Below are 54,999 nucleotides of genomic sequence, written 5' to 3'. Positions count from 1 at the left end.
TTCGGCCTTCAGAATGCGGACGGGCCGGTCCAGCCGCCTGAGGGCGCGCCACGGATTGTGGCTCTGGGCCGCATAGTTGGAGGCTTCCCACGCCGGGTCGCAGGCCAGGACGAGGCCGTCGGCCGTCTCCGTCAGGCCGTCGGCCAGATAGTCGGCCAGCACCATTTCGGGCCAGCCCTTGAAGGCGCCGCGCCCGGCGTAGGCGGCCAGGGCCTGTTCCCGGCTCTCGAACACGGCGCGGCGGCGCAGGGCGTTGCGGACCATGGGAATGCGCGAGGCCAGCCGGTCGAAGATCGGCAGCTGGAAGGCGGCGACCGTCAGCCGGCTCCAGATCACCGGATCGAACAGGACCAGGCCGGCGACCCGCCCGGGCCGCTCCGCCGCGGCCAGAAGCGCGGAGGTCCCGCCCATCGAATGGCCGGCGAGGATCACGGGCGGTCCGTCGAGGGCGTCCAGCACGGCGATCAGGTCGTCGCGGTGGTCGTGCCAGTGACGCCGCCCGGCGAGGTCGGTGGGCAGGCGGGTTCCGCCGTGTCCGCGCAGGTCGGGGGCCCAGATCCTCAGGCTGCCGGACAGCGGCGCCAGCAGGGTGCGGTAGGTCATGGCGTTGAAGCCGTTGGCGTGGACGAAGACCAGATCGACGGGACGCGTCGCGTCGCCGAAATCCAGCACGCTCATGCGTCCCTCGCCCCACCGGTTGGAGACCGGCAGGCTCAGGCGACGGGGCGGGGAGAGCCGGATCGCGTCCATGCAGGGCAGATAGGCGATCGCCGGCCGCCGCGCCAGTTCACCCGGCGTCAGGTTCAGCCGTTGACGCAGGCCGGGCAGCGGCCGTGGGCCTCGATCGTGGTGCGGACGATGGCGTAGCCGGCGGCCTCGGCGGCCTTGCCCAGATCATTGGCGACCGGGGCGGACACCTCCTGCGTCGCGCCGCAGCAGTCGCAGATCAGGAAGGCGGCGGCATGATCGATGCCGCCCGATGTGCAGGCCACATAGGCGCTGATCGAGGCGATGCGGTGGGCCAGGCCCTTGCGCTCGAGGAACTCCAGCGCGCGGTAGACGGTCGGCGGCTTGGCCGGCTGGCCGTCCCCGCCGAAGCGGGCGATCAGGTCATAGGCCTTCACAGGTTCGCCGGCGGCCAGCAGCAGTTCCAGCACCCGCAGGCGGGCCGGCGTCATCCGCTCGCCCTCGGCGGTCAGGCGGCGGTCGGCCTCGCCCATGGCGCGGGCGACCTCGGCGGCGGCCGGCGGGCCGTCATCGTGATGGTGCTGGCAGGGCTCGCTCATGCGCCAAGAGCTAGGCTCTCGGCGGCGCCCCCGCAACAGGGCGGCTTGACGCGTTGTGATGTTATCTCGTAACACCGAGTCATCGTCTCTGTACCGGATCTCTCCATGTCGCTGTCCCTCGTGTCCCGCACCGCCCTGACCGCCGCCCTGGGCTGGGGCGTCATGTCCGGCGCCGCCGCCGCCCAGTCCGTCGCCGGGCCGCAGGAGCCGGCGACGGCCCTGGACGACGTCATCGTCACCGGCGCACCCTACGGCATCAGCGCGCGGGCCACGACCATCGCCACCACGGTGATCGACGAGGAGGCCCTGGCCACCGCCCCCGCCGCCTCGCTGGGCGATCTGGTCGCCGGCCTGCCGGGCATGCGCTCGACCGACTTCGCCCCCGGGGCCAGCCGCCCGGTGATCCGCGGCCTGTCGGGCCCGCGCGTCCAGGTGCTGACCAACGGCATCGGCCTGATCGACGCCAGTTCGGTGTCGCCCGACCACCAGGTGGCCACCGACCCGGCCGAGGCCAACCGCATCGAGATCGTGCGCGGGCCCGCCACCCTGGCCTACGGCGGCACGGCCATCGGCGGCGTGGTCAATGTGCTGGACAACCGCATCCCGACGGAAATGCCCGACGGCGTCGACGGGCTGGTGTCGGCCCAGACCTCCACCGTCGACCAGGGCTGGTCGACCTCCGCCCGCGCGACCTTCGGCCTCGGCCCGATCGCCATCAGCATCGACGGGGTGAAGAAGGAGGCGGACGACTATGACATTCCCTCGCCCGCCATCTCGCAGCGCCTGGCCGATGCCGAGGGAATCGCGCGTGGGCCGGGCGGGACCCAGCCCAACAGCTTCTCGGAACTGGAGAGCTGGGGCGTGGGCGCCTCGTGGATCGGCGCGCGCGGCTTCATCGGCGCCGCGTACAAGGACCTGTCCAGCACCTATGGCACCGTGGCCGAGCCGGACGTCTTCATCCAGCTGGAGCAGACCCGCGAGGACGCGCGCGGCGAGTTGCGGTTCGACGGCGGGCCGTTCCAGAAGCTGACCGGGTCCTACGGACACGCCGACTACACCCACACCGAATTCGAGGGGCCGGGCAATCCCGGCACCATCTTCCAGTCGGACGGCCAGGAGGCGCGGGCCGATCTGGTGCAGCGGACGCGCAACGGCTGGAACGGCGCCGTCGGGGTGCAGGCCCTGTCGCGCACCTTCGAGGCCATCGGCGCCGAAGCCTTCCTGCCCGCCAGCGATATCGAGGAGGCGGGCGTCTACACCGTCCAGCGGCTGGACCGGGCCGGCTGGGGACTGGAGGGCGGCCTGCGCTACGACCGGCGGACGGTGACGGCGACGCCGCTGTCGGGCGGATCGGAGATCGAGCGCGACTTCGGCAACTGGTCGGGCTCGGTCGCGGCCTTCATCAAGCCCACGACGACCCTGTTCCTGGGCCTGAGTCTGGCCCACAACGAACGGGCGCCCTCGGAAGTCGAACTGTTCGCCGACGGCCTGCACATCGCCACCGGCGTCTATGAAACCGGCGACCCGACTCTGGACAATGAGACGGTCACGACGCTGGAGGGCACGGTCCATTACTCGGCCGGCCGCTTCCAGGGCGACCTGCACGTCTACGCCTCGAAATACGACGGCTTCATCGACGAGCGCGACACGGGGGCGGTGTTCGTGGACGGCGGCGAGAGCTTCCCGATCTTCCAGTTCGTCCAGACCGGGGCCGAATTCCGCGGCTTCGAGGCCGAGGGCGAGTATGCGCTGTGGACCCGCGGCGACCGGTCGCTGAGCCTCGAAGGGGCCGTCGACTTCGTGGATGCGCAGACCGACCAGGGGCCGGCGGCGCGTATTCCGCCCTGGAGCGCGACGGCGCGTCTGGCCTGGAGCTCGACCCCGTTCGACGCCGCGCTGGAGGTTCGGCGCGTCGGCGAACAGGACGAGCTGGCGGCCTATGAGCTGGGCACCGACGGCTACACCATGGTCAATCTGTCGGGCGTCTGGCGGCCCTTCGCCGACAAGGGCGTGACCCTCTTCGCCGAGGGCCACAACCTGACCGACGAGGAAGCCCGCGAACACGTCAGCTTCCTGAAGGATGTCGCGCCCCTGCCGGGCCGGAACCTCAGGGTCGGCGTCGCCTACCGGTTCTGAGGTCCGTTAACCGCATCGGACGCCCGGGGCGCGAGCCGGTTTGCGGCGCCCGGGCGACTAGGCTAGAAGCGCGCTTCCCTCATTTCAGAGCCTGATCGCGTTCATGACCGACACCACCGCCGCCTCGCCCCTGTCCGGCAATGTCCTGTTCTACGCCCAGCCCGAGCCGCTGTCCCTGGACGCGCACGCGAAACTCGGCGTCGATCCGGTCGAGAAGCCCTACGCCTTCGTCGCCCAGACCAATCTGGTGCCGGTGATGGTGACCGAATTCGCGCCGGCGGCCCTGTCCTATCCGGTGATTTTCGTCGGCGAGAACAAGCAGCCGGTGGCCGTCATGGCCCTGCGCGCCGGCGAGAACCTGTTCGTCAGCGACGACGGCGAGTTCCGGGCCGAGGCCTACATCCCGGCCTATGTCCGCCGCTATCCGTTCGTCTTCGCCAATGACGACGCCCAGAACCGCATGATCCTGTGCGTCGACCGCGCCGCGCCCTTCATCAAGGAAGGCGGCGCCACGCCCCTGTTCGTCGACGGCCAGCCCTCGCCCTACACCCAGCAGGCGATGGAGTTCTGCAACAATTTCGAGCAGGAACGCCTGCGCACCGAGGCCTTCCTGACCCTGCTGAAGGACCTGGACCTGCTGGACACGCGCGAGGCCGTCTTCACGCCGCGCAACCCGGACGGCACGGCCGCAGAGCCGCAGAAGATCGCCGAATATTATGCGGTCTCGGAAGACAAGCTGAAGGCCCTGCCGGCCAAGAAACTGGCCGAACTGCGCGACAACGGCGCCCTGGGCCAGATCTACGCCCATCTGGTGTCGCTGCTGGGCTGGGATCGCCTGATCGCCATGGCCTTCCAGAAGGCCGCCGCTTCGCAGCCGGTCGCCGGAAACGCCTGAGAAACGGGCAGCAGGCAGTAGGTCTCAGGCAGTAGGGCGGTCCGCCACCTTCACTGCTACCGCCTACTGCCTACGACCTAACCCCTACCTTCGCGCCAGCAGAGCCCGCGTCAGGCACGAGAACACCAGCCGCCCCGCCTCGTCGAGCAGGTCGTGCTGGGCGATGACGATGCCCTTTTCATCGCCGACCGGGTCCTTGCCCATCACCGTCATGCGGCCGCGCATCAGCTCGCCGGCCGGGGGATTGCGCATGAAGCGCAGGCCGTCGACGGCCAGCACCTTGGACTGTGCCCAGCCGGCGGCCTTGTCGGCGAAGATGCGGCTCCACAGGGCGTAGACCATGGCGTCGGGCGCGCCGTACGAGACGTCCCAGCCCGGCGAGAAGCGCTCGACGAACACGTCCAGCGCCGCCGGGTCGACCATGCAGGCGCCCAGGGAAATGACTTCGCCGACGCCCATGTCTTCGAAATGGACGTGCAGGGGTTCAGTCATGTCGAGGTCCCGGTCAGCCCGCGGGTTCTTCGGATACGCGGACCAGCAGCTTGCCGTCATGGTCGCCCGTGAACAAGCGGTTCAGCGAACCCACGGCGCCTTCCAGTCCGTCGTCGACGTGGACCTTCCACTTCACCGTGCCGTCCGCCAGCCACGGACCCATTTCGGCGACCATCTCGCGGCCGCGGTGGGCGTAGTCGAGGACCAGGAAGCCCTGGATGTTCAGCCGGTGGGTGATGATGCGCGAGAAGTTCGGCGAAGGCGGCGCCTTGGTCGCGTTGTAGGCCGAGATCAGGCCGCAGACGGCCATGCGGCCGTGGGTCTTCAGCCGGTTGAAGACGGCGATCATGATGTCGCCGCCCACGTTCTCGAAATTCAGGTCGACGCCGTCGGGGGCCAGGCGGTCCAGCGCCTCTCCCACGTCCTCATTCTTGTAGTCGATGGCCGCGTCGAAGCCGAGTTCTTCGGTCAGCCAGCGGCATTTGTCGGGGCCGCCGGCGATGCCGATGACGCGGCAGCCGCGGGCCCTGGCCACCTGGCCCGCGATCGAGCCCACGGCCCCGGCGGCGGCGGAGATGACGAGGGTCTCGCCGGCCTTGGCCTTGAGCACGTCGGTGACGCCGAAATAGGCGGTCATTCCGGTCATGCCCAGGACGCTGAGGTTGGCGGTCAGGGGCATGCCGGGGGCGCGGTGCACCGGGCGAAGCTCCATCTCGTTGACGACGGCGTAGTCGGACCAGCCGCCCGACAGGGGGGTGACGATGTCGCCGGCCCGGAAGCGGCTGGAGCGGCTTTCCTCGACCACGCCCAGGGTCAGGCCCCGCATCACCCCGCCGATCGGCACCGGCGGCAGATAGCCCTCGGCGTCGTTCATCCAGGTGCGGTTGGTGGGGTCCAGCGACAGATAGACGGTGCGGACCAGCACCTGCGATTCCTTCAGCGCGGGCACCGGCGCCTCGACCAGCTCCAGATCGCCGGCCTTGATCAGACCCCTGGGCCGCTGACGCAGCACCCACTGACGATTGACGCGAGCCATGGCGATCTCCGGGTTTTCTTTCTGAACTCGCGCATAGTCAGCAAGCGGGCCCGGCTGTCCAGCCGGGGCAAAGAAAAAGGCGGACCGTTTCCGGTCCGCCTGAAAGTCGCGTCATCGAGAATGAGGCGCGGAGGCGACAGACTGACTTTCGTCAGTCTCAAGTCGGGGGGGCGTCGCCGCCTCCGCATTTCGATAACGGGGGTTTCGCCGCCGGGTTCCAGCGCGCCGAACGAATTTTTCGCGCGGACGGCGAGCCCGGAACGGCTACGCTGGACCGCGCGTTCATCCGGCTGACCCAATGCATCGACGGAGCCGAGCCATGACCCATGAATCCCCCCACGACAAGGCCGCCGACGCGGTACACGAGGGCCGTCCGGTCGAGGCCCAGTACGTCCGCGGCGGGCGCGGCGGCAAGCGCATCCTGACCCTGCTGGTGATCTCGCTCGCCGCTGTGGCCATACTGCTGCTGGGCATGTGGTTCGTCAGCCAGGGCGGCTTCGCCGACACCAACGCCAACAATGGCGAGCAGGCGGTCGACGCCCAGGCCTTCCAGGGCGAGGGGGGCTCCGACATCCCCTCCGCCGACGCCCCGACGGCCCGGGGCGGCCAGCCGACCCGTCCGGCGACCGGCGAAGCGCCCAACGTCAATGCGCCGACGGTCCCCTCGACCACGACCGACTAGGCCTCGCGGACAACAAAAAAGCCCCGGTCCTGCGACCGGGGCTTTTCCTTGTCCGGGGAAGAAGGCTTACGCCGCCGCCTTCTGGCGCGACGGGTGGAAGAACAGCGCCTGGCTGATCGCCGCCTTCACCGTTTCCGGCTGGAAGGGCTTGGTGATCAGGAAGGTCGGCTCGGGCCGCTCGCCGGTCAGCAGCCGCTCGGGGAAGGCGGTGATGAAGATCACCGGCACGTCGATCCGCTTGAGGATGTCCTTGACCGCATCGATGCCCGACGAGCCGTCGGCCAGCTGGATGTCGGCCAGCACGAGGCCAGGACGATGGCGGGCGACGGCGTCGACAGCCTCGTCATGGGTGGTGGCGGTGCCGGTGACGCGATGGCCCAGCTCCTTCACCAGGCTTTCGATGTCGGCCGAGATGATGGCCTCGTCCTCGATGATCAGCACATCGGTGGCCAGTTCCGCGTCGATGTCGGACTGGGCCTCGCCGATCAGCCGCTCCACGTCGAAGGCGTCGGCGTCCAGGATCTGGGCGGCTTCGGACGGGGTGAAGCCCTCCAGCGCGGTCAGCAGGAAGGCCTGGCGCGAGCGCGGGGCGATCCGCATCAGGCGGCGCGAGGCGTCGTCGGTCCGGGCGTCCAGGCCGCTCTTGTCTTCCAGCTGGGCGCCGGTGGTGGTCCAGATGGCGTGGAAGACATGATACAGGGCGACCCGCGGCGTCATGTCGGCGGGCAGCTGCCGCTCGCCGGCGGCGAGGGCCTCGAGAGCGACGCGGACATAGTTGTCCCCGGTGGTCTGATCGCCGGTCAACGCCCGGGCGTAACGGCGAACATACGGCAGATGCGGCGCAAGACGGGCCAGCAGACTCATTTAGCAAAATCCCCGACAGATGAGGTCCAACGATTTGAACCTCGGCAGTTTCGGTCAACGTATCAAATGGGCCACGGTTCCCGACTTGACCAGCAAGCTTGAGCATTAATCGTCCGTCACCTAGGAACCGGCCCTGCCGAGTGGCGTTTGGCCAGTCGCAACAAGCATTTTGTCAGGGTGGCGGCCGTTATATCGATGACAGAGAATTCCAATCCGCCGGGCAAGAGCCCGCCCAAGGGCGGCGCGAGCCTGGAGGAAGCGCGGCTTCGTCAGCAGGCCATTGGCGTGAAGCTGCGCCATATGTTCGACGAGATCGTCAATGAGCAGGTGCCGGACGAGTTCCTGGATATCCTGCGCCGCGCCGACGAGCGTTCGTCGGGCGGAGACGGCGCATGAGCGGTGCGACCAACCCGCCGCCCAAGCCTCCCTCAGCCGACGATGAAGCTTTCAAACGGGAGCTGGTCGCGCTGATCCCGCATCTGCGCGCCTTCGCCCGCACGCTGACCGGCGATCCGACCGCCGCGGACGACCTCGCGCAGGACGCCATGATGAAGGCCTGGGACGCCCGGGCCAGCTATCAGATGGGCACCAATATGAAGGCCTGGACCTTCATGATCCTGCGCAACCAGTTCTATTCCGAGAAGCGCCGCTCGTGGCGCCAGTCGCAACTGGATCAGGAGGCCGCGGAACGGACCCTGGTCGCGGTCGACGACCCCGAATCCCCGGTGGCCCTGGATGAGCTCCGCCTCGCCCTGGCCACCCTGCCGGAAGAGCAGCGCGAGGCGCTGATCCTGGTCGGCGCCGGCGGCTTCGCCTATGAAGAGGCCGCCGAGATCTGCCAGTGCGCGGTGGGGACGGTGAAAAGCCGCGTCTCCCGCGCCCGCAAGGCCCTGCAGGCCACACTTGAAAAGGGCGGCTACGCCCGTGACGGCCGCGCGGCGGGCGACGCCATGCGCTCCATCCTGGCCGCCGCCGATCGCCTGAGCAGCGTCCGGCAAGGCTGACCGGATGGTCCGGTTGGGACGGATTCTGGCCGGAAGGATGGGCCGCCCCCGGCGCCCGTCGCGGTTCGTCGGCATCCGCTTCCGGCTGGGCTCGGCGATGGCGATCGCCCTGCTGCCCATCCTGGTGCTGGGCGCCTTTCAGGCCCAGTCCGCCTTCAGCGCCCAGGATGTCGAGCGGCGCTCGGACCTGCAACTGGCCGCCGAGCGGACTGCGGCCAACGCCAAATCCCATCTCGACAGCACCGGGGTGCTGCTTCAGGCCCTGCGCCCGGAGGCCCTGGAGGTGTTCTGCGAACCCCGCCTGACCGATCTGGTCGAGCGGCTCGAGGATCTCGACGGGCTGGCGCGGCTCACGGCGACCGGCGTCACCACCTGCGCCTCCCGGGGGCTCCGTCAGGCGTCGCCCCCCTGGCTGGTGCAGGCTCCGGACAGCCCGTGGTTCCTCCGGCTCAAGGGCGGGGAGGGGATGGTGCTGGCGCGCGCGCCGGCCGCCGCCGGGCGGTCTCCCGGTCTGATCGTCGCGATCCGGCTGGAGCGGCCGCTGGGCGCCTTCGACGGCGCCATGGTGGCGCTGCTGCCCCTGGCCAGCCTGCAGCCCGACGTCGACGACCCCGCCCTGCCGGAAGGGTCGCAGGCGGCCCTGACCGACGGCGACGGACGTCTGCTCACGGCCACCGAGGCGGACGCCTTCGTCCTGTCCGGCGGCCAGAGCCTGACCGGCTGGGTCGGTCGGGCGCGGTCGGGGGCCTCGGCGATCTTCGAGGCCGATGACGCCCTGGGCCGTCACCGCGTCTACGCCGGCGCGGCCCTCGCCGGCCGCGACGTCTACGCCCTGCTGTCCGCGCCCGCGCCCGGCCTGTTGTCCTGGGCCCGGCTGAACCCGGTCGGGGCCCTGTTGGTGCCGCTGCTGGCCTGGTTCATCGCCTTCGGGGCGGTGATGCTGGTCAGCGAGCGGATCGTCATCCGCTGGCTGAACTATCTGGAGCGGATCGCCGCCATCTACGCGCGCGGGCGGTTCAATGTGCGTCCGCTGCAGGCCATGAACGCCCCGGCCGAAATTCGCGCCCTGGCCCGGACCCTGGACGAGCTGGCGGAGTCGATCGTCACCCGCGACGCCGCCCTGACCGCCTCGCTGGCCGAGAAGGACGCGCTGATGCGCGAGATCCACCATCGGGTGAAGAACAATCTGCAGATCATCTCGTCGCTGCTGTCGATGCAGCAGCGGGCCCTGACGGACCCGGCGTCGAAGGCGGCGGTGGGCGACACGCGCCAGCGCATCTCGGCCCTCGCCCTGATCTATCGCACCCTCTACCAGAGCGACGACCTGCGCTACGCCGACGCCCGCATCTTCCTGACCGAACTGGTCGGCCAGCTGGTGGCCAGCGAGGCCGGGCGGGGCATCGTCGTCACCTCCTCGGTCGAGGCGGACTCCCTGGTCGTCGACCCCGACAAGCTGGCGCCCCTGGCCCTGTGGCTGGTCGAGGCCGTCACCAACGCCCAGAAACACGCCTTCGCGGGTCGGGGCGGCGCCCTCCAGGTCCGCTTCCATGTGCGCGGCGACAAGAGCGTGCTGGAGGTCCAGGACGACGGGCCGGGGGTCAGCGAGACCTTCCGCGCCGGCGTCGGGCGGACCCTGATGGGCGCCTTCGCCAAACAGCTGCGGGGCGAGGTCGAGATGGTTCCGGCCGAGGGCGGCGGGACCATCGCCCGGCTGGTGTTCGCCACCCCGGAAGCGGTGGTTCCGACGGATCCCGCCGACCTGGGAACCTGAGCCGGGCGGGGACGTTGTTATGGCAGACACCGCCTCCCCGGTTTCTGGAGTGATCCCCATGCGCAAGATTTTCGTTCTGTTCGCCGCCGCCGCCGCCCTGACCACCGCCGCCTGCAACACCGTGTCCGGCGTCGGCCGTGACGCCTCGGCCGCCGGCGACGCCGTGACCACCGCCGCGGAAGACGCCAAGAACTAGTTACAAGGTTCCCGACCGCGTTTCCCCCCCGACGCGCGGATCGGTTGAAGGAGGCCCGCCAGCATCCCCCCGCTGGCGGGCTTTCGCTTGTCCGGGCCCTGCTGGAGCCTTGCGTGTCCGCCCCGGACGGCTAGCATCCCCGCACAGGCGTCCGCAGAGGCGCCGGACCAAAGCGGGGGTGAACGATGACGGAAGCGATGGACGCGAGGGCGGAGCCGGGTCTCAGGACGGTGGTGGTGGCCTCGGCCGCGGGGACCGCGTTCGAATGGTATGATTTCTTCGTCTTCGGCTCGCTGGCCACGGTGATCGCCCGCCACTATTTCGCCGACGCCGGCGAGACGGTCGCCTACATCCTCGCCCTGCTGACCTTCGGCCTCGGCTTCGTGGTGCGACCCCTGGGCGCGCTGGTGTTCGGCTGGTTCGGCGACCGCACGGGGCGCAAGACCACCTTCCTGGTCACCATCACCCTGATGGGCCTGGCCACCGTGGCCATCGGCCTGCTGCCCGACTATGGCCAGATCGGCCTGGCGGCGCCCATCCTGCTGCTGGTCATGCGGGTGCTGCAGGGCTTCGCCCTGGGCGGGGAATACGGCGGCGCGGCCATCTATGTCGCCGAGCATTCGCCGCCGAAGAGGCGCGGCCTGCTGACCGGCTGGATCCAGACCACGGCCGCCTTCGGCCTGATCGGGGCGCTGGCGGTCATCCTGATCACGCGCCGGATCGTCGGGGTCGAGGCCTTTGACGAATGGGGCTGGCGCATCCCGTTCCTGCTCTCGGCCCTGCTGCTGGCGGTGTCGCTGTGGATCCGGCTGAAGCTGAACGAGAGCCCGGCCTATCAGCGCATGGAGGCCGAGGGCGGCGAGCGGCGCGCGCCCTACAAGGAGGCCTTCTTCCGGTGGGGCAACGGTCGCTTCGTGCTGATCGCCCTGTTCGGCATCATGATCGCCCAGGGGGCGGTCTGGTACTGCGGCTATTTCTACACGCGGTTCTTCATGGAGCGGGTGCTCAAGATCGACACCAACACCGTCGATCAGCTGGTGCTGGCGGTGACCGTGGCCTCGGCGGGGCTGTACGTCTTCTTCGGCTGGCTGTCGGACCGGCTGGGGCGCAAGCCGGTGATGCTGTTCGGCATGGTCCTGGCGCTGGTCGCCTTCTTCCCCGGCTTCCAGGCCCTGACGAAGGCGGCCAATCCGGCCCTGGCGGAGGCCCAGGCCTCGTCGCCGGTGACGGTGATCGCCGATCCCGCCACCTGCGCCCTGCAGTTCGACCCGATCGGCAAGGCGGCCTTCGCCAGTTCCTGCGACATCGCCAAGAGCGTGCTGTCGAACGCCGGCGTCTCCTACGGCAACGCCGAGGCCATCCCGGGCTCGGTCGCCGCGGTCCGGATCGGCGGCGCGGAGGTTGCTTCGGTCGAGGGGGCCGGCATGAGCTCCGCCGCGCTGAAGGCGGCCCGCGCCGGGGTCGAAACGCGCGTCAAGGCGGCCCTCGCCGAGGCCGGCTATCCGGCGAAGGCCGATCCGGCGCGGATCAACATGCCGCTGGTGTTCGGCATACTGATGATCTTCATGGTCGCGGCGACGGCCCTGTACGGCCCCCAGGCGGCGGCCCTGGTCGAGCTGTTCCCGACGCGGGTGCGCTATACGGCGATGAGCCTGCCCTACAACATCGGCACCGGCTGGGTGGGCGGACTGTTGCCCGCCGCCAGCTTCGCCCTCGTGGCCTGGTCGGGGAACATCTATTTCGGCCTCTGGTACTCGGTCGGCTTCACCGTCGTGGCGGTGATCGTCAGCCTGCTGTGGCTGCCGGAAACGAAGGGTCGCGACCTGGACGCCATCAAGACCTGACATGAACCGGCGCCTGAAATCGCTGGTCTGGCCGCTGACGGTGCTCGCCGTCGGGGCCCTGGCGAGCTGGGCGGCGGAGACGGCCGTCGGTCGGTTTCAGGCCTATAGTGTCTATGGTTTGGCGCGACCGGTCGCTGACCTGCTGCTGGTCATCGGCGGCCTGTGGCTGGTCGTCACCCTGATCCGGCTGGCTTCCGGCCGGTCGACCCGGTCGGACTGAACCTCAGGCGAAGACCCAACCCGCGGTCCCGTCGGCCTCATCGGAGGGAGGTTGTCCGCGACCGCCGGGCCGCACGGTCCGGATCGCCCGCACCGCGCCGCGCCGTCGCTCCGTCAGTCGCGTCACGACCGCTCGCGCCCGCGCAACAACGACCGTCCGCAGCGGGCGAAGCCGCGTTCCCGCCGCCAGCAGGCTGATCGCCATGACGGCTTCCAGATAGACCAGCACGTCCCCGGCCAGCAGCAGGGCCATTTCCAGCGGCGCCAACTGGATCAGCATCAGCGCGCCGCCGATGATCAGGACGGACCGCACGGCCGGGCCGGAGAAGGTCCATACCAACTTATCCATGACCCGGCCGCGCGTCGGCGCATGGAGGGCGCTGGCCACGGCGATGACGCAGAGCAGGGCCGGAATGAAGGGCAGGCCGTGCGCCGCCAGACCGGACAGGGTCATCAGGGCCAGTCCCGCCGCCGCCAGGAGCCACAGGCCCGTCGTCTTCCAGCTATCCATGGGTCCCCCGAACGTCGTCGTCGTTTCGCAAATGGCGGCGAGCCCGGACAGCGCAAGGGGTCAGGCCTCGGCGACGGCCTTCCAGCCCTCGGCGACGGCGTCGACGGCGTGGCGCAGGCGGGCGCGATGCTTGTCGAAGAACATCTCGCCGCGCAGGCCCGAGAAGATGAAGCCGTTGGCGGCGATGCAGGCGCCTGGATCTTCCAGCGGCGTAATCTCGAAATAGCGCACCGAGCGCGACCACAGGCCCCGGTTCTCGGTCCAGACCAGCTGGGCCTCGGGCTGCCAGTCGCCGACGCGAACGGCGGCGCGGCGCTCGGGCAGGCCCTCGATCCCCTCGGTCAGGGCGATGCCGCCGCCGAAGGCGATGGTCCCCTCGACCGCCCGCTCGACCGGGTTCCAGCGGTCCCAGCCGGGCAGGTCGGCGATCAGGGCCCAGAGCTGTTCGGGCGTGGCGCGCACGCCGATGCGGCGTTCGATACGGGCGGTTTCCATGGCCCCGATCTGACACGGCTTTCGGACGGAGAAAAGGCCGTCTTCAGCGGTTGCCCTCGGGACCGGGCTGGGAGGCGGGCGGGGTGTCGGGCGAGGGCGTCTCGTCGCGGTCCGGCAGGTCGGCCGGTCCCGTCCGCAGCCGCGCGCTGACGAAGCACAGGGCCGTGGCGGCGGCCAGCAGGACGGCGTTGGCGATGAAGGGGCCCGGCTCGGCCAGTTCGTACAGGGCCACCCCGATCACCGGCGGGCCGAGGAAGCTGAGACCGGCCAGCGACATCATCAGCCCCGCCACCGCCCCCTGCTCATGCCGCCCCACCGACAGGGACGAGCCGGCGGTGAAGCCGGGCCGTGCGAAGCCGACGCCCATCGACACCACCGCATAGCCGACCACCACGCCGTAATAGCCGGGCGAGGCGATGCTCATCAGATTGCCGACCAGCGCCAGCCCCGCGCCCCAGCGCATCAGGTCGCGCGGCTGCAGCTTCAGCAGGGGGATCAGCCCCCACTGCACCATCAGGGTCGCCGCCGCCCCGGCCAGCATGGCGATGCCGATGAAGGGCTGGGCGTCGCGGGCGGCGATTCCGGTCGCGCCCAGTTCGTCGATGATATGGAAGCCCAGAACCGAGATGTTGACCGCCTGGGCCCCGGTGACCAGCAGGCCGTACAGCAGATAGTCCCGCACCCGCGGGTCCTTCCACAGTCCCTTGCCGGTCTCGCCGCGATGGCCGCTGGACGAGGGCGTGCGCACCACCTCGCCGCTGGGCAGCTTGCGCCAGACGATGACCAGGACGACCGCGCCGAACAGGGCGAAGGCGTACATCGGCCCCGCCAGCCCGATCAGCGGCAGGACGAAGAACGGCGCCAGCGCCGGCCCGATCACCGTGCCCAGCCCCTGGGCCGAGGCCAGCAGCGACATGGCCTGGGTGCGCTGTTCCGGCGAGGTCCGGTCGGCGACATAGGCCTGGGAGGCGATGGGCGCGGCCGAGCCGAACACGCCATAGACCGAGCGCGCCACCGCCATCAGGGCGAAGGCCAGGCCCGCGCCGAGCCACTGCTCCAGACCCGAGGTCGCGGCCAGACCGAAGCCGCTCATGGAGACGACGAAGCCGGACAGGCCGATCAGTATGACCCGCTTGCGCCCCACGGTGTCCGACAGCCGCGCCCAGAACGGCGAGGCGATGGTCCACATCAGGGCCGAGATGGCGAAGGCGCCGGCCACCAGGGTGTCGGACAGGCGGAACTCGCGCCCGATCGCGGGCAGCACCGACTGCAGCGCCATATTGCCCGCCGCCGCGATCAGGCTGACGGAGAACAGGATGACGAAGGCGGGCGAGCGGAGGTTCACGGGATCAGCCTAGACGCCCCCGCCCACGCGGTCACCCTTCGCCGACGACCTTGAAGCTGGCTTTCAGCCGGCGGTCGTCGTCCAGACCCAGCCGGGCCTTGACCTCGAACAGGTCGGCGCCGGCCGGCACGATCAGCAGGGCCTTGGGATTGGCCGCATTGACGGCGATGACCGCGTTCTTTGGACAGATGTCGAAACAGTTGGTCTCCTTGACCACCAGCTCGGCCTTCCTGCCCTTTCCCGCCTTCAGATATTTGCGCAGCGCCTTTTTCAGCGTCCTGTCGCCGTCGGGACCGAAGCCCTTGCCGTCCAGCTTCCTCGAGCATTTGCGGCAGACCAGCACCATGTCGCGCCACTGGGTCTTTGCGGTCTTGATGGCCATGCAGACGAGATCGCCCGCCGCGCGCCCTTGCGCAAGGGCGGTTGCTTTGCGCAGGTTGCGGCCTGACGCCATCGGGGACGCCCATGACCATTCGCCGCCTGCTCGCCGCCTCCAGCCTGACGCTGGTCCTGTCCGCCGGAGCGGCGTTCGCCCAGACCGCGCCCGTCCCACTGGAACGGGTCGAGGCGGCGGTGGCGGCGGAAACGCCCCGGGTCACAGCCTGGCGGCGCGACATCCACGCCAACCCCGAACTGGGCTTCGCCGAGACCCGCACCGCCGCCTTGGTCGCGGACCATCTGCGCGGCCTGGGGATGGAGGTCCGCACCGGCGTGGGCAAGACCGGCGTCGTCGGCGTGCTGCGCGGCGGCCGGCCGGGCCGGACCGTGGCCCTGCGCAGCGACATGGACGCCCTGCCGGTGCGGGAGGCGACGGGCCTGGCCTTCGCCTCGACCGCGACCGGGACCTATATGGGCGAGACCGTCTCCGTGGCCCACGCCTGCGGCCACGACGCCCATATCGCCATGCTGATGGGCGCGGCCGAGGTTCTGGCCGGGATGAAGGCCGACTTCGCCGGCACGGTCGTCTTCATCTTCCAGCCGGCCGAGGAGGGGGCGCCTCCGGGCGAGCCCAAGGGCGGCGCCGCCCTGATGATCGACGAGGGGGCGCTGGAGAATCCCCGCCCCGACGCCATCTTCGGCCTGCACATCGTGCCGGGCCGGCCGGGCACGGTCTTCTACCGGCCGCAGGGCTTCATGGCCGCCTCTGACCGGATCGACATCGTCCTGCACGGCCGCCAGACCCATGGCGCCTGGCCGTGGAAGGGCGTCGACGTCATCGCCGTCTCGGCCCAGATCATCCAGACCATCAACACCCTGACGGCCCGCACCATCGACCCGACGACGACGCCGACGGTCTTCACCATCGCCACGGTGGACGCGGGCGTCCGCTACAACATCATCCCGGACGAGGCGAAGCTGTCGGGCACATTGCGCACCTTCGACATCGCCCAGCGCGACGATCTGGTGCGGCGGGCCGGCGTGGCCATCGACAATGTCGCCGAGACCTTCGGCGCCACGGCCGAGTTCTCGGTCCGTCAGAACGCGGCCCTGGTCTACAACAACGAGGAACTGTCAGCCTGGCTGGCCCCGGTCCTGACCGAGGCGGCGGGCGCGGGAAACGTCAACGCCGCCAGCCCGCCTACGACGGTGGCCGAGGACTTCAGCTATCTGTCCCAGGTGGTGCCGGGCGTCTTCTATCACCTCGGCGGATCGAAGGACGGGGTCGATCCCGCGACCTCGCCGCCGAACCATTCGCCAGGGTTCGACGTCAATGAATCGATCCTGCCGCTGGGCGTGAAGACCCATGTGCTCAGCGCGCTGCGGTTCCTGGAACGGCCTGCCCCCTGACGTCTCAGGCCGCTTCGCCGGTGCGGATCCAGTCGGCGAGGACATCATGCATGGCCCGGGCCGTCGGCGCCGCCTGTCCGGTCTCCGTGACGTCCCGCCGCGCATCGGATGGAGCGACATCGTCGGGCGACAGGCCGAACTGGCTGCGGAAGGCCTGAACGAAGGTCCGGCGGTCGGGAAAACCGTTCTGCTGCCCGATCCGTTCGACGGAGGGCGAGAGGCCGCGGCGTCCGCGCAGCGAAGCGTAGGCGCGCGCCAGACGCCGGCGCAGGACATAGGTCCGGACCCCGCCCGTACTCTCGAAGGCCCGGTACAGGCTGGTGCGCGACACGCCGATGGCGACGGCCACGGTCGCGGCGCTCCACCGGGCATTCGCCGGTTGCGAGTCCAGCAGGGCCATGGCCCGCTCGCGGATCGTGCGATGGATGGCGTCGGCGTGCCCCGGGGTGACGGAGCGCTGATGCCCCAGAAAGCGCTCGGCGATGACGAAGGCGGCCTCGATGCCGGCCGCGCCTTCCGCCTCGCTGAGTTCGCCGGCGACGTCCGACAAGGTCAACAGGTGCGAGGCCACCAGCCGCCCGCCCGCCGACGAGCCGGGCAGCACCAGGCCGTGAAGGCCGCGGGACAGCAACCAGCCGGGCACGATCGTCCGGGGGACCATGAGCGTGACCATGTCGATGGCGGGCATCGAGGCCACGGAGGGGCGCGACAGGTCCCGGAACTGCACCGAGCCCGCCTCGGCCCGTATGGTCTGACCGTCGCAGTCGCCGACGGTGTCGATCATGTTCACGATCACGCTGATGTGGTCGATGCCCGAGCGCCGGATGTGCTGCGCCTCGCGCGCCAGGGTCTGGGTCGATGAGTGGGCGCGGGCGATAATGGACGGGCCGAACAGATGCGCCTGCGTCCGGCTGCTGAAGCCCGTGCGGCCGTTCCCGGCCACGTCGCGCACCTCGCCCAGCTCCGTGAAGGTGTCGCGATAGATTTCAAAGGCATCCGGCTGATGCTCTGACGAGACGGCCCACGATACGCTGGGCGGCCGATCCTTGGGGGGTACGCTGACTTTCACGCGACGCAGGGTGTCATGAGCCGCGATCAGACGCCATCCACGGCCTCACCTTCAGGCCCGCTGGAAAAACGTCGCGATCACGCGGCGATAGACCTCGGCCAGGGCCTCGATCTCGGCTACGGGCGCGCGTTCGTCGATCTGGTGCATGGTCTGGCCGACCAGACCCAGCTCCAGCACCGGACACATGGCGCGGATGAAGCGGGCGTCGGAGGTGCCGCCGGTGGTCGAGGCCTCGGGCCGCCGTCCGGTCGCGGCCTCGACCGCGTCCCGCACCCCCTCGATGAAGGGGCCCGGCTCGGTCAGGAAGGCGTCGCCCGAGCACAGGTGCTCCAGCTCGACCCGCAGGCCGGACGCCGCCTGGGCCTCGCCGGCCATGGCGTTCAGCCAGGCGATCAGGTCGTCGCCGGTGTGGCGAGGATTGAAGCGGATGTTCAGCCGCGCCTTCGCCTCGGCCGGAATGACGTTGGTCGCCGGATTGCCGATGTCGATGGTGGTGATCTCGAGGTTCGACGGCTGGAACCCCTGATAGCCGTCGTCCAGCCGGTGGTCGGCCAGCCGGGCCAGCAGCCGCGCCATCACCGGCGCCGGATTGGCCGCGCGGTCGGGATAGGCGACGTGGCCCTGTTTGCCGTGGACGGTGATCCAGCTGTTCAGCGAGCCGCGCCGCCCGATCTTGATCATGTCGCCCAGGGCGTGCTGTGACGACGGTTCGCCGACGACGCAGGCGTCGATGACCTCGCCCTCGGCCATGAGGGTTTCGACCACGCGTCTGGTGCCGTGCAGGGCGGGGCCTTCCTCGTCGCCGGTGATCAGGAAGGACAGGCTGCCGGGAATCTCGCCCCCATCCTTATGGTAATCGGCCAGCACCTGCGAAACCGCCGCGACCCAGGCCGCGATGCCGCCCTTCATGTCGACCGCGCCGCGGCCGTAGAGGACGCCGTCCTTCACCTCGGCCTCGAAGGGGCCGGACGACCAGGCCTCGGTCGAACCGGTCGGCACCACGTCGGTGTGCCCCGCGAAGCAGAGGTTGGGGCCGGCCGTCCCGCGCCGCGCGTACAGATTTTCGATGTTCTCGAACTTCATCCGGCGGCAGTGAAATCCGAGGCTGGTCAGGACGCGCTCCAGCACATCCATCGCCCCCGCGTCGGCGGGGGTGACGGAGGGCCTGCGGATCAGGTCGCGGGTCAGGGCGACAGGATCGATAACGGGAGTTGATGCGACGCTCATAAGGCTATGCTTTACGGGGTTCGGACGACCGCGAGAAGGCTTCTCCCCATGCCGAAGATCGACATCGACAGCGCCCCCGTCGGGCATGGCACGGGCTACCCCGAGGAATTCGCCGGCCCGTGCAAGCCGCGCCGCCGCTGGCGGCTGGGCGACGCGGTCGGGCTGGACCAGTTCGGCGTCAATCTGCTGCGCCTGCCGGCCGGGGCCTGGTCGAGCCAGAGGCACTGGCATGAGGGCGAGGACGAGTTCGTCTGGATCGTCTCGGGCGAGGTGGTCCTGGTCGAGGGCATGCCAGGCGAGGCGGGGGGCGAAACGGTGCTGCGCGCCGGCGACTGCGCGGGCTGGAAGGCGGGCGTCGCCAACGGCCACAAGATCGAGAACCGGTCCGACGCCGAAGCCGTCCTGCTCGAGGTCGGGACCCGCACGCCCGACGGCGACGCGGGCGACTATCCCGATATCGACATGGTCTTTCGGGGCGGCGGCTATTTCCACCGCGACGGGACCCCGTATCCGAAAGTCGACCGGCGCACGTGACGGACACCATCGAGACGACCGGGCCGGTCCAGCCGCCCCCGCCGCCCGAGGGGCCCGCCAGTCCCTGGGCCATCCGCGACTTCCGCCTGCTTTGGGTCGGTCGGGTGGCGGCCGTGCTGGGCATCCAGATCCAGTCCTCGGCCCTGCTGTGGCAGGTCTATGAGATCGCCCGCCGCGACCATCCGATCGCCGAGGCCAGCCTGTATCTCGGCCTCGTCGGCCTGTGCCAGTTCCTGCCCCTGCTGGCCCTGACCCTGCCCGCCGGGGCCCTGGCCGACCGCCGCGACCGCAAGAACACCGTCACCCTTTCGGTCCTCGTCGAGGCGGGCTGCGCCGTCGGCTTCCTGCTCATGGCGCTGCACGGAAACCCGCCGTTGTGGGGCCTGCTGGCCGTGGCCGCCGTCTTCGGGGCGGCGCGGGCCTTCCTCGCCCCGGCCAGCCAGGCCTTCCTGCCCATGGTGGTCGGACGCCGCGCCCTGCCGCCGGCCATCGCCGCCCAGTCCATCGCCTTCCAGACCGGCGCCATCGCCGGCCCGGCCCTCGGCGGACTGATCGTCGGCCTGTCCGTGCCCCTCGCCTACGCCTCGGCCCTGGCCATGTTCGCGGTGGGCGTCGGCAGCCTGCTGCTGATCCGCACCAGCGGCAAGCCGGCCCCGTCGCCGACGCGGATCCCGGTGGTGGAACAGGTCAGGGAAGGTCTGGCCTATGTCTGGAATACGAAGATCGTGCTCGGCGCCATTTCGCTGGACCTGATCGTGGTCCTGCTGGCCGGCGTCGCCCTGCTGACGCCCATCTTCGCCCGCGACATCCTGCATGTCGGCCCCGAGGGCTTCGGCCTGCTGCGCGCCTCCTTCGGCGCCGGGGCGCTGCTGGTGGCCCTCTACCTCAGCCGCTTCCCGATCGTGAAGCACGCCGGCCGGTGGATGTTCGCCTCGGTGGCGGTGTTCGGCGTCTGCACCCTGACCTTCGGTCTTTCGACCAGCGTCTGGCTGTCCGGCGCCGTGCTGTTTCTCGGCGGGGCCGCCGACATGATCAGCGTCAACATCCGCCAGACCCTGATCCAGCTGTCCACGCCCGACCATATGCGCGGCCGCGTCAGCTCGGTCTCCATGCTGTTCATCGGCGCCTCGAACGAGCTGGGCGAGGCCTATTCCGGCGTCGCCGTCCGCTTCCTCGGCCCCATCGGCGCGGCGGTGTTCGGCGGCGTCGGCGCCCTGACGGCGACCGGCGTCTGGGCGAAGCTGTTCCCGGATCTCAGGAAGGCGGATCGGCTGGACTAGGACAGGTCTTGGGTCTTGGGTCCCAGGTCTTGGGGGAGACGAACCGCACGTCCCTAATCCCTAATCCCTAATCCCCAATCCCTAACCCCCCGCCCTCACCCCCACGGGCGGAAATGCTTCGACAGCTTCAGCCCCTGCCGCTGGTAGTGGCTGCCGCCCTCGCCATACAGCCGCGTCGGCCGTTCCGTCAGCGGCTCATAGACCAGCCGGGCCACGATCTGGCCGTGCTCCAGCAGGAAGGGCGTATCGTGCGTCCGCACTTCCAGCACCCCCTTGGACCCCGCCCCGTGCGCCTCGTCGGTGCCGAAGCCCGGGTCGAAGAAGCCCGCATAGTGGACCCGGAACTCGCCCACCGACGGATCGATCGGCGTCATCTCGGCGGCCTGGTCGACCGGAATCTCGACGTCGTCGCTCGAGGCCAGGATGTAGAATTCGCCCGGGTCCAGCAGCAGCTCGCCGCGCCGCAGGGTCAGCGGCTCCCAGAAGTCGCGCGGATCGTGGCCGTCGATGTTGTCGAGATCGATCACCCCCGCATGCCGCCGTCCGCGGAAGCCGACCACCGCCCCGTCGCCGCCCTGCAACTCGACCCCGACGCTGCGGGTCTCCAGCTTCGGCGGTTCCCCGGCCTTGAGCCGCAGCTGGTTCAGCCGCGTCCCCGGCCGCACCAGGATGGGGAAGGTCTGGGGCGAAATCTCCAGATACAGGGCCCCCTCATAGCCCTCGGCCACGTCGTCGAAACTGGCCCCCCGGTCGGTCAGCAGGCGCACGAAGACATCGACCCGCCCGGTCGAGCTCTTGGGATTGGCCCGCGCGATCAGGCCCTTGGGCAGGCTCAGCCGCTCCTGCAGCCGGGCGATATAGACGCAGCCGCGTTCCAGCACGACGCCGCCCGACAGGTCGATCCGGTGCATGGAGACGTCGGCGATCCGGTCCTCGACCGTGCGCCGGCCGGGCAGGAAGGAGGCGCGCACGCGCCACGCCTCGTCCGACAGCCGCAGGTCGAGACTGGCCGGCTGCACCTGGTCGGCGTCGAAGGGGGTGTCCGAAGCGATCGCGCCGCCGGCGATCAGGGCCTCGATGGACTGGCACGGCAGGATGCCGGCGACGGGGAATTCGAAGGTCTGCATGGGCCCGGCTTACACGATTTTTCGCCGCGTCTCCCCTGTCCGGCGCCACACGGCGGCGCTTGACGTGGGCACGGCTTGCACGACCATGGCGGAATGCATGACACGCGCGCCTATGAAGCCGAAACCGAGGGCGTTCTCGTCCGCGTCCGCCCCAGCTATCTGGCCGGCCAGTCCGATCCCGAAGGCGGCCGCTGGGTCTGGGCCTATCAGGTCGAGATCGTCAATCTGAGCGGCGTTCCGGTCCAGCTGATGGCCCGCCGCTGGGAGATCACCGACGCCCTCGGCCATGTCGAGGAGGTGCGCGGTCCCGGCGTGGTCGGCGAACAGCCCACCATCCAGCCGGGCGAGAGCTATTCCTACGCCTCGGGCTGCCCGCTCGGCACCGCCTCGGGCTCGATGAGCGGCGGCTACTATATGACCGACGACGCCGGCCGTTCGTTCGAGGTCGCCATCCCGCCGTTCAGCCTCGATGTGCCGGGCGATCGCAGGGTGCTGAACTAGTCGGGCCTCAAGTAGCGCGAAGCGCGGTAGGCCCAACAAAAAACCCGCCCGAAGGGCGGGGGTGAGGGGCTGCGTCAACCCGGAAAAGCGCAGCCCCGCCCCTGCACTCAAGGCCGCATGCGGGTGCGGCCCTGAGGCGGAGGGCGGCTCTCTAGGAGCCTAAGATGACAGCCGTGTGGCTGAATGGGGTCAGATGTAGCGCCGCAGGCTCCGCGCCAGGTCCGTCGCGCCGCGCTTGACCTGCGGCTGGTAGGCGACGCGGGCGTGTTCGACGCAATAGACGCCTTCCGAAGAGCGGCGGCCGCAGAAGCTGAACTCGTTCGACGACGGATCGCCGATCGGCCATTTGCACATATGGGCGCCGAGGGTCATCACCGTGGCGGTGCCGGGCAGGTCGGGCATCGGCGCCGGAACCGACTGGGCCGTGGTCATGGCGCGCGGCTGGACCGCCTCGATGCGGCGCGGCGCCGAAGGGGCCTGGGTCGGTTGCGTCGGGCGCGGACGCGACGGGCGGAAGGTGGCGCGCGCCGGCTGCGACGGGGCGGCCCGGCCCGACAGGCCCAGGCGGTGCACCTTGCCGATGACGGCGTTGCGGGTGACGCCGCCGCCCAGCTGTTTGGCGATCTGGCTGGCCGACTGGCCTTCCAGCCAGAGCTTCTTCAGCGCGCCGACGCGGTCTTCTGTCCAGCCTGCGGTCATAGCCAACCCTCCGGGTCTCGGATTCAATATATGGGGTCCAGACATCCCTCCCGGGGCCTCGACCTACCACTAATCGTAAACGAGCCCTTACCGGACGCAAGATGTGCGAATCAGTCCGTCCACAGGAACCAGATGTAGAGATGGTTAACGGCGGGAGGGATGAGGGATGAGGGATGAGGGATTAGGGATTAGGGAAGGTGAGCCCGCATCAGATCACGGAGCCTGGAGGGGGCGGGCCGATTGTCCACCATCCACTCCCTCATCCCTCATCCCTCATCCCTCATCCCTTGCATCCGCCCCCGCCACCCCGCATCTGCCCCCCATGACCGACCTGACCACCACCCCCCGGCCCCGCAGCTACAACGGCGTCAACTGGATCGGCGTCCAGACCCTGTACCTGCGCGAGGTGCGGCGCTTCTGGAAGGTCGGGGCCCAGACCGTGGCCGGGCCGGTGGTCACCACCCTGCTGTACATGCTGGTCTTCGTGGTCGCCCTGCGCGGCACGCGGCCGCCGCTGCACGGCACGCCCTTCGCCGAGTTCGTGGCTCCCGGCCTGATCATGATGGCCATGCTCAACAACGCCTTCGCCAACGCCTCCTCCAGCCTGATCCAGGCCAAGGTGATGAATACGGCGACCGACTTCCTGACCCCGCCGCTCAGTCCGCTGGAGCTGACCATCGGCTTTTCCCTCGGCGCGGCGACGCGCGGCCTGGTGGTCGGGATCGTCACCGCCATCTGCATCATGCCCTTCGCCCGGCTGGAGGTGGCGAGCCTCGGCCTGATCCTTTGGTTCGGCCTGCAGGCCTGTCTGATCATGGGCATGCTGGGCGTCTTCGCCGGCCTGTGGGCGCAGAAATTCGACCAGCTGGCCGCGGTGCAGAATTTCGTCATCATGCCGATGACCTTCCTCAGCGGCACCTTCTACCTGGTCGAGAACCTGCCCGAGCCGTTCGCGACCATCAGCCATTTCAACCCCTTCTTCTATCTGATCGACGGCTTCCGGGCCGGCTTCATCGGGGCTGAAAACGCCGAGGGGAATCTGCTGATCGGCGCGGTCATGAGCGGCCTGCTGACCCTGGTCATGGCCTGGGCCTGCTGGGCGGTGTTCAAGTCCGGCTGGCGGCTGAAGAGCTGATGACCCTCCTGCCGGCCCGGATCGTCCATATCGGCGTCGACCGCGACTGGCGCGACGTCTACGCCTTCGCGTCGCGTCCGGAAAACATGCCTCTCTGGGCCTCGGGCCTCGCGTCCGGCCTGACGCGGGACGGAGACGACTGGGTGGCGGACGGCGGGCCGATCGGTCAGGTCCGGGTCCGGTTCGCCCCGGACAATGCCTTCGGCGTCATCGACCACACGGTGACCATGGCGACGGGCGAGGTGGTGGAGAACGCCCTCAGGATCACGCCGAACGGCGACGGGGCGGAAGTCGCCTTCATCCTGTTCAAGCGCCCGGGCATGGACGCCGCCGCCTTCGAGGCCGACGCGGCCCATGTTCTGAAGGACCTGGAAGCCCTCAAGGCGATCATGGAAGCCGGGTCCTGATCTTTACGGGGATTTCAGATGCATGGCGGGCGCCTACGCGCTAGCCATGGCCCCTCGCTCCAGGGGGAAGTCCATGCTGTTCCGTTCGTTCGCCGCCGTCGCGGCCCTGCTCGCCGTCTGCACGCCCGTCGCGGCCCAGGACCTCGACCTGCGGGCCCAGGTCGCCGCCTTCGTCCAGCCGACCAACGAGGCCCGCACCGCGGTCGTCGTCGCCCAGCTGCGCGCCGCCGGCTTTGAGCCGACGGTCGAGACCTTCGTCGGCGGCACGGAGCGGAGCGGGCCGATGGAGGGCCGCAACGTCGTCGTCACCCTCGGCGAGGGCGCGCGCGAAATCCTGCTGACCGCCCACTATGACGCCGTGAAACTGCGCGACGGGACGATGTCGCACGGCGTCGTCGACAACGCCGCCTCGGTGGTCGGCGTGATCGAGGCGGCGAAGATCCTGCGCGGCAAGGCGCTGAACCACCGCATCCGCGTCATCCTCTTCGACCAGGAGGAGCTTGGGCTGATCGGCGCGAAGAAGTGGATCGAGGCCCATGGCCTGACCAACGTCGCCGCCGTCGTGAACTCCGACGTGGCGGGCTATGGCGACACGATGATGTACGGCCAGAACAACGGCGCCCAGTCGGTGGCGGTGACCCGCGCGGTGCAGGCCGTCTGTTCCGCCCGCGCCCTTCAGTGCGTCGGCTACCCCGAGTATCCGCCGTCCGACGACCGCGCCTTCTCGGCCGCCGGCGCCCCGGTGGTGTCGCTGGGCTTCCAGGACGAGGTCGGCGCCCACCAGATGTGGCTGGCCTTCAACGGCGGCGAGGCCAACGGCCTGGCCGAGGGCTTCGTCCCGCGGGTCTTCCGCCTGATCCACTCCGGCGAGGACACGATCGAGCAGGTCGATCCCGCCACGGTCCGCCTCGCCGGCGACAGCTATGCGGCGGTGGTGGAGGAGCTGGACCGCCGGCTGTCGGAGTAGTTTCCCGCCCTTTCCCGTTGGGAGAAGGCTTGAGCGCATGGCGGCGACCCCACCGTCTCCTCCCCACATCGTGGGGAGGGGGACCGCCCGCGCCCTTCGCGCGGGGGGTGGAGGGGGCGACCCGGTGTGAAGGGATCAGCGATCCACCCGCCCCACCGGCGTCGCCCCCTCCGTCTCGTCGGCTGCGCCTCCGATCCACCTCCCATCTGCGATGGGGAGGAGACAAGCTTGCCCGCCCCCATCCGTGCATCCCTTGACGCTACTCGCTGAATCTATAGTCGCTTTCGCGAGACAATATCCCGCCTGATCAACGGCTTCTGCTTTTCCCAAACTATATTTCTAGCACGGCTCCCCACGGCCTTATCATTCGCTCATCCCGTCGCGGGGGAGGGCGTCTGGCGCCAGGGCCATCAACGTGCGGCGGGGTGTGATCGAGCGGGAAACGTCGTCCTGTAATCGTGGTCCGGACCCTTGCGCGGCTGATACCTGCGGCTTGTGGAATAATCGGGGGCGTGGGGTCGGCGGACTGCCCGGGGGGTCGAAACCCCGGGGCCCGGGAGGCCTGGACGCCTTCCGCCCGTCGCGAGCGTATGACGGCCAGGGATGAATGCGGCGAAAAGGTCGGGGTGGGAAAACGCCACAAGCCCCGCGGGCCGCCTTGATGAAGCCCGCCCCCGTCGGCTTGCGTGAACCGGTCGCGCGGAGCGAAGGCGGCGACGCCGAAAACACATCACGGTCCCCGTAACGCGAAAGCAGGGGGCCACATTCCGGTTCCGGGCCAGCCGCCCGCGCTCCGCGACCTCCCCACCCTTTCCGGCGGCGACGCCGGCGAGACGATGACGCACGTCTGCGTTCTCCCTCCCCTTTATGGGGAGGGATGTCGGCGCGAAGCGACGACAGGGTGGGGTGCGTCTGAAATTCCCCACCCGGTCGCTGCGCGACCACCCTCCCCACTTCGGGGGAGGGAGAAGCCGAGGCCCCCGGTGTTGACTAACCCCGCCCCCCGTCCGACAAGGTCTGACCCTTTTCCAGCGGTCCCGACGCTCTCCGGCGCCGGGGCCGTCTCGCTTTTGGAGGCTTGTCCCGTGTCCACTGATCATCTGATGGGTGTCTACAACCGCGCGCCGCTGGAGGTGGATCGCGGTCAGGGCGCGCGTCTGTGGAGCACCGACGGGACCGAATACCTCGACTGCGTCATGGGCATTTCGACCAACGCGCTCGGCCACGCCAATCCGATCCTCGTCCAGGCCGTCAAGGACCAGGCTGAAAAGCTTTGGCACGTCTCCAACATCTTCAAGATTCCGGGACAGGAAGCCCTCGCCGACGCCCTGTGCGAGAAGTCGTTCGCCGACGTCGTCTTCTTCACCAACTCGGGGACCGAGGCGGTCGAATGCGCGCTCAAGACGGCGCGGAAATATCACTCGGCCAACGGCCAGCCCGAGCGCATCGACATCTACGGCTTCGACGGCTCGTTCCACGGCCGCACCTACGGCGCCATCAACGCCGCCGCCAACCCCAGCTACACCAACGGCTTCGGCCCGCCCATGGAGGGCTTCCACCAGCTGGTCTTCGGCGATCACGAGGCCCTGAAGGCCGCCATCGCCCATCCGAACACCGCCGCCATCATCGTCGAACCGGTGCAGGGCGAGGGCGGCTGCCGGGCCATCCCCGAGGTCTGCCTGCGCGGACTGCGCGAGCTGTGTGACGAATACGGCGTGCTGATCATCTTCGACGAGGTCCAGTGCGGCATGGGCCGGACCGGCAAGCTGTGGGCCCACGAATGGGGCGGCATGGCCCCCGACATCATGGCCATCGCCAAGGCCTTGGGCGGCGGCTTCCCCATCGGCGCCTGCCTCGCCACGGCGAATGCGGCCACGGGGATGACCGTCGGCGTGCACGGCTCGACCTTCGGCGGCAATCCGCTGGCCATGGCCGTCGGCGGCGCCGCCTTCGCCGAGATCTCGAAGCCGGAGACCCTGGCCCATGTCAACGAGATCGCCGGCTATCTGAAGCAGCAGCTGCACGGCCTGGCCCAGCGTTATCCCGACGTCATCGTCGACGTGCGCGGCAAGGGCCTGCTGCTGGGCGTCAAACTGGTCCCCAACAACCGCGAATTCATGGGCTGGGCCCGCGACGAGCAGCATCTGCTGGTCGCGGGCGGCGGCGACAACTGCGTCCGCATCCTGCCGCCGCTGAACCTGACGCTTGAAGAGGCCCGCGAGGCGGTCGAACGCTTCGAGCGGACCTGTGAATTCGCCCGCGGCAAGATCGCCGCCTGAGGAAGACATGACCATGAAATCGGTGCGTCTCAACACCCGCGTCCTCTCCTTCGCTATGGCCGTCATTCTCTCCATGCTGGCCGTCCGCGCCGTCGCCGGCGACGCGATCCATGGCTTCGTCGACGGCCTCGTCGTCGGCTTCACCGACGACGTCTGACCCCAGGCAGCTCCATGACCCGCCACTTCCTCGACCTCTACAAACTCGAAGCCGAAGAAATTCGCGCCATCCTCGACGACGCCCACGCCCGCAAGGCCGCGCGTCAGGGCTGGCCGAAGGGCCGCGCCGACGCCGACGCCCCGGCGAAGGATCGCGTCCTCGCCATGATCTTCGAGAAGAACTCGACCCGCACCCGCTTCAGCTTCGACGCCGCCATCCGCCAGCTGGGCGGGGCCTCGATCATCGCCAACGCCGGCGACATGCAGCTGGGCCGCGGCGAGCCGGTCGAGGACACGGCCAGGGTCCTGTCGCGCATGGTCGACGCCGTGATGATCCGCGCCAACAGCCATGAGGACGTCGAACGCTTCGCCCGCGTCTCGACCGTGCCCGTGATCAACGGCCTGACCGACCGCTCGCACCCGTGCCAGATCCTCGCCGATCTGATGACCATCGAGGAGCATCGCGGCCCGATCGCCGGCAAGACCATCGCCTGGGTCGGCGACGGCAACAACGTCTGCCACAGCTTCATGCATGCGGCGCCGAAGCTGGGCTTCCACTTCAACGTCGCCTGCCCGGCCGACTACCATCCGGACCTGCATGATCTGGCGCGGGGCGGCGATCACGTCACCCTGACCAGCGACCCGCGCCAGGCCGTCGCGGGCGCCGACGTGGTCGTCACCGACACCTGGGTGTCGATGGGCGACGGCGACTATGAGGCCCGCCTCGAAGCCTTCGAAGGTTACGGCGTCGACGACCGGCTGATGGCCGAGGCCGCCAGCGACGCCGTCTTCCTCCACTGCCTCCCCGCCCACCGCGGCGAGGAGGTCACCGACGCCGTCATCGACGGCCCGAAATCGCTGGTCTGGGACGAGGCCGAAAACCGCATCCACGCCCAGAAGGCCGTGCTGGCCTGGTGCTTCGCGGGGTAGGTCGGCGAAAAGGGGCGGCCTTTCGACCGCCCCTTCAGTCTGTCGCGTATCCGACAGCGCCTATTGCAGATTGACGTCCGCGACCCCGCCGGCGTCGGGCAGGGTCTTGGTGAGATTGGCCTTGGCGACTTCGTAGAAGAAGCGGACCGGACCCTTCTTCGACACCCAGATGCGCCCGTCGTCGGCGTCGAAGCGCAGCAGGGTCAGATGCGGGTCGTCCTTGCCCCCGGGATACCAGGCGGCGAGGATCGGGTTCCAGTGCCTGTCGATCAGTTCCGCATTGCGCGGGGCCACCGACAGCGTCCCGTGGATGCAGGCCCAGACGTCCTGGTCCTTCGATCCATAGGTGAACATGGCCGACTGATCGGGCAGGGCGGCGTCCCTGGCCAGGTCGGTGTCGTCGCGGGTGAAGAACCAGATCGTCCCCGTCTCTTCCTCACGGAAGGCGGTCATCGGCTGGCTGTGATAGCCGGGCTGGTCGAGGCCCAGCATGCCGGTGTTCGAGGATTTCAGATGCTTCCAGAACTCGGCTTCGGCTTCGGCGGGGGACAGATTGGTGTCGCTCATGGGGAGGTCTCCTTGATCGGGGTGGATCAGGAATGGCCGGGGGAGGGCCGGGTTCCCCGCCCCGACATTCGGCCGCAGCCGTCAGTACGGCCGCTGCGGCGCGCCAAGCAGGGCCCCCAGATGGACCACCAGAACGAACACTCCGGCCCCGGCCAGCAGCATGATCAGCCGCCAGGGCGCCATGCGGACGCCCCGTCTCGGGTCCCACGGCCGCGCGCCGCGCCACCCGGCGAAGATCGCCAGGGCGATGGCGGCTCCCGTGAGCGCCAGGGTTAGGGTCAGGTCCATCGGGGCGAGGTGGCGCGGCCCGGGCTTTCGCGCAAGCCCGGACTCCTTTCCAACGGGTTAATCTTCACGCCCTGTTAACCTCCCGGGCACGAGAATCCCTTCGGTGTCGGCGCTTTCCACAGGAAGATCGAACGCCACCATATCTTGGGGTTAACCACGCGTTTACACGCATCATCTTGGCGTCTAGCGTTCGGCAAGTAGGTCGGGAGGCGAATCAGTGAGCGCAGCCGCGCCGTGGAGCGTGAAGGGCATCGAGCCCAAGGCGCGCGAGATCGCCAAGGATCTCGCCCGTCGCTCCGGCATGACGCTGGGCGAGTGGCTGAACACGATCATCATGGAAGACGGGGACGACGACGAGGGCGTCGTTCCGCTGGGCCGCCGCCCGCACGCCGCCGAAAGCTACGAACGCCGCGGTCGCAGCCGCAGGCTGGACGACGCCTACGGCGGAAATGACGACCAGTTGGGCCGTATGGGGGCCTCGATCGACGCCATCGCCGCCCGGCTGGAAGCCGCCGAGCGCCGCTCGACCATCGCCATCCAGGGTGTCGACCAGGCCGTGTCCGGCCTCGTGCGTCGACTGGACAGCCAGGACCAGAGCGACAAGTCGCACGCCCGCCGCATCGACGACATCGCCGAAGAGCTGCGCGAGGGCCATCGCCGCCTGCGCCGCTTCGAGCAGGAGGTCGGTCCGCAGACGGCCGAGACCTTCGGCAAGGTCGAGACGACCATGGGGGCCTTGGCCGGTCGCCTTTACGATATCGAGGAGCGGCAGCGCTCCGGGGTCAACGAGCTGCGCCAGCGCATGGACGCGGTCGAGAAGACCGCCGGTCCGGGCGTCGGCGCCGACCTGCTGGCCCAGGTCGGGCAACGGCTGGATCAGGCGCAGACGCGGACCACCGAAGCCCTGCGCGGTCTGGAACGCTCGTTCGCCGGACTGGACCAGCGCCTGCGCGCGACCGAAAGCCGGATCGAGCCGGAAAGCGCCCGCGAGGCGGCCCGGTTCGAAAAGCTGGCCGAGACCCTGAGCCGTCAGGTCGAGGGCAACCGCGCCGAGATGATGCGGCGGCTGGACACGGCCGAGGCGGAAGGCCGGATGGACCGCATCGAGCGCGCCGTCCTCGCCATCGGCGACCAGGTCAAATCGTCCGAGGAGCGTTCGGCCAAGGCCGTCGAGGCCATGGGCCGCGAAGTCCTGCGCATCGCCCAGAACCTGAACGGCCGGGTCCAGACCATCGAGAGCGCTCCGGTGCAACTGGATGTCCTGAGCCGCAAGGTGGAGACGGACATGGGCCGGCTGGCCCAGGGGCTGGAGCAACGGCTGACAGCGGCCGACGACCGCCATGCCCTGGCGCTGGAAAAGCTCGGCGGCGAGATCACGCGCATCTCCGACCGCCTCAGCGAGCGGATCGCCCAGTCCGAGCGCCGCTCGCAGCAGGCGCTGGAAGACATCGGCCGACGGCTGGCCGACAGTTCCACAAAAATCGAGCAGGGCTACGACCGCGCGTCCGGCGAACTGGCCGAGCGCATGCGGCTGTCCGAGGAGCGCACGGCCGCCCTGATCGCCGAGGCCCGCGGCAATATCGAGCGCCGGGCCGAACCGGCGCGTCCGCCGACCGCCGAGCCCGACTGGCGCGCGGCGGCCTTCCCCGACGCGGCCTTCCCGGATGCGGGATTCGCCGGAACCGCATTTGACGACCCGGTCTACGCCGAGCAGCAGGCCTGGTCCGCCGATCTGGCCGCGCCCGAGCCCGCGCCGAAAGCGGCCGGCGATGAGGTCCTTAACGCCGACGCCCTCTTCGACGCCGTCCTGCGAGGGCCCCGGACCGAGGTTGAAGCGCCGGCCGTCTCGACCCCGTTCGCCAGCCGCCCTGTGGAGACCCCGGCGATCGAGGCCTCCGCCGAACCCGCCTTCGCCCAGACCACCCAGGCCGTCGAGGTCGCGCCGGCCGCGCCGGCCGCATTCGCCTTCGGTCAGGGCTTCGGCGGCGCCGACGTCTCGGACGCGCTGCAGGCCACGGATCCAGCCGGATTTGACGGCGGCCCGGACGATTTCGCCGGCGAGACAGACTTCGTCGACCCTCGCGCCCTGCGCGCGGCGGCCGCCCAGGGCCGCGCCTCCTCCACACGTCAGGCCATCGACGCCGCCCGCGCGGCCATGGCTTCGCCCGAGGCCGCGGAGTCTCCGGCCCGGTCGGGATTTGGTCTGAAGCGCGGCGGCAAGTCCAAGCTGCAGGAGCGCCTGGACAAGCAGGCCTCGCGCGGTGGAAGCACGGTGCGCAAGGCCCTCGGCGCCTCGGCCATCGCCGTCCTTCTGACGGGCGGCGGCGCCTATGCGACGGGCCAGCTGACGGGCTCGAGCCTGAACATCCCCGGTCTGACGACGGCGCCCAAGGCGCAACCCATCGCCGCCCTCGCCATGCTGCCGACCGCGCCGACCGCCGGCGATCTGGAGCGCGGATCCGAACTGTACCAGCAGGCCATCGAGCTTCTCGACGCCGACGCGGCCAGCGGCGTCGACACGCTGAAGCGCGCCGCGGCGACGGGCTACACTCCGGCCCAGCTGCACCTCGCCAGCCTGTACCAGGACGGCGCCAATGACGTGCCGGTGAACCTGCGTGAGGCCCGGGCCTGGGCCCGTCGCGCGGCGGACGGCGGCGACGCCAAGGGCATGCACGCCTACGGCATGTATCTGTTCGAGGGCGTCGGCGGCGCCCGGGACCAGGGCGAGGCCCTCGTCTGGCTCAAGAAGGCGGCCGAACGCGGTCTGGTCGACAGCCAGTTCAACGTCGCCAAACTGTACGAGACCGGCGACGAGGCCATCCAGCCCGACCCCGCCCAAGCTTACAAATGGTACCTGATCGCGGCGCGCGCCGGTGACGGCGACGCCCGGGCGGCGGTCGAACGGCTGGACAAGGCGATTCCGGCCGCGACCCGGACCCAGGTCCGCGCCGAGGCCGAGCAGTTCCAGGTCGAGCCGCTCGCCTGACGGGAGACCGCCAAGCTTTTCAGGCGCATCGGGTGGCGAGGGCCGCCCGGTGGGTCTAGGACAACCAGACTTCCGCCGTCGCCTTTCCGGCGCCTGACTTCAGTTCCAGCCGAAGGCGCGTCCTTTGGATATCTACCTGCCAATCGCCGAGGTTTCGGTGAACTGGCCGCTCCTGGTTCTGCTGGGTGCGGTCGTCGGATTCGTGTCGGGACTGTTCGGCATCGGCGGCGGCTTCCTCATGGCCCCGATCCTGATCTTCATGGGCATTCCGCCGGCCGTGGCCGTCGCCAGCCAGGCCAGCCACGTCGTCGCCTCCTCCACCTCCGGCGTCATCAGCTACACCAGCCAGAAGGCCGTTGATTACAAGATCGGCCTGGTCATGGCCGGCGGGGGCGTCCTGGGCGCGCTGCTGGGGGTCGAGCTGTTCCGCTACCTGCGCCTGCTGGGTCAGGCCGATCTGGCGGTGGCCCTGTCCTATCTGCTGTTCCTCGGCGCCATCGGCACCCTGATGCTCTACGAGAGCCTGGGCCAGATTCTGCGCCGGGTGCGCGGCGAGATGGCTCCGCACAAGGAACGCCGCCGGCCGCTGTGGCTGTACGGCCTGCCGCTCAAGATGCGCTTTCCCCGCTCGGGCCTCTACATCAGCGCCATTCCGCCGTTCGCCCTTGGCATGTTCGTCGGGGTGATGTCGGCCATCATGGGCGTGGGAGGCGGCTTCATCCTCGTGCCCGCCATGCTCTATGTGCTGCGGATGAAGGCCGGGGTGGTGGTCGGCACCAGCCTGTTCCAGATCATCATCGTCACCGCCATGACCACCATCCTCCAGGCCGGCCGCAACCAGACCGTCGACGTCGTCCTGTCGATGCTGCTGTTGCTCGGCGGCGTCGTCGGGGCCCAGTACGGCGCGCGCTGGTCGGGTCGGTTCCGGGCCGAGGAGCTGCGGGCGGTGCTGGGTCTGATCGTCCTGATGGTCGGCATCCAGATGGGACTGGAGCTGTTCGTGCGACCGTCCGACCTGTTCGCCTTCGCGCCGGGGGTGGCCCAATGATCGCCGCCTTGCCGCCGCCGCCGCCCGCCGTCCCGGCGCCCGCGCCGGAACGCTCGGTCGGCACGACGGATCAGGTCCGGATCGCCGCCGCCCTGACCGACGCCCGGGTGAGGGTCGATTCCAGTTTCCAGGGCGCGTCGATCGTTCTGTACGGCGCGGTCTTCAACCCCAACGACACTCCGGCCGATGTCGTGGTGGTGGTGCGCGGCCCGGACGGACCGGTGCGTCTGGTCAAGAAGACGCGAAGCAATGGCGTGTGGCTGAATAGCCGCCCGGTGCTGTTCGAGGGCGCGCCCGGCTTCTACATGACGGCCTCGACCCGGCCGCTGTCGGACATCGCCGATTTCGGCCAGCTGCGGCGGCTGGGCGTGGGCGTCGATCACCTGAGGATCAACGCGCCGGAGGAGAGCCGGACCGTCACCCGCTACGGGGTGCGCGACGTGGTCGTCAGCCGGTTGGGAGAGGACTATCTGGACTTCCGTCGCGCGGTGATCCGGCTGCGCGAGGCGGCGGCCCTCTACGATACCGACCCCGCGGGGGTCCAGTTTGTCGACCGCGGCCTGTTCCGCGCCGAGGTCGAGCTGCCCGCCGTGGCCCCGACCGGCCGCTATTTCGCCGAGGCCTGGCTGTTCCAGAACGGGGAGCCGGTGTCGGTCTCCAACCTGACCCTGACCGTCGAAAAGGTCGGCATCGAGCGCGATATCTTCGAGTTCGCCCATCGCCGGCCGTGGAGCTATGGCCTGCTGTGCGTTCTGCTGGCGGCGTTCACGGGATGGGCGGCGAGCCGGGTGTTCCGACGGAACTAGGAGGCGGGATGCGCAGGCCAGACTTCATGCCCTTGCTGCTCAAGGCGCTGCTGCTGGCCGCCACCATCGCCATGGCGGTTTTCGCCATCGCACCGGTCTGGCGAGCCGGTTAACCACCTTGCTCCGGAACCATCCGCTGTTCGCCCAATTATGGCAAAGCATGGAGGGTTTCAGAATGCGCAGACTGTTCCGCCTCGCGGCCCTGTCGACGGGTCTGTTGCTGGCCTCGGCTTCGGCGGCCGAGGCTCCATACGTATCCAGACAGGCGAATGACTTCTGCTACTTCGAGTGCCAGTTGCGCTGCTACGTCAGCCATCCTGGCGGCGGACCAGGCTGGCGGGCGTGCTACCTGGCCTGCGCGACGGAGAGGTGCGGCTATGTGGGTTGACTGCGGTCAGCCCGCCGCGAACTCGCTCAGCGCGTCGATCACCGCGCGGTTCTGGTCTTCCGTGCCCACGGTGATCCGCAGACAGTCCGGGAGGCCGTAACCGCCGACCGGGCGGACGATGATGCCCTTCGCGTTCAGATAGTCGTTGGCGGCGGCGGCGTTGCGCGCCTCGTCGGGGAAGCGGACCAGCACGAAATTACCGGCCGACGGGAAGACGTCGAAGCCGAAGCCCCGGATGGCCTGGGTCAGGCGGGGCCGCCAGGTTTCAACCAGCTGGCGGGATGCTTGCTGGTGCGCCTCGTCGCCGAGGGCGGCGACGGCGGCCTCGATGCCCGGCACCGAGACGTTGAAGGGCAGGCGGATGCGATCGACGGCTTCGGCCACCTTCAGCGGCGCATAGCCGAAGCCGATGCGCAGGCCGCCGAGGCCGTGGATCTTGGAGAAGGTGCGGGTGACGACGATGTTCCGGCTGTCGCGGGCGAGGGGGAAGCTGGTCTCCCAGTCGGGCTCGGCCACGAATTCGGCATAGGCCTCGTCGATGACCAGCAGGACGTCCGCCGGCAGGCCCTCGTGCAGCCGGCGGATCTCCTCGGCGGTGTTGTAGCTGCCGGTCGGGTTGGACGGGCTGGAGACGTAGACGATGCGGGTCCGGTCATCGACCTCGGCGAGGATGGCCTCGGGCGTCAGGCGGAAGTCGGGCTCGGGGGCCAGCTTGACCGAGGCCTGGTTGGCCAGGGCGCTGATGCGGTAGGCCAGGAAGCCGTATTTGCCGCTGACGATATTGTCGCCGGGCGTGAGATAGGTCTGGTTCAGCAGGGCGAAGACCTCGTCGGAACCGTTGCCGAAGATCAGCCGCTCGGGTTCGAGACCATGGTGTTCGGCGACCGCGTCCCGCAGCTTCGTCGCCCGGCCGTCGGGATACATATGGATGTTGGCGACCGAGGCCTCATAGGCGGCGCGGGCCTTCTCGCCGGCGCCCAGGGCGTTCTCGTTCGACGACAGCTTCATCGGCGTGGCCACGCCCTCGATGCGCGACTTGCCGCCGACGTAGGGGGCGATGTCGAGAATGCCGGGTTTGGGAACGGGGGCGTCGGTCATGGGCGCTTTCAGAACAGGGGGGCGGCGCCGATGACGCCGCTGAGGCCGCCGGGCGCGGATGAAAGCCGCCCGTCCTCGGCCTGCACATAGCCCGCGAGGGTGAACAGCTTCAAGCCGCCCGCGGCGATCAGCGGACTGGCGGCCAGGCCGGCGGCGCCCAGGGCCTCGACGATCGTCGCCGCCGGGGCGGCGCTGTCGGTGGTCCAGAAGGTGCGGTCGTCGCCCGTGGGGCCGGGCCGGGCCTGCTGGATCATCAAGGCCCGCGGGACGCCGTGGCGGTCGTCAGGCAGGGCGCCCACGACGCGCAGATCGGGCTCGGCCAGCAGGCGGCCCCACCAGGCCGAGGCGGGCGTCAGGTCCATCAGGGCGCGCGCTCCCTCGCGCACCACGGCGAGGGCCTGATCCGGGTTAGAGGCCGTGCGGGCCGTCAGGCCGTACCGGTCGGCGGCGAGGGTCTGGCTGGCCGACCCCCAGACCACCAGCGGCGCGCCGGACGCCGCGTCGATCCGTCCCAGCACCGCGCGCAGGACGGCGGCTTCTACGGCCGGTTCGCCCGCCAGGGTTTGCCGCAAGGCGATGGCCTCGGCGTCGGGCGTCGGGTGCGCGCCAACGGCCAGACGGGTGCGGACGGCGTTGGCCACGGCCCGGTCGAGGGCCAGTCGTTCGGTATCGACTTCGGGTTCGGTCAACAGCTCGGGCGGCATCAGAAAAGCTTCGGCGCGGGGGCCAGGGCGAAGGGGCCCAGCCAGGTGCGGCCGTCGCGGAACTGGATGACCAGATCGACGCCGCGGTCGCCCGAGGCGGCGGTGGCGGCGGCGGCCCCCGCCGCGCCCAGCCGGTTGACGGCGCCCGTGCGCGAACCGGCCAGACCCGAGATGGCGGCCATGGGCCGTTCGGCCCTCAGGGCGACCTCGCCCTGCAGACGGCCGTCGCCATCCGCCGACAAGGTCTGGCTTTCGATCCGGGCGCGGCTCTCTCCGGCCTGCAGTTCGCCCTTGATTGCGGTGAAACGCCCGCCCGAGGCGGTCCAGGCGGCGAAGACGCCGGCGCTGTCCATGCCGCCGAGACGGCTGGCGTTCAGGACGGTTCCCTCGATCCGCGCGGTCAGACGGCCCTGCCGCGTGGCGCCCTCGACGGGGCCGCCCGGGCGCCCGCGGGCGTCGACCAGTTCGAAGGCGACATCCATCTCGTCTGTCGCCGCGCGGCCGTCGGTCAGGTGCGGCCGGACATTGAGCAGGATCCGCTCGGCCGAGGCGATGGGGAAGGGCTCGGCGTCCCGGTGGGTCGTGAAGGTCGGGCGGATCATCTCGACGCGCAGGTCGGGGAAGCGTTCGCGCAGATGGCTGACGCTCAGGCGCAGGCCATCCCCGGCTATGCCGACCTTGCCCTTGCCGGCGCGGGTCAGGGTCAGGCCGTCGGGGGCGATCACCACCCAGCGGTCGGGGTTGTAGGCGTTGGTCTCGGCTACCAGTTCGGGCGCCGCGACGCCGTGGCCCGAGGGGGCCATGATCTCGGCGTGCGGGATCGACACCCTTGCCCGGAACGGCCAGCCGGTGGTCGTCCGCGAGGCATAGCTGATCGTCCAGCCGTCCTGGCGCAGGGCCGCGACCCGGGCGTCCAGCCGGGTCTCGATCTGGGTCGTCAGATAGAACCACCAGCCCGTCCAGGCGGCCAGCAGGACTCCCGCGATCAGGAAGGGGGTCAGCAGGCCTCGGCGGCTGTGTCGGGGGGCGGCGGTCATCGAGGCTCCGGGAAACGGGGGCGTGGCAGGGCGAAACGTCCGAGACCCGGAACCGGGCCGCAAAAACACCGTCCGGATCGCCCGGACCGTCCGGATCGGGACCGGTTCATGCGGGCCCAAGATATGGTGAAGCCGTCGCTGTGCGGCAAGCCCCGGGGCTCAGGCGGCGGACCTCTCGTTCAGGAACGCCCTCACCAATTCCACCGCGTCGGCGAGGCCCATGCGCTGGACCTCCGTGCCCGGCGGCAGGCTGGCGAACAGGCGGGTCGGGGCGGCGGCGTCGAGCATGACGAAGACCCCCTTGTCGTCGGCGCGGCGGATCAGCCGGCCGAAGGCCTGGGCCATTTTCGCCCGGGCCAGGGCGTCGTCGAAATTGCGCCCGCCGGCGCCCTCGCCGCCGAAGCGCAGGCGGCGCGCCTTGTGCAGCAGGTCGGGGCGCGGCCACGGCACGCGGTCGAAGGCGAGGATGCGCAGGGACCGGCCGGGCACGTCGACGCCGTCCCGCACCGCATCGGTGCCCAGCAGGCAGCTGTCCTGTTCGGCCCGGAACACGTCGACCAGCGCTCCCACCTCGAGCGGATCGACGTGCTGGGCGTAGAGGGGGATGCCGGCCTTGGCCAGGTCGGGACCCAGCCGCTCATAGACGGCCTTCAGCCGCCGGATGGCGGTGAACAGGCCCAGTCCTCCGCCGCCCGCGGCGAGGAAGAGTTCGCGCATGGCTGCCGCCGTCTGGCGCGGGTCGTCCTTGACCAGGTCGTTGACGACGATGACCCGGGCGTTGGCCGCGTAGTCGAACGGGCTTTCGACCTTCAGGGTCCGGGCCGGTTCGATCAGCCGGGCGGAGCCGGTGCGCAGCCGGGCCATGTCGAAGGGATCGTCAGAGTTCGGATCGGAGAGGGTGGCGCTGGTCACCAGCACGCCGTGGGCGGGCATGATCACCGCGGCTTCCAGCGGCACGGTCGGATCGATCCAGTGGCGGCGCAGGGCCACGTCCATGATCCGGCCGAACGCTGCTTCGGCTGAAAGCCAGTCGAGGAAGTCGGGATCCGGTTCGTCCGAGGACACCTCAAGCGCCGCCAGCATCGAGCGCCAGCCGGGCAGGGTCATACGGGCGCGACGGTCCAGGCCGCGCAGGGCGCCTTCGATGCGGGCGCGGGAGGCGCCGTCCAGATCGGACGCCTCGTCGTCGAGGATGTCTTCCAGATGCCGCGACAGGGCCAGCAGCGGCGCCTCGACGGCGGCAAGGGCCTGGGCGGCCTCGCGCGCGGCCTCGAGCACGGGCTCGGTGACGGGGCGCAGCGAACATTCCATGCCGAATTCGGCGCCGCTGCCCGACGCGTTTTCACTGGTCCGTGCACGGAGCTGTTCCAGCGCGGCCAGCAGGAAGCGTTCGATCGGCCCGACCGGATTGACCTCGCCCGAGGCCGGGGCGATGCGGCCCGACACGCCCTCGCCCGGCAGCTGGGCGGCGGCGCGGACGGCGTCCTGGAGCGCTTTCGTCGCCGCCTCATTGTCGGCGCACAGGTCGCCAAGCCGCTGTTCCAGACCCCGTCCGCGCCGGCCGCGTCCCTCGGGTCCGCGCAGCCATCGGCGCAGTTCGGCCGCCTCCTGTCCGGACAGGCAGGCCGAGAAGGCGCTGTCCGCGGCGTCGAACAGATGGTGGCCCTCGTCGAAGACGATGCGCTTCAACGCCGCCGTCTCGCCGTCCTGCTTCAGGCCGCGCGCCGACCGGGCGCCGTCAAAGGCGGCCTGGGTCATCACCAGGGCATGGTTGGCGACGACGAGGTCGGCGCGACGGCTGGCGCGGATGGTCTTCTCGACGAAACAGGTGCGGTAGTGGGGACAGGCGGCGTGGACGCATTCGCCGCGGCGGTCGACCAGATTGGCGGCGCTGGCCTGATGGCTGGGTCCGGTCGCGAACAGGCCCGGCAGCCAGCCCGGATAGTCGCCGCCGGTCATGTCGCCGTCGCGCGAATGCATGGCCCAGCGGCTGGCCAGGGCCATGCCGACCAGGTCGCCGTTCCCCAGCTGGGCGGCCTGAACCATCTCCTGCAGGTTCAGCAGGCAGAGGTAGTTCTCGCGCCCCTTGCGGACGACGGTCTTCTTCTTGCGCTCGACGGGGTCGGGCCACAGGGCGGCGCTCTCGCGGTCGATCTGGCGCTGCAGGGCGCGGGTGTAGGTCGAAACCCAGGCGGCGCCCTGGTTGCGCTCGGCCCACAGGCTGGCGGGGGCCAGATAGCCGAGGGTCTTGCCCGTGCCCGTGCCGGCCTCGGCCAGCAGGACGCGCGGGCGGCCCTCCTCATTGCGCGGCGAGAAGGCGAAGGCGGCCTCGGCGGCGTAGTCGGACTGGGTCGGGCGGGTCTCGTCGAGGCCGGAGGCCTGGAGCAGTTTCTCGAGCCGGATGCGGGCGGATTCGGAATCGACCGGGGCCGACCCCGCTTCGCCGCGAGGGGCCTCGTCCTCCCATTCCGGCAGGCGGGACCAGGCGTCGAGGCCGCTGCCGCGATGCTGGCGCTCGCGCACGGGATGGTGCTGCAGGGCGCCCGAGACGCGCCACGCCCACGACCAGCCGGCGCGGCCCAAGGTCTCGGCAAGGGTGAAGGCGTCCTCGCGGCCCGGATAGGCGGGATCGGCCAGCTCCTTCAGCAGGCCGGCGGCGGCGTCCATCAGGGCCTGGGCCTGGGCCTCGGCGCCCTTGGGCTCGCTCATCCCCATGGCCAGGGCCAGGCCGCTGGGCGAGGGGGCGCAGAAGCGGGCGGGGCGGACGAAGGCGAACAGCTCCAGCACGTCCAGCAGATCGGGCGACCGGGGCGGCGGGGCGATGCCGAGGCGCCGGGCCGTCAGGCTGGCGTGGGCGACCATGACGGGGGCGGTGGTGAAGGCCCCCTCGGCGGCGCCGCGTCCGATCTTCCGCGGGCCGTCGGCGTCGCAGATCGCGCCGGACCCGGGCGGGATGGCGAGCGCCGGCGGCAGGGCCAGCCAGGGCTCGGCGCCGGTCAGGACGGCGGAGGATGTGAGGGAGTCGACGGACACGTCCGATAGATAGCGGTTCGGGACGTGAAACGGAACGGGAACATGCTATAGGCGCGATGTGACGCCGCCGCCCGCTCCCGCAACGCTTCCGCCCCTCTTCGCCGACTGGTTCGCGTCGCGCGGCTGGTCGCCGCGACGGCACCAGCTGGAGATGATCGCGGCGGCCGAGGCCGGGTCGCACGCCCTGCTGGTCGCGCCGACCGGGGGCGGCAAGACGCTGGCGGGGTTCCTGCCGTCGCTGGTCGAGCTGGCGGAGCGGGGGCCGAGGCCGGCGTTCGGGCCGGGGTCGGGGGTGCACACCCTCTATCTGTCGCCGCTCAAGGCCCTGACCACGGACGTCGAGCGTAATCTGATGACGCCGATCCGCGAGATCGGGCTGAACATCCATGTCGAGAGCCGAACCGGCGACACCAAACAATCCAAGAAGCAGCGGCAGCGCGAGTTCCCGCCGGACATCCTGCTGACCACGCCCGAACAGCTGGCCCTGTTCTGCGCCTGGGACGGCGCGCGGTCGTATTTCGCCGATCTGAAATGCGTGGTGCTGGACGAGGTGCACGCGATCTGGAGCGGCAAGCGGGGGGATCTGCTGTCGCTCGGGCTGGGGCGGCTGCAGTCGTTCGCTCCGGGGATGCGGCGGGTGGCGCTGTCGGCGACGGTCGACGATCCGGAGATGATCGCCTCATGGTTATCCCCTTCCCCCATTTCGGGGGAAGGTGGGCCGCGAAGCGGCTCGGATGGGGGCCCTGTCCGCGACACGAATGGCGAGGGCGAGGCCGCAGCTGGCAGCCCCCATCCGTCTCGCTCCGCGAGCCACCTTCCCCCGCAAGGGGGGAAGGGCGATGTGGTGATCGTCCGCGGCGACCCCGGCGCGCCGCCGGTGGTGGATGTTCTGGTCAGCGAGGGCAAGGTGCCGTGGGCCGGGCATACCGGCCAGCACGCCATCCCGGAGGTCTATGAGGCGATCAAGCGCGCGGGGATGAGCCTGATCTTCGTCAACACCCGCTGGCAGGCCGAATTCGTCTTCCAGCAGCTGTGGTCGATCAATGACGACGACCTGCCGATCGGCCTGCATCACGGCTCCCTGGCGGCCGAACAGAGGCGCAAGGTCGAGGCGGCGATGGCGCGGGGCGATCTCAGGGCGGTGGTCTGCACCTCGACGCTGGATCTCGGCATCGACTGGGGCGACGTCGATCTGGTGATCCAGCTGGCGGCGCCCAAGGGGGCCTCGCGGCTGGTGCAGCGGATCGGCCGGGCCAATCACCGGCTCGACGAGCCTTCGCGCGCCCTGATGGTGCCGGCCAGCCGGTTCGAGATGCTGGAATGCCAGGCCGCGCGCGAGGCGGTGGCCGAGAACGCCTTCGACTGGGAGCCGGTGCACACGGGCACGCTGGACACCCTGGCCCAGCACGTCATGGGCTGCGCCTGTTCCGAGCCCTTCGCCCTGACCGATCTCTATGACGAGGTCACCGGCTGCGGTCCCTATCGCGACCTGACGTACGAGGCGTTCGAAGAGGTGGTCGATCTGGTCGCCACCGGCGGCTATGCGCTGCGCACCTATGAGCGGTTCGCGCGGATCGTGCGGACGCGGGACGGCAAGTGGACGGTGCGCAATGCGGTGACGGCGCAGCGCCATCGCATGAACGTCGGGGCCATCGTGGCGGCGGCGACGCTGAACGTGCGCATCGCCTCCCGGCGTGGCGGCGCCGCCAGACAGCTGATCGGCGGGCGCAAGGTGGGCGAGGCCGAGGAGAGCTATTTCGAGCAGATGACGCCGGGCGACACCTTCGTCTTCGCCGGCCAGGTCTGGGCCTTCCAGGGCATCAACGGCATGGACGCCCTGGTCACCCACGCCCACGACAGGGACCCGAAGATCCCGTCGTGGGGCGGGTCGAAATTCCCCATGTCGACCTCGCTGGCCGACCGGGTGCGGGCCATGATCCAGGACCGCGACCACTGGCGTGTCCTGCCGCCCGACGTGCAGGAATGGCTGGAGCTGCAGGAGGCGCGCTCGCTCATCCCGGACGCGCAGACCATGCTGGTCGAGACGTTTCCGCGCGGCAGCCGGCATTTCCTCGTCGCCTATCCGTTCGAGGGCGGGCTGGCGCACGGGACCCTGTGCATGCTGCTGACGCGGCGGCTGGACCGGCTGGGGATCGGGCCGCTGGGCTTCGTCTGCACCGACTATTCCCTGGCCATCTGGTCGATCAAGCCGATGGACGGGCTGGACCTCGACCGGTTGTTCGAGCCCGATATGCTGGGCGACGATCTGGAGAGCTGGCTGGAGGAGAGCTTTATGATGAAGCGCAGCTTCCGCAATTGCGCCCTGATCTCGGGCTTGATCGAGCGACGCCAGCCGGGGACCGAGAAGACGGGGCGGCAGGTGACCTTCTCCACCGACCTGATCTACGACGTGCTGCGCCGCCATCAACCGGACCATCTGCTGCTGAAGACCGCCCGCGCCGACGCGGCCGCGGGTCTGCTGGACGTGGCGCGGCTGGGACAGATGCTGACGCGCATCCAGGGGCAAATCCGGCATGTGAAGCTGGAACGGCCCTCGCCCTTCTGCGTGCCCGTGCTGGTGCAGATCGGGCGCGAACGGGTGGGCGGGGGTCAGGCGGCCGAGATGATCCTGGACGCCAGCGCCTATGGTTTCGACGAGGCCGGGCTGATCGCCGAGGTGATGGCGGACGCGCCGCCCGGACTGGCGGGCGCGCGATGAACGCGGCGCTCAGGCAGGCGCTGTCGCCGGCGCGCCATCCGTGCGGCGGCCTGCGGGTGCATATCGAGGGCGAGCCCTGCGTGCTGCGCTGTTCGGGGGCGCTGTGGGTGCTGAACCATCGCACCCTGATCGCGGCCGACCTGCACCTGGAGAAGGGCTCGGCCTTCGCGGCGCGCGGCCAGATGCTGCCCCCTTACGACAGCCGGGCGACGCTGGACCGGCTGGAGGCGGAGATCGAGGCGCTCCAGCCGGCGGCGGTGGTTCTGCTGGGCGACAGCTTCCACGACGCGGCCTCGGTGGGCCGAATGGCCGCCGACGACAAGGCGCGGCTCGACCGGCTGGCCACCGGCCGCGACTGGATCTGGCTCGAGGGCAACCACGACATCGCCACCCTGGCGGGGGCCATGGACGACCTCGTCGGCGAGGTCGTCGAGACGCTGGACCTCGGATCCCTGCGTCTGATCCATGAACCGCAGGCGGGGGTGCGGCCGGGAGAGATCGCCGGACACCTGCATCCGGCGGCGCGGGTCGCCGCCTATGGGCGCGGCGTGCGGCGGCCGTGTTTCGTGACGGACGGCCGGCGGGCCGTGCTGCCGGCCTTCGGCGCCTTCACCGGCGGGCTGGACGTGCGTGATCCGGCCATCGCGGGCCTGTTCGCCGAGCCGCCGATGGCCGCGGCGCTGGGACGGGACAGGGTGCATGCGCTGGCCTGGGGCAGCCTCAAGTAGACGTCGTGTTCCAGATCTCTCGACTCAGCTAAGGTTGAGCTGGGGGCGGAGGTATTGACGTTGCGAGACCCTACTGTGGCGTGGTGGCTGATGCTGAAGCGCCCGCCGGCAATTTACGTTCTCTGCGTCTTCGGTCTCTGGTGGGCCGTTGTTGCGCTCTCTGGTCTGGGGTTCTCGATCTTCGGGCCTTGGGATTTCACGGCCACCGGCCAGTTGGGAGACTCATTCGGCATCTTGAGCGCCCTAATGACGTCGATGGCGGCGATCTTCACGTATCAGACGCTGGTGGACACCCGACGCCAAGCTTCTAACGCCGAAGCTGATGCTGATCATCAGAGAAGGGAAACGGCCGCCGCTCAGGCTCTTGCAGTTGCCGAGCGGGAGAAGGCTGATGCGCGGAACGCTGAGCGAGACAAGGCTGACGCCCGGCGCGATAGCGAACGAACCTATTTCGGTCTGCTCGATCTTCGATTCCGTGTTCTGTCAGACTTAAAAACAGGTGCGGTGGCCCATCTGCAAATCGGCACTGATGCTGCTGCAGCGTTGATCGGGAGTCTGCACGCAAGCTTCTACGAGCAAGGGAAAAAGCTAGATTACGCCAAGCGCTATTTGGATATGTATGATTCAAATAGGAACGACTTGGGTCACTATTTTCGTTTTACCTATCACATCGTAAAATTCGCGCACGATAGCTTCGGAACTTCTGCCTACAAATATGTGCGTTTGTTGCGCGCGCAGTTGTCTAACGCGGAGCTCGTCCTAATAGCGCTCAACTGCGCACACGGTGAAGGTGCGGAGAAATTCGCTCGTTGGGTCGAGCGCTATTCCCTTCTTCACAACATTGATGTCGCTGACAGAACGCTATTTGAACTCGACAAATATTTCGCTCCAAAAGCGTTCGACCCAAAGGGAAGCGCGCAGCGACCAATCCGCCCATAGGTCGACCGACTAGGTGCTCGGGTCTACCTTAGCTAACTGCGAAGTCGAAAAACGATGCCCTCGGTGTTCCGTGCCTTCGAACCAGTCACACCAAGCCAAGTATCCAGAATCAGAGTCCTTGCACCAACGTATAGTCATGGCGGGGCCCCCAGACTTGAGCCGCACCACATCGCCGGGCTTGAGAGATTCGATCATGCGCCACTCCCATGGTGCGCCAGCAGTGCCCCGCTCGCCCCCTCGATCCGCTCCTCCAGCACCGCCATGAACTCGGCCCGCTTGAGCCCCGCCGGGATGGCCGGCAGGAATTCGTACACCACCGTCCCCGGATAGCGCCGGAACCCGTGCGCCGGCCAGTGCACCCCCGAGTTGGTGGCCATCGGCGTGCAGGCGCAGTCGAGGTCGCGGTACAGGGCGGCGATGCCGGGCTTGTAGTCGGCGGGGGCGCCGACCGGCGCGCGCGTGCCTTCCGGGAAGATCAGGATCTGCCGGCCCTCGGCGAAACGGGTCCGGGCCTGCCGGACCATGTCTTTCAAGGCCTTGGAGTGGGCCGAGCGGTCGACCGCGATCATCTTCGTCTTCCAGGCGAACCAGCCGAAGAAGGGCAGGGGCAGCAGCTCCTTCTTCATGATGAAACAATTGTCGGGAAACACGGCGAAGGGGGCGATGACGTCCAGCATGCTCTGGTGCTTGCCGGCGATCAGGGAGGCGCCGGTCGGCAGGTGTTCCATGCCGCGGAACTCGACCTTGACCCCGGCGATCCAGCGCAGGCCGAAGAAGATGAATCTGGCCCAGTTCCGGATCACCCACATGGCCTGGCGGTAGGGCATCAGCAGGGCCGGCGACAGGCCGACGGCGAACAGGGCCATCGACAGATAGAGCCAGGCGACGAACAGCAGCGACCGGATCGCGGTCACCTCAGGCGGCCTTTTCGGCGGGGGCCTCAACGGCGGGATCGGGGGCGGGGTCGCCGCCGACGCCGCTGACCATGGCCCGGCCAAGGGCGGCGAGATACTTCATGTATTCCAGTGTCATGCGACGGGCGGTGACCGCGGCCTTCCACCAGCGCGAATTGTCCAGCGACGGCGTCTCGACCGCATAGGGCGTCAGCCGGACGCCCGGGGCGGCGGCGCGGATCTCGGTCAGGGCGCGGGCCATGTGGTAGTCGGACGTCACCACGATCAGGCTGTCATAGTCCTTGGCGCCGGCCCAGGCGGCGATCTCCTGGGCGTTGCCCACGGTGTCCTCGGCCTCGAAGCCCAGATCGACGCAGCAGTTGAAGAGTTTGTTGGAGCCGGGCGTCAGGGCGCGCAACTCCTGGCGGCGGACCTCGCGATTGACGCCCGAAATCAGGACGCGCTCGCCCTTGTCCTGCTCCAGCAGGCGGATGGCGGCGTTGACGCGCTCGGATGACGGGCCGGTCAGGGCCACAATGGCGTCGGCGCGTTCGGGCTCGGGCGCGGGCGTATAGCTGCGCACGCGCTCGGCGAAGGCGAACAGGCCGATCAGCCAGATCAGCGCCAGAATCGCAATGAAAGTCAAAAACTTCATGCGGTTAACCTAGTGACGCCCCTTCAATCGCGCCAGCGCCGTGAAGCGCGCCGCCGCAAGCGCCACCGTAGCCGCCAGCAGCGGGCATGGCGAGAGGATCAACACGTCGCTCCACATCAGCGGCAGGGCGGGGGTCACGCCCTCGGCCCCGCCGAGAAAACGCAGGCCGGCGACGAGGGCCATGGCCACGGCGGCGCCGACCCCGCCCGCGACCGCCGCCACCAGGCCGTAGCGGAGCTGATAGAGGCCGGCGATGGCGCTGTCGGACGCTCCGTTCAGGCTCAGGGTCTCGATCACCCCGGTCTGGGCGGCCATCCCGGCGCGGGTGGCGTAGGCCACGGCCGCCCCCGCCGCGCCGGCCGTCAGCAGGAAGGCCGCCAGGGCCAGGACCGTGATCAGGGCGGCCGATCGCTCCACCTCGCCGCGCCACAGGCTGTGGTCGTCGACGGTGGCGTCGAGCCCGGCGGAGGCCAGGGCGCGGCTGAGGCTGACGGCGCTGGCGGGACCCGCCTTGTCCAGCCGCACGGTGACCAGATGGGGGATGGGCAGGTCCGGCAGGACGGCGTCGCCGAGCCACGGCCGCAGCAGGGCCTCGGCCGTCTTGCGGTCCATGGCCTCGGCCTCGGCCACGCCGGGGACGCCGGCCAGGGTCTCGGCGGCGCGGGCGGCGGCCTCGGCGCCGGTCTCGCCGACGCGGGGCCGAACCTGGACGGTGGCCTCGGACCGCAGCTGCCGGGCCCAGCCGTGCGCCGCGCGGTCGGCGGCGACCGCGCCCACGGCGGACAGGCAGGCGAGGAAGCACAGGACGGCGATCAGGGCGGCCAGCCAGCGCTCGCCGCCGGCGTCGCGCGGCAGCATGGACGCGCGGCGGCTGAACAGACGAAGGATCACGCTCCGCCTCCGTGCAGGCGTCCGCCTTCGAGGCGCAGGACCGTGGCCCCGGACCGTTCGGCCAGGGCCTCGTCATGGCTGGCGATCAGGACGGTCGCGCCCAGCCGGTTCAGCGACTGGAACAGTTTCAGCAGCCGCTCGCCCATCTTCGCATCGACGCTGCCGGTCGGTTCGTCGGCCAGGATCAGGTCCGGTCCGGCCACCACGGCGCGGGCGATCGCCAGCCGCTGCTTCTCGCCGCCCGACAGCGACGGCGGCCGGTCTTCCGTCCGGTCGCCCAGTCCGACCCAGTCCAGCATCTCCTCGACATCGGCGGCGTAGTCGATCTGTTTGCCGCCCGCGAGCCGCAGCGGCAGAGCCACGTTGTCGAACACCGACAGGTGGTCCAGCAGGCGGAAATCCTGGAACACCACCCCGGTGCGGCGGCGGAAGTCGGGCAGGGCCCGGCGGGGCGCCATGGTGGCGTCCTCGCCGAACAGATGCAGGGTCCCGGCGTCGGGACGCTCCTGCAACGTCAGCAGTTTCAGCAGCGTCGACTTACCCGCCCCGGACGGGCCGGTAAGGAAGTGGAAAGAGCCCGATGGCAAGGTGAGGTTAACGTTCCGCAGCGCGCGGTGCGTCGCCGCATAGCCGAAACCCACGCCGGACAGGCGGACGGTGTCGGTCGCGGGGGCGGATCGTGTGGCGCGGCGGGGCTGGACGGACATCGATTTTGGGTCAGGACGCGGTTTCGAACCGCGACGGGAGGGGGCGAAGAGCCTCGCAGTCAGCCGACATGATACTGACCTGCCCGTCCTGCGCCACCAGCTATTTCACCCCGGATGAGGCGATCGGGCCCGGCGGCCGCACCGTGCGCTGCAAGGACTGCAAACACACCTGGCGGGCCACGCTGGACGAGCCGCTGGAACTGTCCATCTCCTCAAATCCGGCGGAGACCGCCAGTTTCGCCTCACGCGAAGAGCCGGAACCCGAATCCCTGGCGGAGACGCCCGCCCCCGAACTGCCCCGCGCCTTCCGCGCCCGCGCCGAGCACCAGCGCCGCCTGCGTCGCGCGGCGACCCATGGCGTGGTCTGGGCCGGCATCGCCTCGGGCTTCGCCGCCCTTCTGGCCGGCGCCTGGCTGTTCCGCGTCGAGGTGGTCGAAATGGCCCCGCGCGCGGCCCAGGCCTATGCCGCCGTCGGTCTGACGGTGAACCCCACGGGACTGGATTTCGAGGCCATCACCGCCAGACCCCTGCCCAGCGATCCGGGCAAGGTGCTGGTCTCGGGCGCCCTCCGGAACGTGCGCGACGACGAGCGCACCGCGCCGCCGGTGCGGGTCGCCCTGCTGGACGCCCATGGCGCGGAAATCGGCCACGCCGTGGTGCGCATCGACGCCGCGCCCGTGCTGCCGGGCAAGGTGCAGGGCTTCGCCGCCGTGATCGCCGATCCCGGCGCGCGGGGGCAGGGCATCGGCGTCGACTTCGTGCTGGATGCGCCCGAAGCCCCTCGTCAGCCCGCGCCCGCCGCGCCGGTTCGCGCCGACACCCGCCGTACGGCCCCGCCCGCCGTCACCGAACCCGCCGTCGCCGCGTCCGCGCCGTTGCACGAGGCCGCCGCCGGCGGCCTGCGCCCCGCCCTGTCGCCGGACTCTTCGGCGCCGATGGACATGCAGCCGATCGACGCGATTCCGGTGGTGGACACGCATGGGGTCGAGGCGGTATCCGCCTCGAATGGCTGACTCCCCGAGGCCCACCGTCCTTCTGCCCGAAGCCGAGGTTCAGCGCATCGTCGCCGGACTGGCGGCGCAGATCGCCCCCGTCATCGATGACGAGACCGTCGCCGCGGTCCTGCTGACCGGCGGCCTGTGGTTCGCCGCCGACCTGACCCGCGCCCTGTCGCGCCTGGGCCGCAATGTCCGCTTCGACGCCCTGTGGCTGGCGTCCTACGGCGACGAGAAGGAAAGCCGCGGCCGGATCGACGTCTATGCGCCGTTCCAGCGCCCGGTCACGGGCCGCCGCGTCCTGATCATCGACGACGTGTTCGACACCGGCCTGTCGCTGGCCGAGGCCGTGCGGATCGCGCGGGAGGCGGGCGCGTCGGAAGTGCTGACCGTGGTCTTCGCCAAAAAACCCTGGCCCCTGCCGCGCGCGCCCGAGCCGGACTTCGTCGGCTGGGACGCCCCGAACCGGTTCCTGGTGGGATATGGCCTGGACCATGCGGGCGCGCTGCGCGGGCTGCCGGACGTCTGCGCGCTGGATTGAAGGTCTTGGGTCTTAGGGCTTAGGTCTTGCACCCGAGACCATGAAGCTCGGGAGAGAAGCAGTTGGGGGACCGAATTCGGGGGTATCGCGACCTGTTGGTCTGGCAAAGGGCAATGTTGGTCGCTGAACGGACCTATCTTGTGACCCGCACTTTCCCGCGAGAAGAGCAGTTCGGTCTTACTTCCCAAGCGCGACGGGCTGCGGCGTCCGTGGCCAAGCCCTAAGCCCTAAGCCCTAAGCCCTAAGCCCTAAGCCCTAAGCCCTAAGCCCTAAGCCCTCTCACAGCCACGCCGCCGTCGGCTCTCGCTCGAACATCTCGTCATAGCCCGGCCGCGCCCGCACCACCGCCCAGCGGTCGCCGTCGACCAGCACCTCCGGGACCAGCGGGCGCGAATTGTACTCGCTGGCCAGCACCGCCCCATAGGCGCCCGCGCCCATGAAGGCGACCAGGTCGCCGGCCTGAAGCGGCGAGGACGGGCGGTCGCGGGCGAAGACGTCGGTGGACTCGCAGATCGGGCCCACGAGATCATAGGTCACGGATTCGCCCTCACGCGGCCGCACCGGGACCAGGTCATGGAAGGCGTCGTACAGGGCGGGGCGCATCAGGTCGTTCATGCCCGCGTCCAGCACGGCGAAGCGCCGGCCGTCGCCGCGTTCATTGATCTGGATGACGCGGCTCAGCAGAACCCCCGCATTGGCCGCCAGCAGCCGGCCGGGCTCGAACGCCGCCTCGACCTCAAGCCCCTCCAGCACGCCTGCGGCCATGGCGACATAGTCGGCGATCGACGGCAGGTCGGACTGGCCATGATAGGGCACGCCGAGGCCGCCCCCGAGATCCAGGCGTGATACGGTCAGCCCCCGCGCCCGCAGGTCCAGCGTCATGCCCCTCAGGGCGCGGAAGGCGGCTTCCAGCGGCTCAAGCGTCGTGATCTGGCTGCCGATGTGACAGGCCAGCCCCACCGGCGTCACATGCGGCGAGGCCGCGGCGCGGGCGTAGAGGGCGGGGGCGTCGGCGAAGGGGACGCCGAACTTGTCCGTCGCCCCGCCGGTGGTGATCTTCGCATGGCCCCCGGCGCCGACATCCGGATTGACCCGGATGGCGATCTCCGGAGACGCGCCCCTGCCGGCCGCGACGGCGATCAGCCGGTCCAGCTCCACGGCGCTCTCGATATTGATCTGGCGCACGCCCGCGTCGATGGCGAAGGCCAGTTCCGCATCGGTCTTGCCGACGCCCGAGAAGACGATCCGGTCGCCGGGGACGCCCGCCTTCAGCGCGCGCCGGATCTCGCCCTCCGACACGGTATCGGCGCCGCACCCCAGCCGGGCCAGGGTGGCCAGCACCGACAGGTTGGCGTTGGCCTTGACCGCGAAGGCGATCAGGGCGTCCCCCAGGACCGCCCGGTGAGCGTCGGCCGCCTCGCGCAGCAGGCCGTAGTGCCGGGTCAGGGTCGCGGTGGAATAGACATAGACGGGCGTGCCGACGGCCCCGGCCAAGGCCTCGAGCGACACGCCTTCGGCGTGGAGCGCGCCGTCGATCCGCTCGAAATGGTGCAAGGATCAGGCGTTCGGCTGGGCGCCCGGGCCGTTGTACGGGCTGCTCGGGCCCCCGTCGATCGGCTGGGTGCTGGGCGGACGGTAGACCGTCGCGGGCTCGGGCAGGCCGGGGGCGCGGGCGTCGCGCTGGCTGCGCTCGGTCTTCTTCGCGGGCGGGGCCTCGAGGTCGGCCATGCGGCCGCAGCCGGCGGCGGAGAGGGCGAACAGGGCGAGGACGCCCAGGCTGACGATCGATTTCATCCCAATCCCCTACGCGAGACGCGTCTTCCATTCGGCGATGCGCGCGCGGACCTGTTCCGGCGCCGTGCCCCCGAAGCTCTGGCGGCTGGCGCAGGAGGCCTCAGGGGTGAGCACCTTGTAAACCGCTTCCGTCACGCCCGCTTCAAGCGATTGCAGTTCGGCCAGGGGCAGTTGCGACAAATCCACGCCCAGGGCTTCCGCCCGCTTCACCGCCGCCCCGGTCACATGGTGCGCCTTGCGGAACGGCAGGTTCAGTTCGCGTACCAGCCAGTCGGCCAGGTCGGTGGCGGTCGAGAAGCCCGAACCGGCGGCGGCGCGCATCCGCTCCGTGTCGGGCTGGAGCGCCGAGACCATGGCCGTCATGGCGCCCAGCGCCAGGGTCAGGGCGTCGAAGGCCTCGAACACCGGCGGCTTGTCCTCCTGCATGTCCTTGGAATAGGCCAGCGGCAGGCCCTTCATCACCGTCGACAGGGCGACCAGCGAGCCCATGATCCGCCCCGTCTTGGCGCGGACCAGTTCGGCGGCGTCGGGGTTGCGCTTCTGCGGCATGATCGACGAGCCGGTGGTCAGGTCGTCGGGCAGGGTGGCGAAGCCGAACTGGGGCGTCATCCAGATCACGATCTCTTCCGCCAGCCGCGACAGGTGTCCGGCGCAGATCGAGGCGGCGGCCAGACTCTCGAGCGCGAAGTCGCGGTCGGACACGGCGTCCAGCGAATTGCCCATGGGCCGGTCGAAGCCCAGTTCCGACGCCGTCATGTGCCGGTCGATGGGGAAGGGCGATCCGGCCAGGGCCGCGGCGCCCAGCGGGTTCTCGTTCATCCGTCTGCGGGCGTCGGTGAACCGCCCCGCGTCGCGCCCGAACATCTCGACATAGGCCATCAGATGGTGGCCCAGGGTCACCGGCTGGGCCGGCTGCAGATGGGTGAATCCCGGCATCAGGTCGGCGGCGTGTTGTTCCGCCCGCGCCAGCAAGGCGGATTGCAGCCCCTCAAGCTGTTCGATCGCCCGGTCGCAGGCGTCGCGGACCCACAGGCGGAAATCCGTCGCCACCTGGTCGTTGCGGCTGCGGGCGGTATGCAGCCGGCCCGAAGGCTCGCCGATCAGCTCGGCCAGCCGCGCCTCGACGTTCATATGGATGTCTTCGAACTGGTCGCGGAACGGGAAGGAGCCGTCGCGGATCTCGCCCTCGATGGCGTCCAGCCCGTTCAGGATGGCGTCGGCGTCCGCCCGGGTGACGATGCCGCGCGCCGCCAGCATGCGGCAATGGGCCCGCGATCCGGCCAGGTCCTGGGCCCACAGCCGGCGGTCCACGCCGATCGAGACGTTGATCGCCTGCATGATGTCGGCGGGCCGCGCCGAGAAGCGACCGCCCCACATGTCTTGACCTTCCGCGTTCGGTTCGGCTTTGGTCGGGGCGGGGGACGTTGGATCGGACATGAAGGTCTCGAAGTCGGTTCTGGGCATGGTGGCGGGCGTGCTGCTGATCGGCGTGATCGGCGGCGCCGCGCTGCTATACGCCAAACCCGGCGTGATCGACAAAGCGCCTGCGCCCGTCGCGGCGAAAAGCGAACTGGCCCGGTTCGCTCGCGGCTCGATCGCCGCGCTGGAAACGCCCGCGACGCTGGAGCCGGCGCCCGCCTATGTGTTCAGGACCCGCGACGGCGCGGCCGCCCGGCTGCCGGACTTCCGCGGCAAGGTCGTGGTCGTCAACGTCTGGGCCATGTGGTGCGCGCCCTGCCGCACCGAAATGCCGACCCTGGCCCGCCTGGCCGAGGCCTATGCGGGCCAGGATCTGGTCGTCCTGCCCGTCAATGTCGACAACGACGCCGACAAGATCGCCGATGCGACGAGCTTCATCGACGTGCATGAACCCCTGCCGCTGTACAGCGACCCGAAATTCCAGCTGCCCTTCGAACTGCCCGGCAAGGGCAAGATGCCCCAGACGGTGCTGCTGGACCGGCAGGGACGGATCCGCGCGCATTTTTCGGGCGAGGCGGACTGGGCCAGCCCGGAAGCCCGCGCCCTGATCGACGCGCTTCTGGCAGAAGCGCCTTGATCGCTACGCCGTCGCCGCCGGCCTGAGCGCGAAGGATCAGTTGCCGCGGGTGTCCGTCGCGGTCTCGGCCTTCTGGTCGTCGGCCTTTTCCGCCAGCTTGTCGGTGGCCTCGTCGACTTCCTGGGCCGCTTCGCTGGCCCCGGCGGCGATGGCCGAGCCGACCTGGGCCGCCTCTTCCTTCAGCGCCGAGCCGGCTTCCTCGGCGGCCTGGCCCGTCTCGGCCGCGGCCTCGTTGGCGTCGGCCTGGGCGTTGTCCTGCTCGGCCTGGCTGCAGGCGGCGAGGGTCAGGGCGGCGACGGCGGCGAGCGTGATGGTCTGGATGCGCATGAAAATCCCCTTCAGCGTGGAACCTTGGCGGTAAACGCGGTGAACCGGACGGGGTTGCGCTTCCGGCTTTGGTCTAGGCGGCGGCGTCGCCCCAGACCGCGCGCAGTCGGGCCGTACGACCGCAGAACCGACTGTAGCCCGCGTAACGGACCGGGTTCAGCCGGGCGAAATCCTGATGCGAGGCCTCGGCGGGCCAGAAGCGGGCGGCGTCTCGCACCGGCGTCACGAACCGGGCGGTCCCGATCCGCGCCGCCGCTGTCCGACGAGACGCCTCGGCGGCGGGCTTCTGGGCGGGGGTGGCGAAGACGGCGGTCGCATAGGACGGGCCCTGGTCGCAGAACTGGCCGTCGGGATCCGTGGGATCGATGGTCAGCCAGAAACGGTCGACCAGCTGGCGATAGCTGATCCGGGCCGGATCGAAGGTGACCTGCACCGCCTCCAGGTGGCCGGTTCCTCCGCGCACCACCTGGTCATAGGTCGGGGCCGCGCTGCGGCCGCCGGCGAAGCCCGATACGGCCGAGACCACGCCGGGCATGTGTTCGAAATTCGCTTCCGTCGACCAGAAGCAGCCGCCGGCGAAGACGGCGACTTCGCGCCGGCCGCTGTCGCGGGCCTGGGGGGTGGACGCCGCGGCCGAGGGCGCGCTTTCGGCAGGGTCGCCGGGCGAGCACGCGGCGATGGCGAAAAGGACCAGGCTGGCGATGGCGCGACGTGACATGACCGATCTCCGGCGAGCGCAGGCGCGCCCGGTCCAGAACATACGACCTCGGGCCGCCTGTGGTTTCAAGGCGGCTGAAAGCAAAAACCGCCGGCCCTCTTTCGGGGGCCGGCGGCTGTTGTTGTCTGGCCGATCGGCCTTCCGGGTTTAGCGGAAGTTGATGCCGATGGTGGCGCGACGGTTCAGAGGCTCGCGAACGCCGTCGG

General features: G+C 69.9%; 59 protein-coding genes (1 of these 59 only partly in view). 30 read left to right on the top strand and 29 right to left on the bottom strand.

Features of this window, described 5'->3' with window-relative positions:
* Positions 1–750 carry the 5' portion of an alpha/beta hydrolase gene (locus WC555_RS07935; RefSeq protein WP_373252742.1) on the bottom strand. 141 nt of this gene lie to the left of the window's left edge, so 750 of the gene's 891 nt are visible here — the first part of the coding sequence; the start codon lies at positions 748–750; its stop codon lies off the left edge, out of view.
* Positions 751–803: 53 nt separating this feature from the next.
* Positions 804–1,286, bottom strand: coding sequence for a Fur family transcriptional regulator (locus tag WC555_RS07930; protein WP_373252740.1), 483 nt, complete (start codon positions 1,284–1,286; stop codon positions 804–806).
* Positions 1,287–1,391: 105 nt separating this feature from the next.
* Between WC555_RS07930 and WC555_RS07925 the strand changes: the two genes are divergently transcribed.
* Together WC555_RS07925 and WC555_RS07920 are read left to right on the top strand one after the other, a co-directional pair.
* Positions 1,392–3,422, top strand: a complete 2,031-nt coding sequence (locus WC555_RS07925; RefSeq protein WP_373252738.1) for a TonB-dependent receptor — start codon at positions 1,392–1,394, stop codon at positions 3,420–3,422.
* 103 nt (positions 3,423–3,525) lie between these two features.
* Positions 3,526–4,317 carry a SapC family protein gene (locus WC555_RS07920; RefSeq protein ID WP_373252736.1) on the top strand — a complete coding sequence of 264 codons (792 nt, stop codon included), beginning with the start codon at positions 3,526–3,528 and terminating at the stop codon, positions 4,315–4,317.
* An 84-nt stretch (positions 4,318–4,401) separates the two neighbouring features.
* On the opposite strand, the gene WC555_RS07915 is transcribed toward WC555_RS07920, so the two are convergent.
* Both WC555_RS07915 and WC555_RS07910 read right to left on the bottom strand, forming a co-directional pair.
* Positions 4,402–4,809 carry an acyl dehydratase gene (locus tag WC555_RS07915; RefSeq protein ID WP_373252734.1) on the bottom strand — a complete coding sequence of 136 codons (408 nt, stop codon included), beginning with the start codon at positions 4,807–4,809 and terminating at the stop codon, positions 4,402–4,404.
* Positions 4,810–4,822: 13 nt separating this feature from the next.
* Entirely contained in the window at positions 4,823–5,845 is a 1,023-nt protein-coding gene (locus tag WC555_RS07910) for an NADP-dependent oxidoreductase (protein WP_373252733.1), read from the bottom strand.
* Between the two features lie 319 nt (positions 5,846–6,164).
* Between WC555_RS07910 and WC555_RS07905 the strand changes: the two genes are divergently transcribed.
* A complete protein-coding gene (locus tag WC555_RS07905) occupies positions 6,165–6,527 on the top strand; it encodes a hypothetical protein (RefSeq protein WP_373252731.1) in 363 nt (120 codons plus the stop codon).
* Positions 6,528–6,593: 66 nt separating this feature from the next.
* Here the strand turns inward: WC555_RS07905 and WC555_RS07900 are convergent, their stop codons facing one another.
* Complete coding sequence (locus WC555_RS07900; protein ID WP_373252729.1) at positions 6,594–7,391, bottom strand: response regulator; 798 nt, start codon at positions 7,389–7,391, stop codon at positions 6,594–6,596.
* A gap of 195 nt (positions 7,392–7,586) precedes the next feature.
* Between WC555_RS07900 and WC555_RS07895 the strand changes: the two genes are divergently transcribed.
* From WC555_RS07895 to WC555_RS07870, 6 genes are all read left to right on the top strand, one after another.
* Positions 7,587–7,787, top strand: coding sequence for a NepR family anti-sigma factor (locus WC555_RS07895; protein ID WP_373252753.1), 201 nt, complete (start codon positions 7,587–7,589; stop codon positions 7,785–7,787).
* A complete protein-coding gene (locus WC555_RS07890; protein WP_373252727.1) occupies positions 7,784–8,395 on the top strand; it encodes a sigma-70 family RNA polymerase sigma factor in 612 nt (203 codons plus the stop codon). Before WC555_RS07895 ends, WC555_RS07890 begins: the two co-directional genes overlap by 4 nt.
* Before the next feature lie 37 nt (positions 8,396–8,432).
* Complete coding sequence (locus WC555_RS07885) at positions 8,433–10,166, top strand: sensor histidine kinase (RefSeq protein WP_373252725.1); 1,734 nt, start codon at positions 8,433–8,435, stop codon at positions 10,164–10,166.
* Positions 10,167–10,224: 58 nt separating this feature from the next.
* Complete coding sequence (locus tag WC555_RS07880; protein WP_373252723.1) at positions 10,225–10,362, top strand: entericidin EcnA/B family protein; 138 nt, start codon at positions 10,225–10,227, stop codon at positions 10,360–10,362.
* A 185-nt stretch (positions 10,363–10,547) separates the two neighbouring features.
* Positions 10,548–12,206 carry an MFS transporter gene (locus WC555_RS07875; RefSeq protein WP_373252721.1) on the top strand — a complete coding sequence of 553 codons (1,659 nt, stop codon included), beginning with the start codon at positions 10,548–10,550 and terminating at the stop codon, positions 12,204–12,206.
* Position 12,207: 1 nt separating this feature from the next.
* The gene (locus tag WC555_RS07870; protein WP_373252719.1) at positions 12,208–12,426 is read left to right on the top strand and encodes a hypothetical protein; all 219 of its coding nucleotides are present in this window, start codon (positions 12,208–12,210) and stop codon (positions 12,424–12,426) included.
* A 3-nt stretch (positions 12,427–12,429) separates the two neighbouring features.
* Here WC555_RS07870 and WC555_RS07865 read toward each other — a convergent pair whose 3' ends face one another.
* Genes WC555_RS07865 through WC555_RS07850 form a run of 4 tightly spaced genes read right to left on the bottom strand, consistent with a single transcriptional unit; the run spans position 12,430 to position 15,158 of the window.
* Complete coding sequence (locus tag WC555_RS07865; RefSeq protein WP_373252718.1) at positions 12,430–12,936, bottom strand: hypothetical protein; 507 nt, start codon at positions 12,934–12,936, stop codon at positions 12,430–12,432.
* A 60-nt stretch (positions 12,937–12,996) separates the two neighbouring features.
* Positions 12,997–13,431 (bottom strand): SRPBCC family protein, encoded by a 435-nt coding sequence (locus WC555_RS07860; RefSeq protein WP_373252716.1) that lies wholly within the window; start codon positions 13,429–13,431, stop codon positions 12,997–12,999.
* 43 nt (positions 13,432–13,474) lie between these two features.
* On the bottom strand, positions 13,475–14,776 hold the full coding sequence (locus tag WC555_RS07855; protein ID WP_373252714.1) for an MFS transporter: 1,302 nt from the start codon (positions 14,774–14,776) through the stop codon (positions 13,475–13,477).
* Positions 14,777–14,807: 31 nt separating this feature from the next.
* Entirely contained in the window at positions 14,808–15,158 is a 351-nt protein-coding gene (locus WC555_RS07850) for a hypothetical protein (RefSeq protein WP_373252713.1), read from the bottom strand.
* An 83-nt stretch (positions 15,159–15,241) separates the two neighbouring features.
* On the opposite strand from WC555_RS07850, the gene WC555_RS07845 reads away from it, so the two are divergent.
* Positions 15,242–16,564 (top strand): amidohydrolase, encoded by a 1,323-nt coding sequence (locus WC555_RS07845; protein ID WP_373252711.1) that lies wholly within the window; start codon positions 15,242–15,244, stop codon positions 16,562–16,564.
* 4 nt (positions 16,565–16,568) lie between these two features.
* On the opposite strand, the gene WC555_RS07840 is transcribed toward WC555_RS07845, so the two are convergent.
* Both WC555_RS07840 and dapE read right to left on the bottom strand, forming a co-directional pair.
* Positions 16,569–17,633, bottom strand: coding sequence for a helix-turn-helix domain-containing protein (locus WC555_RS07840; protein ID WP_373252709.1), 1,065 nt, complete (start codon positions 17,631–17,633; stop codon positions 16,569–16,571).
* Between the two features lie 51 nt (positions 17,634–17,684).
* Entirely contained in the window at positions 17,685–18,860 is a 1,176-nt protein-coding gene (gene dapE, locus WC555_RS07835; protein WP_373252708.1) for a succinyl-diaminopimelate desuccinylase, read from the bottom strand.
* Positions 18,861–18,908: 48 nt separating this feature from the next.
* Here dapE and WC555_RS07830 point away from each other — a divergent pair, with 48 nt between their 5' ends.
* The gene (locus WC555_RS07830) at positions 18,909–19,394 is read left to right on the top strand and encodes a cupin domain-containing protein (RefSeq protein WP_373252706.1); all 486 of its coding nucleotides are present in this window, start codon (positions 18,909–18,911) and stop codon (positions 19,392–19,394) included.
* Positions 19,391–20,674 (top strand): MFS transporter, encoded by a 1,284-nt coding sequence (locus WC555_RS07825; protein ID WP_373252705.1) that lies wholly within the window; start codon positions 19,391–19,393, stop codon positions 20,672–20,674. Before WC555_RS07830 ends, WC555_RS07825 begins: the two co-directional genes overlap by 4 nt.
* A gap of 95 nt (positions 20,675–20,769) precedes the next feature.
* Here WC555_RS07825 and WC555_RS07820 read toward each other — a convergent pair whose 3' ends face one another.
* On the bottom strand, positions 20,770–21,801 hold the full coding sequence (locus WC555_RS07820; RefSeq protein WP_373252703.1) for a 2'-deoxycytidine 5'-triphosphate deaminase: 1,032 nt from the start codon (positions 21,799–21,801) through the stop codon (positions 20,770–20,772).
* A 93-nt stretch (positions 21,802–21,894) separates the two neighbouring features.
* Between WC555_RS07820 and apaG the strand changes: the two genes are divergently transcribed.
* The gene (apaG, locus tag WC555_RS07815) at positions 21,895–22,302 is read left to right on the top strand and encodes a Co2+/Mg2+ efflux protein ApaG (RefSeq protein ID WP_373252702.1); all 408 of its coding nucleotides are present in this window, start codon (positions 21,895–21,897) and stop codon (positions 22,300–22,302) included.
* A 189-nt stretch (positions 22,303–22,491) separates the two neighbouring features.
* Here apaG and WC555_RS07810 read toward each other — a convergent pair whose 3' ends face one another.
* Positions 22,492–23,001, bottom strand: a complete 510-nt coding sequence (locus WC555_RS07810; RefSeq protein ID WP_373252700.1) for a GcrA family cell cycle regulator — start codon at positions 22,999–23,001, stop codon at positions 22,492–22,494.
* A 322-nt stretch (positions 23,002–23,323) separates the two neighbouring features.
* On the opposite strand from WC555_RS07810, the gene WC555_RS07805 reads away from it, so the two are divergent.
* From WC555_RS07805 to argF, 6 genes are all read left to right on the top strand, one after another.
* Positions 23,324–24,136: an ABC transporter permease gene (locus WC555_RS07805; protein WP_373252699.1), complete on the top strand. Its 813-nt coding sequence runs from the start codon at positions 23,324–23,326 to the stop codon at positions 24,134–24,136.
* Positions 24,136–24,543, top strand: a complete 408-nt coding sequence (locus WC555_RS07800) for an SRPBCC family protein (RefSeq protein ID WP_373252697.1) — start codon at positions 24,136–24,138, stop codon at positions 24,541–24,543. Before WC555_RS07805 ends, WC555_RS07800 begins: the two co-directional genes overlap by 1 nt.
* A gap of 73 nt (positions 24,544–24,616) precedes the next feature.
* The gene (locus tag WC555_RS07795) at positions 24,617–25,510 is read left to right on the top strand and encodes a M28 family metallopeptidase (protein ID WP_373252695.1); all 894 of its coding nucleotides are present in this window, start codon (positions 24,617–24,619) and stop codon (positions 25,508–25,510) included.
* A 1,085-nt stretch (positions 25,511–26,595) separates the two neighbouring features.
* On the top strand, positions 26,596–27,789 hold the full coding sequence (locus WC555_RS07790) for an aspartate aminotransferase family protein (RefSeq protein WP_373252693.1): 1,194 nt from the start codon (positions 26,596–26,598) through the stop codon (positions 27,787–27,789).
* A gap of 7 nt (positions 27,790–27,796) precedes the next feature.
* On the top strand, positions 27,797–27,946 hold the full coding sequence (locus tag WC555_RS07785) for a hypothetical protein (RefSeq protein ID WP_373252691.1): 150 nt from the start codon (positions 27,797–27,799) through the stop codon (positions 27,944–27,946).
* A gap of 14 nt (positions 27,947–27,960) precedes the next feature.
* The gene (gene argF, locus WC555_RS07780; RefSeq protein ID WP_373252689.1) at positions 27,961–28,875 is read left to right on the top strand and encodes an ornithine carbamoyltransferase; all 915 of its coding nucleotides are present in this window, start codon (positions 27,961–27,963) and stop codon (positions 28,873–28,875) included.
* Positions 28,876–28,935: 60 nt separating this feature from the next.
* Here the strand turns inward: argF and WC555_RS07775 are convergent, their stop codons facing one another.
* Positions 28,936–29,442: a pyridoxamine 5'-phosphate oxidase family protein gene (locus WC555_RS07775; RefSeq protein WP_373252687.1), complete on the bottom strand. Its 507-nt coding sequence runs from the start codon at positions 29,440–29,442 to the stop codon at positions 28,936–28,938.
* A gap of 81 nt (positions 29,443–29,523) precedes the next feature.
* On the bottom strand, positions 29,524–29,730 hold the full coding sequence (locus WC555_RS07770) for a hypothetical protein (protein ID WP_373252685.1): 207 nt from the start codon (positions 29,728–29,730) through the stop codon (positions 29,524–29,526).
* 217 nt (positions 29,731–29,947) lie between these two features.
* Between WC555_RS07770 and WC555_RS07765 the strand changes: the two genes are divergently transcribed.
* The 4 genes from WC555_RS07765 (at position 29,948) to WC555_RS07750 (ending at position 34,958) form a co-directional block, all read left to right on the top strand.
* Positions 29,948–32,716 (top strand): hypothetical protein, encoded by a 2,769-nt coding sequence (locus WC555_RS07765; protein ID WP_373252683.1) that lies wholly within the window; start codon positions 29,948–29,950, stop codon positions 32,714–32,716.
* A gap of 124 nt (positions 32,717–32,840) precedes the next feature.
* Positions 32,841–33,764: a sulfite exporter TauE/SafE family protein gene (locus tag WC555_RS07760; RefSeq protein ID WP_373252681.1), complete on the top strand. Its 924-nt coding sequence runs from the start codon at positions 32,841–32,843 to the stop codon at positions 33,762–33,764.
* Positions 33,761–34,570 carry a TIGR02186 family protein gene (locus WC555_RS07755; RefSeq protein WP_373252680.1) on the top strand — a complete coding sequence of 270 codons (810 nt, stop codon included), beginning with the start codon at positions 33,761–33,763 and terminating at the stop codon, positions 34,568–34,570. Before WC555_RS07760 ends, WC555_RS07755 begins: the two co-directional genes overlap by 4 nt.
* 175 nt (positions 34,571–34,745) lie before the next feature.
* Entirely contained in the window at positions 34,746–34,958 is a 213-nt protein-coding gene (locus WC555_RS07750) for a hypothetical protein (protein WP_373252678.1), read from the top strand.
* A gap of 6 nt (positions 34,959–34,964) precedes the next feature.
* On the opposite strand, the gene hisC is transcribed toward WC555_RS07750, so the two are convergent.
* The 4 genes from hisC to WC555_RS07730 all read right to left on the bottom strand — a co-directional run bounded on the left by hisC (position 34,965) and on the right by WC555_RS07730 (position 40,797).
* Complete coding sequence (hisC, locus tag WC555_RS07745; RefSeq protein ID WP_373252676.1) at positions 34,965–36,056, bottom strand: histidinol-phosphate transaminase; 1,092 nt, start codon at positions 36,054–36,056, stop codon at positions 34,965–34,967.
* A gap of 8 nt (positions 36,057–36,064) precedes the next feature.
* Complete coding sequence (locus WC555_RS07740) at positions 36,065–36,745, bottom strand: hypothetical protein (RefSeq protein ID WP_373252675.1); 681 nt, start codon at positions 36,743–36,745, stop codon at positions 36,065–36,067.
* Positions 36,746–36,759: 14 nt separating this feature from the next.
* Complete coding sequence (locus WC555_RS07735) at positions 36,760–37,797, bottom strand: DUF2125 domain-containing protein (protein ID WP_373252674.1); 1,038 nt, start codon at positions 37,795–37,797, stop codon at positions 36,760–36,762.
* 159 nt (positions 37,798–37,956) lie between these two features.
* The gene (locus tag WC555_RS07730) at positions 37,957–40,797 is read right to left on the bottom strand and encodes an ATP-dependent DNA helicase (RefSeq protein WP_373252752.1); all 2,841 of its coding nucleotides are present in this window, start codon (positions 40,795–40,797) and stop codon (positions 37,957–37,959) included.
* Between the two features lie 91 nt (positions 40,798–40,888).
* Between WC555_RS07730 and WC555_RS07725 the strand changes: the two genes are divergently transcribed.
* The 3 genes from WC555_RS07725 (at position 40,889) to WC555_RS07715 (ending at position 45,216) form a co-directional block, all read left to right on the top strand.
* The gene (locus tag WC555_RS07725; RefSeq protein ID WP_373252672.1) at positions 40,889–43,549 is read left to right on the top strand and encodes a ligase-associated DNA damage response DEXH box helicase; all 2,661 of its coding nucleotides are present in this window, start codon (positions 40,889–40,891) and stop codon (positions 43,547–43,549) included.
* Complete coding sequence (pdeM, locus tag WC555_RS07720) at positions 43,546–44,277, top strand: ligase-associated DNA damage response endonuclease PdeM (protein WP_373252670.1); 732 nt, start codon at positions 43,546–43,548, stop codon at positions 44,275–44,277. The genes WC555_RS07725 and pdeM overlap by 4 nt, the downstream gene beginning before the upstream one ends.
* 90 nt (positions 44,278–44,367) lie before the next feature.
* Complete coding sequence (locus WC555_RS07715) at positions 44,368–45,216, top strand: putative phage abortive infection protein (RefSeq protein WP_373252669.1); 849 nt, start codon at positions 44,368–44,370, stop codon at positions 45,214–45,216.
* Between the two features lie 9 nt (positions 45,217–45,225).
* Here the strand turns inward: WC555_RS07715 and WC555_RS07710 are convergent, their stop codons facing one another.
* The 5 genes from WC555_RS07710 to WC555_RS07690 are packed head-to-tail and all read right to left on the bottom strand — an operon-like array spanning position 45,226 to position 48,362.
* Positions 45,226–45,411, bottom strand: a complete 186-nt coding sequence (locus WC555_RS07710) for a YodC family protein (protein WP_373252667.1) — start codon at positions 45,409–45,411, stop codon at positions 45,226–45,228.
* Positions 45,408–46,130, bottom strand: coding sequence for a lysophospholipid acyltransferase family protein (locus WC555_RS07705; protein ID WP_373252666.1), 723 nt, complete (start codon positions 46,128–46,130; stop codon positions 45,408–45,410). Before WC555_RS07705 ends, WC555_RS07710 begins: the two co-directional genes overlap by 4 nt.
* A gap of 1 nt (position 46,131) precedes the next feature.
* The gene (locus tag WC555_RS07700) at positions 46,132–46,764 is read right to left on the bottom strand and encodes a YdcF family protein (RefSeq protein ID WP_373252664.1); all 633 of its coding nucleotides are present in this window, start codon (positions 46,762–46,764) and stop codon (positions 46,132–46,134) included.
* Between the two features lie 9 nt (positions 46,765–46,773).
* Complete coding sequence (locus WC555_RS07695) at positions 46,774–47,622, bottom strand: cell division protein FtsX (protein WP_373252751.1); 849 nt, start codon at positions 47,620–47,622, stop codon at positions 46,774–46,776.
* Between the two features lie 29 nt (positions 47,623–47,651).
* Positions 47,652–48,362: a cell division ATP-binding protein FtsE gene (locus WC555_RS07690; RefSeq protein WP_373252662.1), complete on the bottom strand. Its 711-nt coding sequence runs from the start codon at positions 48,360–48,362 to the stop codon at positions 47,652–47,654.
* A gap of 68 nt (positions 48,363–48,430) precedes the next feature.
* Between WC555_RS07690 and WC555_RS07685 the strand changes: the two genes are divergently transcribed.
* From WC555_RS07685 to WC555_RS07675, 3 genes are all read left to right on the top strand, one after another.
* On the top strand, positions 48,431–49,375 hold the full coding sequence (locus WC555_RS07685) for an MJ0042-type zinc finger domain-containing protein (RefSeq protein ID WP_373252661.1): 945 nt from the start codon (positions 48,431–48,433) through the stop codon (positions 49,373–49,375).
* Entirely contained in the window at positions 49,368–49,898 is a 531-nt protein-coding gene (locus tag WC555_RS07680; RefSeq protein ID WP_373252659.1) for a phosphoribosyltransferase, read from the top strand. Before WC555_RS07685 ends, WC555_RS07680 begins: the two co-directional genes overlap by 8 nt.
* 62 nt (positions 49,899–49,960) lie before the next feature.
* The gene (locus tag WC555_RS07675) at positions 49,961–50,122 is read left to right on the top strand and encodes a four helix bundle protein (protein ID WP_373252658.1); all 162 of its coding nucleotides are present in this window, start codon (positions 49,961–49,963) and stop codon (positions 50,120–50,122) included.
* 55 nt (positions 50,123–50,177) lie between these two features.
* Here WC555_RS07675 and lysA read toward each other — a convergent pair whose 3' ends face one another.
* The 3 genes from lysA to argH are packed head-to-tail and all read right to left on the bottom strand — an operon-like array spanning position 50,178 to position 53,069.
* Positions 50,178–51,452 carry a diaminopimelate decarboxylase gene (gene lysA / locus WC555_RS07670; protein WP_373252657.1) on the bottom strand — a complete coding sequence of 425 codons (1,275 nt, stop codon included), beginning with the start codon at positions 51,450–51,452 and terminating at the stop codon, positions 50,178–50,180.
* Positions 51,453–51,455: 3 nt separating this feature from the next.
* Positions 51,456–51,692 carry a hypothetical protein gene (locus tag WC555_RS07665; RefSeq protein WP_373252655.1) on the bottom strand — a complete coding sequence of 79 codons (237 nt, stop codon included), beginning with the start codon at positions 51,690–51,692 and terminating at the stop codon, positions 51,456–51,458.
* A 9-nt stretch (positions 51,693–51,701) separates the two neighbouring features.
* The gene (gene argH, locus WC555_RS07660) at positions 51,702–53,069 is read right to left on the bottom strand and encodes an argininosuccinate lyase (protein ID WP_373252750.1); all 1,368 of its coding nucleotides are present in this window, start codon (positions 53,067–53,069) and stop codon (positions 51,702–51,704) included.
* A gap of 58 nt (positions 53,070–53,127) precedes the next feature.
* Here argH and WC555_RS07655 point away from each other — a divergent pair, with 58 nt between their 5' ends.
* Entirely contained in the window at positions 53,128–53,748 is a 621-nt protein-coding gene (locus WC555_RS07655; protein WP_373252653.1) for a TlpA family protein disulfide reductase, read from the top strand.
* Positions 53,749–53,784: 36 nt separating this feature from the next.
* On the opposite strand, the gene WC555_RS07650 is transcribed toward WC555_RS07655, so the two are convergent.
* Both WC555_RS07650 and msrA read right to left on the bottom strand, forming a co-directional pair.
* Positions 53,785–54,075: a hypothetical protein gene (locus WC555_RS07650; protein ID WP_373252651.1), complete on the bottom strand. Its 291-nt coding sequence runs from the start codon at positions 54,073–54,075 to the stop codon at positions 53,785–53,787.
* A 73-nt stretch (positions 54,076–54,148) separates the two neighbouring features.
* Positions 54,149–54,793 carry a peptide-methionine (S)-S-oxide reductase MsrA gene (msrA, locus tag WC555_RS07645; protein ID WP_373252650.1) on the bottom strand — a complete coding sequence of 215 codons (645 nt, stop codon included), beginning with the start codon at positions 54,791–54,793 and terminating at the stop codon, positions 54,149–54,151.
* Between the last annotated feature and the right edge of the window lie 206 nt (positions 54,794–54,999).

The sequence above is a fragment of the Brevundimonas sp. genome (assembly GCF_041648615.1).
In the GTDB taxonomy this organism is placed as follows: Bacteria; Pseudomonadota; Alphaproteobacteria; order Caulobacterales; family Caulobacteraceae; genus Brevundimonas.
This window is presented reverse-complemented; position numbering and strand designations above follow the sequence as displayed.

Coding starts and splice junctions, on each gene's coding strand:
- WC555_RS07930 (WP_373252740.1), bottom strand. CDS start 1,286: ATGAGCGAGCCCTGCCAGCACCATCACGATGACGGCCCGCCGGCCGCC.
- WC555_RS07925 (WP_373252738.1), top strand. CDS start 1,392: ATGTCGCTGTCCCTCGTGTCCCGCACCGCCCTGACCGCCGCCCTGGGC.
- WC555_RS07920 (WP_373252736.1), top strand. CDS start 3,526: ATGACCGACACCACCGCCGCCTCGCCCCTGTCCGGCAATGTCCTGTTC.
- WC555_RS07915 (WP_373252734.1), bottom strand. CDS start 4,809: ATGACTGAACCCCTGCACGTCCATTTCGAAGACATGGGCGTCGGCGAA.
- WC555_RS07910 (WP_373252733.1), bottom strand. CDS start 5,845: ATGGCTCGCGTCAATCGTCAGTGGGTGCTGCGTCAGCGGCCCAGGGGT.
- WC555_RS07905 (WP_373252731.1), top strand. CDS start 6,165: ATGACCCATGAATCCCCCCACGACAAGGCCGCCGACGCGGTACACGAG.
- WC555_RS07900 (WP_373252729.1), bottom strand. CDS start 7,391: ATGAGTCTGCTGGCCCGTCTTGCGCCGCATCTGCCGTATGTTCGCCGT.
- WC555_RS07895 (WP_373252753.1), top strand. CDS start 7,587: ATGACAGAGAATTCCAATCCGCCGGGCAAGAGCCCGCCCAAGGGCGGC.
- WC555_RS07890 (WP_373252727.1), top strand. CDS start 7,784: ATGAGCGGTGCGACCAACCCGCCGCCCAAGCCTCCCTCAGCCGACGAT.
- WC555_RS07885 (WP_373252725.1), top strand. CDS start 8,433: ATGGGCCGCCCCCGGCGCCCGTCGCGGTTCGTCGGCATCCGCTTCCGG.
- WC555_RS07880 (WP_373252723.1), top strand. CDS start 10,225: ATGCGCAAGATTTTCGTTCTGTTCGCCGCCGCCGCCGCCCTGACCACC.
- WC555_RS07875 (WP_373252721.1), top strand. CDS start 10,548: ATGACGGAAGCGATGGACGCGAGGGCGGAGCCGGGTCTCAGGACGGTG.
- WC555_RS07870 (WP_373252719.1), top strand. CDS start 12,208: ATGAACCGGCGCCTGAAATCGCTGGTCTGGCCGCTGACGGTGCTCGCC.
- WC555_RS07865 (WP_373252718.1), bottom strand. CDS start 12,936: ATGGATAGCTGGAAGACGACGGGCCTGTGGCTCCTGGCGGCGGCGGGA.
- WC555_RS07860 (WP_373252716.1), bottom strand. CDS start 13,431: ATGGAAACCGCCCGTATCGAACGCCGCATCGGCGTGCGCGCCACGCCC.
- WC555_RS07850 (WP_373252713.1), bottom strand. CDS start 15,158: ATGGCCATCAAGACCGCAAAGACCCAGTGGCGCGACATGGTGCTGGTC.
- WC555_RS07845 (WP_373252711.1), top strand. CDS start 15,242: ATGACCATTCGCCGCCTGCTCGCCGCCTCCAGCCTGACGCTGGTCCTG.
- dapE (WP_373252708.1), bottom strand. CDS start 18,860: ATGAGCGTCGCATCAACTCCCGTTATCGATCCTGTCGCCCTGACCCGC.
- WC555_RS07830 (WP_373252706.1), top strand. CDS start 18,909: ATGCCGAAGATCGACATCGACAGCGCCCCCGTCGGGCATGGCACGGGC.
- WC555_RS07820 (WP_373252703.1), bottom strand. CDS start 21,801: ATGCAGACCTTCGAATTCCCCGTCGCCGGCATCCTGCCGTGCCAGTCC.
- apaG (WP_373252702.1), top strand. CDS start 21,895: ATGCATGACACGCGCGCCTATGAAGCCGAAACCGAGGGCGTTCTCGTC.
- WC555_RS07810 (WP_373252700.1), bottom strand. CDS start 23,001: ATGACCGCAGGCTGGACAGAAGACCGCGTCGGCGCGCTGAAGAAGCTC.
- WC555_RS07805 (WP_373252699.1), top strand. CDS start 23,324: ATGACCGACCTGACCACCACCCCCCGGCCCCGCAGCTACAACGGCGTC.
- WC555_RS07800 (WP_373252697.1), top strand. CDS start 24,136: ATGACCCTCCTGCCGGCCCGGATCGTCCATATCGGCGTCGACCGCGAC.
- WC555_RS07795 (WP_373252695.1), top strand. CDS start 24,617: ATGCTGTTCCGTTCGTTCGCCGCCGTCGCGGCCCTGCTCGCCGTCTGC.
- WC555_RS07785 (WP_373252691.1), top strand. CDS start 27,797: ATGACCATGAAATCGGTGCGTCTCAACACCCGCGTCCTCTCCTTCGCT.
- argF (WP_373252689.1), top strand. CDS start 27,961: ATGACCCGCCACTTCCTCGACCTCTACAAACTCGAAGCCGAAGAAATT.
- WC555_RS07775 (WP_373252687.1), bottom strand. CDS start 29,442: ATGAGCGACACCAATCTGTCCCCCGCCGAAGCCGAAGCCGAGTTCTGG.
- WC555_RS07770 (WP_373252685.1), bottom strand. CDS start 29,730: ATGGACCTGACCCTAACCCTGGCGCTCACGGGAGCCGCCATCGCCCTG.
- WC555_RS07755 (WP_373252680.1), top strand. CDS start 33,761: ATGATCGCCGCCTTGCCGCCGCCGCCGCCCGCCGTCCCGGCGCCCGCG.
- WC555_RS07750 (WP_373252678.1), top strand. CDS start 34,746: ATGCGCAGACTGTTCCGCCTCGCGGCCCTGTCGACGGGTCTGTTGCTG.
- hisC (WP_373252676.1), bottom strand. CDS start 36,056: ATGACCGACGCCCCCGTTCCCAAACCCGGCATTCTCGACATCGCCCCC.
- WC555_RS07735 (WP_373252674.1), bottom strand. CDS start 37,797: ATGACCGCCGCCCCCCGACACAGCCGCCGAGGCCTGCTGACCCCCTTC.
- pdeM (WP_373252670.1), top strand. CDS start 43,546: ATGAACGCGGCGCTCAGGCAGGCGCTGTCGCCGGCGCGCCATCCGTGC.
- WC555_RS07715 (WP_373252669.1), top strand. CDS start 44,368: ATGCTGAAGCGCCCGCCGGCAATTTACGTTCTCTGCGTCTTCGGTCTC.
- WC555_RS07710 (WP_373252667.1), bottom strand. CDS start 45,411: ATGATCGAATCTCTCAAGCCCGGCGATGTGGTGCGGCTCAAGTCTGGG.
- WC555_RS07700 (WP_373252664.1), bottom strand. CDS start 46,764: ATGAAGTTTTTGACTTTCATTGCGATTCTGGCGCTGATCTGGCTGATC.
- WC555_RS07695 (WP_373252751.1), bottom strand. CDS start 47,622: ATGCTGCCGCGCGACGCCGGCGGCGAGCGCTGGCTGGCCGCCCTGATC.
- WC555_RS07690 (WP_373252662.1), bottom strand. CDS start 48,362: ATGTCCGTCCAGCCCCGCCGCGCCACACGATCCGCCCCCGCGACCGAC.
- WC555_RS07685 (WP_373252661.1), top strand. CDS start 48,431: ATGATACTGACCTGCCCGTCCTGCGCCACCAGCTATTTCACCCCGGAT.
- WC555_RS07680 (WP_373252659.1), top strand. CDS start 49,368: ATGGCTGACTCCCCGAGGCCCACCGTCCTTCTGCCCGAAGCCGAGGTT.
- WC555_RS07665 (WP_373252655.1), bottom strand. CDS start 51,692: ATGAAATCGATCGTCAGCCTGGGCGTCCTCGCCCTGTTCGCCCTCTCC.
- argH (WP_373252750.1), bottom strand. CDS start 53,069: ATGTGGGGCGGTCGCTTCTCGGCGCGGCCCGCCGACATCATGCAGGCG.
- WC555_RS07655 (WP_373252653.1), top strand. CDS start 53,128: ATGAAGGTCTCGAAGTCGGTTCTGGGCATGGTGGCGGGCGTGCTGCTG.
- WC555_RS07650 (WP_373252651.1), bottom strand. CDS start 54,075: ATGCGCATCCAGACCATCACGCTCGCCGCCGTCGCCGCCCTGACCCTC.
- msrA (WP_373252650.1), bottom strand. CDS start 54,793: ATGTCACGTCGCGCCATCGCCAGCCTGGTCCTTTTCGCCATCGCCGCG.